At 62.8% G+C, this 55,622-nt stretch carries 52 protein-coding genes, 1 tRNA gene and 1 rRNA gene (1 of these 54 running past the window's edge); 21 read left to right on the forward strand and 33 right to left on the reverse strand.

The annotated features are described in order from the left end of the window. The 4 genes from rrf to ACB028_RS09760 all read left to right on the forward strand — a co-directional run. Window positions 1-105 (forward strand): 5S ribosomal RNA (gene rrf / locus ACB028_RS09745); the annotation flags it as partial. Between the two features lie 97 nt (window positions 106-202). Then, window positions 203-279: transfer RNA gene (locus tag ACB028_RS09750), tRNA-Asp, on the forward strand. 400 nt (window positions 280-679) lie between these two features. After that, entirely contained in the window at window positions 680-997 is a 318-nt protein-coding gene (gene tmaR, locus ACB028_RS09755; protein ID WP_026458211.1) for a PTS system regulator TmaR, read from the forward strand. A gap of 204 nt (window positions 998-1,201) precedes the next feature. Beyond that, window positions 1,202-4,285, forward strand: coding sequence for a transglycosylase domain-containing protein (locus ACB028_RS09760; RefSeq protein ID WP_371144172.1), 3,084 nt, complete (start codon window positions 1,202-1,204; stop codon window positions 4,283-4,285). 99 nt (window positions 4,286-4,384) lie between these two features. On the opposite strand, the gene yidA is transcribed toward ACB028_RS09760, so the two are convergent. From yidA to ACB028_RS09780, 4 genes are all read right to left on the reverse strand, one after another. Further along, window positions 4,385-5,194 (reverse strand): sugar-phosphatase, encoded by an 810-nt coding sequence (gene yidA, locus ACB028_RS09765; RefSeq protein WP_371144173.1) that lies wholly within the window; start codon window positions 5,192-5,194, stop codon window positions 4,385-4,387. A gap of 109 nt (window positions 5,195-5,303) precedes the next feature. Continuing rightward, entirely contained in the window at window positions 5,304-6,971 is a 1,668-nt protein-coding gene (locus ACB028_RS09770) for a DUF342 domain-containing protein (protein ID WP_371144174.1), read from the reverse strand. A 254-nt stretch (window positions 6,972-7,225) separates the two neighbouring features. After that, a complete protein-coding gene (locus ACB028_RS09775) occupies window positions 7,226-8,389 on the reverse strand; it encodes a competence/damage-inducible protein A (protein WP_371144175.1) in 1,164 nt (387 codons plus the stop codon). Between the two features lie 51 nt (window positions 8,390-8,440). After that, window positions 8,441-9,679 carry an HD-GYP domain-containing protein gene (locus ACB028_RS09780; protein ID WP_223379262.1) on the reverse strand — a complete coding sequence of 413 codons (1,239 nt, stop codon included), beginning with the start codon at window positions 9,677-9,679 and terminating at the stop codon, window positions 8,441-8,443. 144 nt (window positions 9,680-9,823) lie between these two features. Between ACB028_RS09780 and metA the strand changes: the two genes are divergently transcribed. Next, a complete protein-coding gene (metA, locus tag ACB028_RS09785) occupies window positions 9,824-10,774 on the forward strand; it encodes a homoserine O-succinyltransferase (protein ID WP_042072700.1) in 951 nt (316 codons plus the stop codon). Here metA and ACB028_RS09790 read toward each other — a convergent pair whose 3' ends face one another. Next, window positions 10,775-11,290, reverse strand: a complete 516-nt coding sequence (locus ACB028_RS09790) for a cyclin-dependent kinase inhibitor 3 family protein (protein ID WP_042072699.1) — start codon at window positions 11,288-11,290, stop codon at window positions 10,775-10,777. Window positions 11,291-11,425: 135 nt separating this feature from the next. Between ACB028_RS09790 and ACB028_RS09795 the strand changes: the two genes are divergently transcribed. After that, window positions 11,426-11,896, forward strand: a complete 471-nt coding sequence (locus ACB028_RS09795; RefSeq protein ID WP_223379257.1) for an Lrp/AsnC family transcriptional regulator — start codon at window positions 11,426-11,428, stop codon at window positions 11,894-11,896. 62 nt (window positions 11,897-11,958) lie between these two features. Here the strand turns inward: ACB028_RS09795 and ACB028_RS09800 are convergent, their stop codons facing one another. Beyond that, on the reverse strand, window positions 11,959-13,923 hold the full coding sequence (locus ACB028_RS09800; RefSeq protein WP_371144176.1) for an LTA synthase family protein: 1,965 nt from the start codon (window positions 13,921-13,923) through the stop codon (window positions 11,959-11,961). Window positions 13,924-14,180: 257 nt separating this feature from the next. Between ACB028_RS09800 and ACB028_RS09805 the strand changes: the two genes are divergently transcribed. Both ACB028_RS09805 and ACB028_RS09810 read left to right on the forward strand, forming a co-directional pair. After that, window positions 14,181-14,438, forward strand: coding sequence for a DUF2442 domain-containing protein (locus ACB028_RS09805; RefSeq protein WP_042025932.1), 258 nt, complete (start codon window positions 14,181-14,183; stop codon window positions 14,436-14,438). Window positions 14,439-14,697: 259 nt separating this feature from the next. Continuing rightward, window positions 14,698-16,326: an alpha-amylase family glycosyl hydrolase gene (locus tag ACB028_RS09810; RefSeq protein WP_371144177.1), complete on the forward strand. Its 1,629-nt coding sequence runs from the start codon at window positions 14,698-14,700 to the stop codon at window positions 16,324-16,326. Between the two features lie 77 nt (window positions 16,327-16,403). Here ACB028_RS09810 and ACB028_RS09815 read toward each other — a convergent pair whose 3' ends face one another. Then, window positions 16,404-17,846 carry a RimK family protein gene (locus ACB028_RS09815; protein WP_371144178.1) on the reverse strand — a complete coding sequence of 481 codons (1,443 nt, stop codon included), beginning with the start codon at window positions 17,844-17,846 and terminating at the stop codon, window positions 16,404-16,406. A gap of 185 nt (window positions 17,847-18,031) precedes the next feature. Between ACB028_RS09815 and ACB028_RS09820 the strand changes: the two genes are divergently transcribed. The 3 genes from ACB028_RS09820 to ACB028_RS09830 are packed head-to-tail and all read left to right on the forward strand — an operon-like array spanning window position 18,032 to window position 19,598. Continuing rightward, entirely contained in the window at window positions 18,032-18,577 is a 546-nt protein-coding gene (locus ACB028_RS09820; protein WP_371144179.1) for an N-acetyltransferase family protein, read from the forward strand. Further along, entirely contained in the window at window positions 18,564-18,809 is a 246-nt protein-coding gene (locus tag ACB028_RS09825) for a DUF3624 domain-containing protein (RefSeq protein WP_042025928.1), read from the forward strand. The genes ACB028_RS09820 and ACB028_RS09825 overlap by 14 nt, the downstream gene beginning before the upstream one ends. Before the next feature lie 42 nt (window positions 18,810-18,851). Beyond that, complete coding sequence (locus ACB028_RS09830; protein ID WP_371144180.1) at window positions 18,852-19,598, forward strand: SDR family oxidoreductase; 747 nt, start codon at window positions 18,852-18,854, stop codon at window positions 19,596-19,598. 65 nt (window positions 19,599-19,663) lie between these two features. Here ACB028_RS09830 and ACB028_RS09835 read toward each other — a convergent pair whose 3' ends face one another. After that, window positions 19,664-21,136, reverse strand: coding sequence for a C69 family dipeptidase (locus ACB028_RS09835; RefSeq protein WP_371144181.1), 1,473 nt, complete (start codon window positions 21,134-21,136; stop codon window positions 19,664-19,666). Window positions 21,137-21,587: 451 nt separating this feature from the next. Between ACB028_RS09835 and ACB028_RS09840 the strand changes: the two genes are divergently transcribed. Both ACB028_RS09840 and ACB028_RS09845 read left to right on the forward strand, forming a co-directional pair. Beyond that, window positions 21,588-22,040, forward strand: coding sequence for a hypothetical protein (locus tag ACB028_RS09840; protein ID WP_342013134.1), 453 nt, complete (start codon window positions 21,588-21,590; stop codon window positions 22,038-22,040). Between the two features lie 141 nt (window positions 22,041-22,181). Then, a complete protein-coding gene (locus tag ACB028_RS09845) occupies window positions 22,182-23,333 on the forward strand; it encodes an iron-containing alcohol dehydrogenase (RefSeq protein ID WP_371144182.1) in 1,152 nt (383 codons plus the stop codon). 67 nt (window positions 23,334-23,400) lie between these two features. On the opposite strand, the gene ACB028_RS09850 is transcribed toward ACB028_RS09845, so the two are convergent. The 3 genes from ACB028_RS09850 to ACB028_RS09860 form a co-directional block, all read right to left on the reverse strand. After that, window positions 23,401-23,859 (reverse strand): methylglyoxal synthase, encoded by a 459-nt coding sequence (locus tag ACB028_RS09850; protein WP_026456374.1) that lies wholly within the window; start codon window positions 23,857-23,859, stop codon window positions 23,401-23,403. 166 nt (window positions 23,860-24,025) lie between these two features. Further along, window positions 24,026-24,502, reverse strand: a complete 477-nt coding sequence (gene bfr / locus ACB028_RS09855; RefSeq protein ID WP_042025922.1) for a bacterioferritin — start codon at window positions 24,500-24,502, stop codon at window positions 24,026-24,028. 132 nt (window positions 24,503-24,634) lie between these two features. Then, a complete protein-coding gene (locus tag ACB028_RS09860; RefSeq protein ID WP_371144183.1) occupies window positions 24,635-24,841 on the reverse strand; it encodes a bacterioferritin-associated ferredoxin in 207 nt (68 codons plus the stop codon). Between the two features lie 137 nt (window positions 24,842-24,978). Between ACB028_RS09860 and ACB028_RS09865 the strand changes: the two genes are divergently transcribed. Together ACB028_RS09865 and ACB028_RS09870 are read left to right on the forward strand one after the other, a co-directional pair. Then, window positions 24,979-25,293 carry an HlyU family transcriptional regulator gene (locus ACB028_RS09865; RefSeq protein WP_371144184.1) on the forward strand — a complete coding sequence of 105 codons (315 nt, stop codon included), beginning with the start codon at window positions 24,979-24,981 and terminating at the stop codon, window positions 25,291-25,293. Beyond that, window positions 25,290-27,338, forward strand: a complete 2,049-nt coding sequence (locus ACB028_RS09870; protein WP_371144185.1) for a tRNA(Met) cytidine acetyltransferase TmcA — start codon at window positions 25,290-25,292, stop codon at window positions 27,336-27,338. The genes ACB028_RS09865 and ACB028_RS09870 overlap by 4 nt, the downstream gene beginning before the upstream one ends. 59 nt (window positions 27,339-27,397) lie before the next feature. Here ACB028_RS09870 and ACB028_RS09875 read toward each other — a convergent pair whose 3' ends face one another. From ACB028_RS09875 to ACB028_RS09915, 9 genes are all read right to left on the reverse strand, one after another. Next, entirely contained in the window at window positions 27,398-28,291 is an 894-nt protein-coding gene (locus ACB028_RS09875) for an ElyC/SanA/YdcF family protein (protein WP_371144186.1), read from the reverse strand. 135 nt (window positions 28,292-28,426) lie between these two features. Beyond that, window positions 28,427-29,389 carry an IS1595 family transposase gene (locus tag ACB028_RS09880; RefSeq protein ID WP_371144305.1) on the reverse strand — a complete coding sequence of 321 codons (963 nt, stop codon included), beginning with the start codon at window positions 29,387-29,389 and terminating at the stop codon, window positions 28,427-28,429. 112 nt (window positions 29,390-29,501) lie between these two features. Then, window positions 29,502-32,252, reverse strand: coding sequence for a collagenase (locus ACB028_RS09885; RefSeq protein WP_371144187.1), 2,751 nt, complete (start codon window positions 32,250-32,252; stop codon window positions 29,502-29,504). A gap of 204 nt (window positions 32,253-32,456) precedes the next feature. Continuing rightward, window positions 32,457-33,863: an o-succinylbenzoate--CoA ligase gene (menE, locus tag ACB028_RS09890; protein ID WP_371144306.1), complete on the reverse strand. Its 1,407-nt coding sequence runs from the start codon at window positions 33,861-33,863 to the stop codon at window positions 32,457-32,459. Between the two features lie 13 nt (window positions 33,864-33,876). Then, window positions 33,877-34,806 (reverse strand): o-succinylbenzoate synthase, encoded by a 930-nt coding sequence (gene menC / locus ACB028_RS09895; RefSeq protein ID WP_371144188.1) that lies wholly within the window; start codon window positions 34,804-34,806, stop codon window positions 33,877-33,879. Next, window positions 34,806-35,666 (reverse strand): 1,4-dihydroxy-2-naphthoyl-CoA synthase, encoded by an 861-nt coding sequence (gene menB / locus ACB028_RS09900; RefSeq protein ID WP_042072673.1) that lies wholly within the window; start codon window positions 35,664-35,666, stop codon window positions 34,806-34,808. The genes menC and menB overlap by 1 nt, the downstream gene beginning before the upstream one ends. 87 nt (window positions 35,667-35,753) lie before the next feature. After that, complete coding sequence (gene menH / locus ACB028_RS09905; RefSeq protein WP_371144189.1) at window positions 35,754-36,557, reverse strand: 2-succinyl-6-hydroxy-2,4-cyclohexadiene-1-carboxylate synthase; 804 nt, start codon at window positions 36,555-36,557, stop codon at window positions 35,754-35,756. Next, entirely contained in the window at window positions 36,517-38,262 is a 1,746-nt protein-coding gene (gene menD / locus ACB028_RS09910) for a 2-succinyl-5-enolpyruvyl-6-hydroxy-3-cyclohexene-1-carboxylic-acid synthase (RefSeq protein WP_371144190.1), read from the reverse strand. Before menD ends, menH begins: the two co-directional genes overlap by 41 nt. 34 nt (window positions 38,263-38,296) lie before the next feature. Next, on the reverse strand, window positions 38,297-39,616 hold the full coding sequence (locus ACB028_RS09915; protein WP_342017660.1) for an isochorismate synthase: 1,320 nt from the start codon (window positions 39,614-39,616) through the stop codon (window positions 38,297-38,299). A 208-nt stretch (window positions 39,617-39,824) separates the two neighbouring features. On the opposite strand from ACB028_RS09915, the gene ACB028_RS09920 reads away from it, so the two are divergent. Both ACB028_RS09920 and ACB028_RS09925 read left to right on the forward strand, forming a co-directional pair. Further along, window positions 39,825-40,730 carry a 1,4-dihydroxy-2-naphthoate polyprenyltransferase gene (locus ACB028_RS09920; protein WP_042072708.1) on the forward strand — a complete coding sequence of 302 codons (906 nt, stop codon included), beginning with the start codon at window positions 39,825-39,827 and terminating at the stop codon, window positions 40,728-40,730. A 105-nt stretch (window positions 40,731-40,835) separates the two neighbouring features. Beyond that, on the forward strand, window positions 40,836-41,054 hold the full coding sequence (locus ACB028_RS09925) for a DUF6500 family protein (RefSeq protein ID WP_216993633.1): 219 nt from the start codon (window positions 40,836-40,838) through the stop codon (window positions 41,052-41,054). Window positions 41,055-41,133: 79 nt separating this feature from the next. Here the strand turns inward: ACB028_RS09925 and ACB028_RS09930 are convergent, their stop codons facing one another. Next, a complete protein-coding gene (locus ACB028_RS09930) occupies window positions 41,134-42,531 on the reverse strand; it encodes a PepSY-associated TM helix domain-containing protein (protein ID WP_371144191.1) in 1,398 nt (465 codons plus the stop codon). 288 nt (window positions 42,532-42,819) lie between these two features. On the opposite strand from ACB028_RS09930, the gene ACB028_RS09935 reads away from it, so the two are divergent. Continuing rightward, on the forward strand, window positions 42,820-43,212 hold the full coding sequence (locus tag ACB028_RS09935; protein ID WP_342017663.1) for a hypothetical protein: 393 nt from the start codon (window positions 42,820-42,822) through the stop codon (window positions 43,210-43,212). Here ACB028_RS09935 and ACB028_RS09940 read toward each other — a convergent pair. Both ACB028_RS09940 and dbpA read right to left on the reverse strand, forming a co-directional pair. After that, a complete protein-coding gene (locus tag ACB028_RS09940; protein ID WP_026456947.1) occupies window positions 43,209-43,499 on the reverse strand; it encodes a YkgJ family cysteine cluster protein in 291 nt (96 codons plus the stop codon). The two genes, ACB028_RS09935 and ACB028_RS09940, sit on opposite strands and share 4 nt — an antisense overlap. Before the next feature lie 74 nt (window positions 43,500-43,573). Then, a complete protein-coding gene (dbpA, locus tag ACB028_RS09945) occupies window positions 43,574-44,953 on the reverse strand; it encodes an ATP-dependent RNA helicase DbpA (RefSeq protein WP_371144192.1) in 1,380 nt (459 codons plus the stop codon). 507 nt (window positions 44,954-45,460) lie between these two features. Here dbpA and ACB028_RS09950 point away from each other — a divergent pair. Next, on the forward strand, window positions 45,461-46,666 hold the full coding sequence (locus ACB028_RS09950) for a NupC/NupG family nucleoside CNT transporter (RefSeq protein WP_124238924.1): 1,206 nt from the start codon (window positions 45,461-45,463) through the stop codon (window positions 46,664-46,666). Window positions 46,667-46,719: 53 nt separating this feature from the next. On the opposite strand, the gene ACB028_RS09955 is transcribed toward ACB028_RS09950, so the two are convergent. The 4 genes from ACB028_RS09955 to ACB028_RS09970 form a co-directional block, all read right to left on the reverse strand. Beyond that, the gene (locus ACB028_RS09955; RefSeq protein WP_201979788.1) at window positions 46,720-47,220 is read right to left on the reverse strand and encodes a metal-dependent hydrolase; all 501 of its coding nucleotides are present in this window, start codon (window positions 47,218-47,220) and stop codon (window positions 46,720-46,722) included. An 88-nt stretch (window positions 47,221-47,308) separates the two neighbouring features. Continuing rightward, window positions 47,309-47,869, reverse strand: coding sequence for a cytochrome b/b6 domain-containing protein (locus ACB028_RS09960; RefSeq protein WP_371144193.1), 561 nt, complete (start codon window positions 47,867-47,869; stop codon window positions 47,309-47,311). 46 nt (window positions 47,870-47,915) lie between these two features. After that, on the reverse strand, window positions 47,916-48,185 hold the full coding sequence (locus tag ACB028_RS09965; RefSeq protein ID WP_042025904.1) for a PepSY domain-containing protein: 270 nt from the start codon (window positions 48,183-48,185) through the stop codon (window positions 47,916-47,918). Window positions 48,186-48,305: 120 nt separating this feature from the next. Beyond that, a complete protein-coding gene (locus ACB028_RS09970; protein WP_026458268.1) occupies window positions 48,306-48,758 on the reverse strand; it encodes a YaiI/YqxD family protein in 453 nt (150 codons plus the stop codon). 118 nt (window positions 48,759-48,876) lie between these two features. Here ACB028_RS09970 and zntB point away from each other — a divergent pair, with 118 nt between their 5' ends. Continuing rightward, on the forward strand, window positions 48,877-49,842 hold the full coding sequence (gene zntB / locus ACB028_RS09975) for a zinc transporter ZntB (protein ID WP_042072654.1): 966 nt from the start codon (window positions 48,877-48,879) through the stop codon (window positions 49,840-49,842). 9 nt (window positions 49,843-49,851) lie between these two features. Continuing rightward, window positions 49,852-50,370 carry a mechanosensitive ion channel domain-containing protein gene (locus tag ACB028_RS09980; protein WP_026457682.1) on the forward strand — a complete coding sequence of 173 codons (519 nt, stop codon included), beginning with the start codon at window positions 49,852-49,854 and terminating at the stop codon, window positions 50,368-50,370. 43 nt (window positions 50,371-50,413) lie between these two features. Here the strand turns inward: ACB028_RS09980 and ACB028_RS09985 are convergent, their stop codons facing one another. The 6 genes from ACB028_RS09985 to ACB028_RS10010 all read right to left on the reverse strand — a co-directional run. Continuing rightward, a complete protein-coding gene (locus ACB028_RS09985) occupies window positions 50,414-50,662 on the reverse strand; it encodes a hypothetical protein (protein ID WP_026457683.1) in 249 nt (82 codons plus the stop codon). A 65-nt stretch (window positions 50,663-50,727) separates the two neighbouring features. Further along, entirely contained in the window at window positions 50,728-51,306 is a 579-nt protein-coding gene (locus ACB028_RS09990) for a DNA-J related domain-containing protein (protein WP_371144194.1), read from the reverse strand. Beyond that, on the reverse strand, window positions 51,303-53,090 hold the full coding sequence (locus ACB028_RS09995) for a cation:proton antiporter (RefSeq protein ID WP_371144195.1): 1,788 nt from the start codon (window positions 53,088-53,090) through the stop codon (window positions 51,303-51,305). Before ACB028_RS09995 ends, ACB028_RS09990 begins: the two co-directional genes overlap by 4 nt. 171 nt (window positions 53,091-53,261) lie before the next feature. Continuing rightward, a complete protein-coding gene (locus tag ACB028_RS10000; RefSeq protein ID WP_042072650.1) occupies window positions 53,262-53,783 on the reverse strand; it encodes an MltR family transcriptional regulator in 522 nt (173 codons plus the stop codon). A gap of 116 nt (window positions 53,784-53,899) precedes the next feature. Further along, window positions 53,900-55,048: a mannitol-1-phosphate 5-dehydrogenase gene (locus ACB028_RS10005; protein WP_371144196.1), complete on the reverse strand. Its 1,149-nt coding sequence runs from the start codon at window positions 55,046-55,048 to the stop codon at window positions 53,900-53,902. A 37-nt stretch (window positions 55,049-55,085) separates the two neighbouring features. Further along, window positions 55,086-55,622, reverse strand: the end of a protein-coding gene (locus tag ACB028_RS10010; protein WP_223379203.1) for a PTS mannitol transporter subunit IICBA. Its footprint extends 1,392 nt past the window's final position; 537 of the gene's 1,929 nt are visible here — the last part of the coding sequence; the start codon falls outside the window, past its right edge; its stop codon occupies window positions 55,086-55,088.

The following is a 55,622-nucleotide window of genomic DNA, read 5'->3' on the forward strand; positions in this document are numbered from 1 at the left end:
ATAGCGCCGTGGAACCACCTGAACCCATGCCGAACTCAGAAGTGAAACGCGGTAGCGCCGATGGTAGTGTGGCATTCGCCATGCGAGAGTAGGACACTGCCAGGCACCCAATTAAACGGTGATGTGAAAAGCACATGACCGGCTGCGAGGATGACACCTCATAAAGAAGCAGCAACAGCTTTAGCGAAAGCTAACCGAATGCGGAGCGGTAGTTCAGTCGGTTAGAATACCGGCCTGTCACGCCGGGGGTCGCGGGTTCGAGTCCCGTCCGCTCCGCCACTACTTAAGAAGCCCAGTCGAGAGACTGGGCTTCTTTTTGTTTTTAAGGCCTTCCCTGACGGGAAGGCTTTTTGTTTTCTGCGTATTCTTTCGCCTTTTTATGGCCAGTTCGACGATAGATAACGATTCCTGATGAGCTCGTATAATCTGCAGTTTGGCCTCAAATAGTCTCCAGTTGCTCGTTTTATCATCTTTTTTAAGGATGCCGGAGGGGTGGAAAGCGACTCTTGTGGCTGATTTACTTTTGGCCGATCTAGGTCCGTGGCGCGTGATTAGGGTTGTATCTCGCTTATAACTCGGTAGAGTAAGGACATCTTGAGTTTGCCTGCTCCGCGCTCTCTTGTCGGAAACCAGGCGTAACTTGGCCAGTTTTTATCAACCTTACGTCAGTGGTATCGATATGGAACAAGTAAACAAGTCCACCTTTAGCGATGTACTGGAATATGTGCGTATGTCCCGTCGCCAGAACAAACTCAAGCGTGAAATTGCGGATAACGAGAAGAAGATCCGTGACAACCAGAAGCGTGTGCTGCTGCTCGACAACCTGAGCGATTACATCAAGCCGGGCATGAGCATCGACGAGGTGCAGGCCATCATCGCCAACATGCGCGCCGACTATGAAGAGCGTGTTGATGATCACATCATCAAAAATGCCGAGCTCTCCAAGGAGCGCAAGGATCTGAGCACCAAGCTCAAGAGCATGAGCTCTCACAAGTAAGCACGATTGAATTGAAAAACACCGGCCATTGGCCGGTGTTTTGCTATCAGCTCGGATCTCTGCAACTCCTGCAACAATCGACTCCCCTTTTTAGAATTGCCCTGTTACCATCATTCCAAAGCGGTTAATAGTTTCAAGCCATTGACTTGAAAAGACTAAGCTTGAGAGTAACACAATAAATTGCGCAACCATGGTGGGGCTGATATGGGCGCATCAAAGCAGACGGATTTGACACAAGTGGCATCTCAAGAATCATCCATCCCGACCTCGGACGCGCATCCGAAACGCAAGCGTCGTTCCTGGTGGCGCTGGCTATTCTGTTTCCTCTTTTTATCATGCCTGGGAGCGGCGATAGCCCTGATCGGCTACGAGATGAAAACCTCGAAGCTGCAGTCCCGGGAGATCTCGCGCTATGCCGCCACCCTCACCTATCAGGTCGAGCCTGGGCCGAGCAAGCAGATTGCCTTTCCTGACGACGGTCCATCCGACAAGCGGCTGGGTTATGTGCTGCTGCCGATGATGCAGGAGCGCCTGTTGCAGCGCGGTTATCAGGTCAGTCAGCAGGTGCATTTCTCCGATGCACTGTATGACTATGCCAGCCGTGGTTTCTTCGTTCCCTATACCGAAAAGGTGCAGGCCGGGCTGACGCTCCACGATTGCCGCGCTGAGCCTTTCTATCAGTTCAAGTATCCGACCCACCACTACCCGGATTTTGCCTCGATCCCGCCGCTGATCATCCAGTCACTGTTGTTTATCGAGAACCGTGATCTGCTGAGCACCAAGGAGCCGCTGGCCAACCCGGCGGTGGATTGGCCGCGTTTTGCCAAGGCGGCGCTCTCCCAGGTCGGCAAGGCGCTGGACATGCAGGATCAGTCGGCAGGTGGCAGCACGCTCGCGACCCAGGTCGAGAAGTATCGCCACTCTCCGGATGGCCTGACTATTTCCCCGACCGAGAAGATCCGCCAGATGGCCTCCGCCAGTGTGCGGGCCTACCGGCTGGGGCCGGAGACTCTGGAAGCGCGCAAGCTGGTTGCCTGGGCCTACCTCAACTCGGTACCGCTCTCGGCGGCGCCCGGTTACGGTGAAGTTCATGGTCTGGGGGATGGGCTCTGGGTCTGGTTCGGTGCCGACGTCGACGAGGTAAACCGGCTGCTGGATCCGTCGCGTAACCAGGATGCCTCCCTGGCCGATCAGGGACTGGCTCTGCGCCAGGTGGTTTCACTGATGATCGCCCACCGTCGTCCTTCCTACTATCTGGCACAGGGGCGCGAGGCACTCGCCGAGCTCACCGACAGCTACCTGCGTCTCTTCGTGCAGGAGGGGATGATCACCCCGCCGTTGATGGAGGCTGCGCTCAAGGCCAAGATCAGTTTCCGTGACTTCCTGCAGTCACCGGCGGTCACCAAGGTCAATAACAACAAGGGATTGCAGGTGGCCCGTACCCGCTTGAGCCGTCAGCTCGGGGTGCAGCTCTATGATCTGGATCGGATGGATCTGACCGCCGATACCAGCCTCAACATGCCGTTGCAGACCGAAGTGTCCCGTTATCTGCACCAGCTCGCCGATCCGGCATTTGCGGCCGAGGTCGGGCTGTTTGGCGAGCGCCTGCTGTCGCCGGAGAAGACGGGGGATGTGCGCTACAGCTTCACTCTGTTCGAGAAGTCTCCGGAAGGGTTCAAGGTGCGGGTACAGACCGACAACACGGATCAGCCGTTTGATATCAACGAGGGCTCCAAGCTGGAGCTGGGCTCTACCGCCAAGCTGCGGGTGTTGACCACCTATCTGGAGATAGTGGCCGAGCTGCACGACAGCTATGCCGGCATGCCCACCGCAAGCCTGCGCAAGCTGGCTGACGCCTCCCAGGACAATCTCAGCCGCTGGGCCATATCCTACCTGATGACGGCCAAGGACAAGAGCCTGCCGGTGATGCTGGAGGCGGCGCTGGATCGCAAATACTCCGCCAGCCCCTATGAGGGTTTCTTTACCGGTGGCGGCATGCACACCTTCAATAACTTCCGCAAGGAGGACAACGGCCGGATCCCGCCTATCCGCGATGCGCTGCGCGAGTCCATCAACCTGCCGTTTGTCCGCCTGATGCGCGATATTGTGCGCTACAGCCTCTACAAGGAGGGGAATCGCGCCCAGTTGCTCAAGGATGACAAGGATCCCCGTCGTCAGGAGTATCTGGCCAAGTTCGCCGACAAGGAGGGGCAGACTTATCTGCTGCGCTTCTGGCGCAAATACCGCGGCAAGACCCCGGATGAGCAGCTGGATACCTTCCTCGACGGTCTGAAGCCCAGTGCAGTGCGACTGGCGGCGGTGCACCGCTACCTGTTGCCCAATGCCGATGAGGCCACGTTTGCCGCCTTCCTGGCCAAGCGACTGCCGCGGGAGAAGCTCAGCGACAAGCGCATCAACCAGCTCTATGTCAGCTATGGCCCGGGCAAGTATTCGCTACCGGATCAAGGCTATATCGCCAGGGTTCACCCGCTGGAGCTGTGGCTGCTCGCCTACCTCAAGGAGTTTGACAAGGCGACCTTCGCCGATGCCGTGGCTGCCAGCCGCGACGAGCGTCAGGAGGTCTACAGCTGGCTGTTCAAGACTCGCCACCGCAGCGCCCGTGATACGCGGATCCGCACCATGCTGGAAGTCGAGGCCTTCCTCGATATCCATCAACGCTGGGCCAAGCTGGGCTATCCCTTCGATCACCTGGTGCCGTCGCTTGCGACCGCGCTGGGCAGCTCAGGGGACAGGCCTGCCGCGCTGGCAGAGCTGATGGGGATCATCCAGAACGGAGGCATCCGGGCACCAACCCTGCGTATCGAGCATCTCTCGTTTGCCAAGGACACGCCGTTCGAAACCGAGTTCACACCGGCCCAGAGCGAGGGGACCCGGGTGTTGCCTGCCGAGGTGGCGGCGGCCCTGCGCAATGCGTTGTCGAAGGTAGTGGAAGGGGGCACTGCACGGCGTATCGCCGGGGCTTTCGCCCTGCCCGATGGCACCGTGCTGCCGATGGGAGGCAAGACAGGGACGGGGGACAACCGGATCGAGACGGTGGGGCGTTATGGCAACGTGACCAGCTCGCTGGCCCGCAACCGTACCGCCACCTTTGTCTTCTATCTGGGAGACGACCATTTCGGCACCCTGACCGCCTATGTGCCGGGCAGCCAGTCCGACAAGTTCCGCTTTACCTCGGCGCTGCCGGTGCAGGTGCTCAAGGGGATGGCCCCCTTGCTGATGCCCTACCTGCAGCCTGGCTCACACACCCAGTGCCTCGCAGACCGCTGAGTCAGACTGGATTGGCATAGCAACATAACAAACGGGGGGAGGCCAGCTGGCCTCCCCCCGTTGCGTTGTGCCTCTCAGGCGATGAGGCAAGCAGGCATGTCAGGCGTTCAGGACGAATTGCTCGATCACTTGGGCGACGCCATCTTCATCGTTGCGCGCGGTGATGTGTTGTGCCAGCGCCTTGATCTCGTCGGTAGCGTTGCCCATGGCCACGCCAAGGCCGGCATATTCGATCATGTGGCGATCGTTGCCCGCATCCCCCACTGTGATCACCTGCTCCGCCGTCAGTCCGAGATGTTCGGCCAGCGCAGCGACTCCGGTTCCCTTGTTGCTCTGCTTGTTCATGAATTCGAGGAAGAAGGGTGCGCTCTGTACTACGGTGTAGCGCTCATGGAGTTCGCCTGGCAGGCGCTCGATGGCGCGGGCCAGCTGGGGCGGCTCGTCGATCATCATCACCTTCATGATCTGCTCATCGCTGGGCAGGGTGGCGAAATCCAGCAGATTGATGGGCATGCCGATAAGGCGTGACTCGTGTTCGGTGTAGGTGCTCACCTTGGGGCTGATGAGCCCCCGGGTCACCGAGAAACCGTGGATGTTGACTTCCAGCTCGTTGGCCAACCTGGCGATGGCACTGGCATCGGCCCCGGTCAGCAGCTGGCTGCGGATGATGCGCTGATCGGCGACCTGTTGCACCAGGGCGCCGTTGTAGCAGATGACGTAATCATCCTGCCCGGTGAGGCCAAGCTCCGCCAGATAGTGGCTCATGCCCTCCAGCGGGCGACCGGAGGCCAGCACCACAGTGACCCCCTTGGCGCGGGCGGCCCGGATGGCGTCATGGGTGCGGGGGGGGATCTGGCCCTGCGGGTTGAGCAGGGTGCCATCCATATCCAATGCGATCAGCTTGTACATCTCTCACTACCTGAGTCTGGGTGGCCCGCCCTATGGGGCCAAGGAAGTGGCGAGTGTAGCGAAAATCGGCGGCGGGATCACGGCTGGCACCGCTGTGGCACGGGATGGATTACTTGCGCCCCTCGTAGGGGTTCATCAGCAATTGATCCTCGCGGATGCAGAAGTGGATGGGGCCGTGCTCGATATCGACCCGATTGTGGTGGTGGGCCATCTCCACCTCGACACCGGGGAAGAGGTGCTGGGTGGCGATGATATCCATCTCGGCCATCAGTTTTTGCAGCTCTTCGTGATTGGCGGCCAGCTGGTCGCTGAGCTGATTTTGCTCGGCCAGCAGCTGGTCGCGGATGGGTTTGAGTTTGCGCAGTGTCTCCGGGTTGCGCTTGTCGCTCGGCAGTTGCACCAGTCGCATCACCAGCTCCTTGAGCTTGTCCAGCTGCTGTTGCCCGGCTTGCTGGCGTTGCTTGAGCTGCTGCTCTTGCTCCTTGTGGATGAAGTAGCCCCCCAGGATCTGCAGCCGGGTCTGGTTGCCTGCCGAAGCGCCCAGTACGGGGGAGATGATGAGACGATTGGCAATGCTGAGCCCCCCCAGCAGATTGCCTTTGCGCATGGCGCTGTCGCCGACCCTGATATCCTGGCCGCTACGGCTGTAACAGTGGCTGAGCTGGCTCTGGATCTGGATATTGCCGCCCGCCGCCAGCTGGGTGTACTGGGCGTAGCTGGCGTGGATCTCACCCTGGGCATTGAGCTGGCAGAGGTACTCCCCCTGCTCGTTGCGTCGCCCTATGATGCCGTGGCGCACCGTGATGCTGCCACCGGCTTCAATCAATCCCCCCTCGATAAAGCCGCCGACGACGATGTCGCCGCTGACGGACACCTTCATGCCTGGGTTGATATCGCCGCTGACGATCAGCCCCCCTTCGAAGGTGATATGGCCGTGGCGGGCATCCACCTGCTTGACGCTGAGCACCTCATCCACCTTCATGCCGGACTTCTCGCGGCAGGGTAGCCCGGCGCGGCTGGCGATCAGCAGATCGGGATCCTCCTGGGAGAGGAAGGTGCCTTCTCCCGCCATCATGGGGGAGTCCTTGCCATGTTTGGCGGGCAGCTCCTGCCCGGTCACGGTAAATCCCGGGATCCCCGCAGTTGCCGGGTGGCGGCGCATCAGCTGGGTACCCGCCTTGACAGTGACGATGGAGCCGAGATCCCGCAGGTCGACCTTGCCGTGCTCCCGCTCCTGGGGCTTGAGGATGCGTTCGGCCGGCGTCTCCACCAGTCGTTCATAGCGGGTGTCCTGGCCGTTGACTGCGGGCTCGCCGCGGGCCACGACCAGTTTGAGCAGGCTGCCCGGGCTGGCCTCCTTGGCGGACTGGATGGCCTCCATGAGCAAGGGTTCGCTGACCCCCTGTTTGATCTCGCTCTGGGCGATCACCTCCTGCAGCTGCTCCAGCGTCAGGTACTTGCCACCCCAGTCGGCGGTGATCTGGGCAATGCCCTTCATCCGGTCTTTCTCCACCAGAATGGTCACCCTGGCATCGTGCCGCTGGGCGATGGGGATGGGGGTGGTAGAGACAGGGGCCGCCGGATCCGCCAGCAGGGTATTGAGCAGGGCGATGGCCTGCTTGATCCCCTCGGTGAGCGGTTGGTAGCGGCGACAGTTGGAGGCGAGCAGCAGGCTCTGCACATCCTGCTCGGTGACCGGTTTGGTAAGGCCGGCGGCGATACGCAGGCAGACCTGTTCCATGTCGCTTGATAGCAGCAGCCACTCTTTGCGTAACACTCGCTCTCCTTGCCGACTCAGGGGGGTTGGGCCCAACTGGTCATTTACCAACCATTCAATGATGGATTATTCGATATGTGCCGGCAGTATCCAGAGATTTCTTTTGTTTGGTCAATGCATTAAGTGCGAATGAGTGATGCAGGCTGAAGAATTTCGGACGTGGGTGGCGCGCGTATCCGCCCCCTGGGCAAGTGGACGGCAGAGCCCGTGGTCAGTGCCGCTGACGGCGTTGGCGGGTGGGGGATAGGAAATGCCTATGAGCGAAGTTGCGCCGTTCGGACCATGGTCAGATAGTCACCCAGTTCGGGCAGCCCTTGCAGGTGACGGCGCAGCATATCGAGAGCGGCGAAGGCGAGGATCTTGCGAAGGCTCTCCTGATCCGGATGGCTCGCCTTCAGCATCTGGCCAACCCGATGACCATCGGCGCAGAGCAGTAGCGGTACCCCATCCGGGCCAGCCCGACCTATGGTGAGGCTCAGCCCGCTGGCGGAACCCGTCAGCTGCGCGAGATCGTCGCTCAGGGTGTGGTTGAAACCGGCTTCCAGCGCGGGGTGGTCATGACAGAGGGCGAGCAATGCACCCCGGCTCTCCCCTTCCTGCAGAGTGAGAGGGCGCTCCCCCAGCAGCGCCAGGATATGCCGGGCTGGCTCCTCGTTGCCGCGGCCCACCAGCCAGGGTTGGATCTCCCCGAGCAGGCGCACCTCGGCGCCATCCATGTCTGCCGCGCTGGCTCCGTGGCCAATGAGTTTGAGTTCGATGAGGGGCATGGAGGAGCGGTAACCGAGCTCGATGCCGGCTGGCCAGGGGGCTGCATCCAGCTTGTCGCTGAGGGCGGATTCCGAGATGCCGAAGGTGTAGAAACGGCGCAGTTCGGTGTCCGTCTGCTCACCCGCAAGGGATTTGAGGCGCGGCAAAATCTGCTCGCGCACCATCAGCTTGAACTCGAACGGCACGCCCGGGGTGAAGAAGAGCCGGCTCTGGCTGTGGTTGCTGGCATGGCTGACCACAAAGCCACAGGCGGTACCGACCGGATTGTCGAGGAGCTCGCACCCTTGCGGCAGCCAGGCCTGCTTGGTGTTGCTCTGAGGCATGATCCTGCCCCGGCTGGCGTAGCGGGCCTCGATGCTGGCGAGCCACTCGGGGAACAGGGTCAGAGGTTGCCCGAAAGCTTCGGCGGCCGCTTGGGCGGTCAGATCATCGGCGGTGGGACCCAGGCCCCCGCATACCAGCACCACCTCGGCGCGGCTCGCGCTCTCCAGCAGTGCGGTTTTCAGATCGGCGAGGTTGTCCCCGACCGTGATGCGGCGGCGCACCTGCCAGCCTTGTTCCAGCAGCAGGGCGCTGAGCCAGGCGGCGTTGGTATCTACCACCAGTCCCGTCACTATCTCGTCTCCGGTACTGATGATTTCGATGCGCATGGCGAGCTCCTCGGGTCTGGGGGTAAACGGGTCGTGAGCCATGGCTGGCTATCAGGGTTTGTTGTGCTCGAAGTAGTAGCTTATCCGGGTACGCGGATTGAGGTACTCGAAGACGGCAGGGGGCAAGCGCTTGGGATGGATCACCTTGGCGATGGTCAGCTCGACCTGCTGCAGGTCGATGATGGCCGCCTCCTGGCGCGGAATGCGCGGGTCGTACACCAGCACCGAGGGGTAGAGCAGACGGGAGGTGTTCACCGACATCACCAGCCCGACCTGGCCGTTGGAGAGCTGCACCACGCTGCCTGGCGGGTAGATCCCCATCAGCCGGATCAGCATGCCGAGGTAGTCCGGATTGAACTGTGCCTTGCGCTGCTTGTAGAGGCCGCTCAGGGCCGAGTAGGGCACCTTGGCCTGGATATGGCAGAGATTGTCATACTCGTTGATCAGCGACACCATCTGGGTGAGGGAATCGAGCTGCCCCCCCTTGAGCCCTTCCGGCCCGCTGCCATCCAGGTATTCGTGATGGTGCAGCACGATGCCCTTCGCCTCGGCCGGGAAATCCTTGGCCAGATTGAGCAGTTCCAGCCCGTAGCGCGGATGCTGGGCCATCAGGTTTTTTTCCGGCTTGGTGAGGGGCTCGGTCTTGCGCAGGATCTGGCTCGGGATCTTCAGCTTGCCGATGTCGTGGAACAGGGCTCCCATGCCGATCTGGCGGATCTGCCCGGCGTCCATGCCGCACTCCCTGGCCAGCAACATGCTGAGCACGCTGACGTTGAGGGAGTGGAAGTAGAGGTTGTTGCCATCCTCGCTGTCTGAGACCAGGTGCAGCACCATCTCGTCCACCGCCAGCAGCTGATCCGTCATGGCGTTGACCAGCTCCTGCGCTTCGCCGATGGCGTTGAGGGGGCGGGACTGGATCTTGCTCATCACGTTGCGCACTTGCGCCAGGGATTGCTGGAACTGTTTCTCGCACTGCTGCAGGTTGCGTCTGTATTGCTGCAACTGTTCGATGCGGCGCAGCTTCTCCTGTTGCATCTGGATCTGGCGCAGGGCGGTGTCCGGCCCTTCGCTCGCTTGTGCCTGAACCTGGTTCAACGGCTTGGGCGGCGCGTCGCTCTTGTCCGGGATGATGGTCACCAGCTTGAGGCCAAGCCGGCGAATGAGCTCGATCTCCTCTTCATTCTTGAGCTTGAAGCTGGAAAACAGGAAGGGGTGTTCGCGCCAACCCAGTGGCAGAGAGACGAAATTGCCGACCTGCAGTCGGTCTACGGAGATCTTGATACCAGTCATTGTCCAGGCTGCGAGAGACACACTGAGCCGTATGCTAGTCAAACGCGGGATCGAATACAAAAGGTATCTGATGACAGGTCAGGCGCTTTATTATAGGCTTCTGGATGTCCAGACATATTTACCGATGCAGTACAGGGAGTAAGCATGCCGATCAAGATTCCGGATCAGTTACCCGCCGCCGAGGTGCTGGGGCAGGAGAACATCTTCGTGATGACGGAGTCCCGGGCCGTCACCCAGAATATCCGCCCGCTGCGGGTATTGATCCTCAACCTGATGCCCAAGAAGATCGAAACCGAGATCCAGCTGATGCGGATGCTCTCCAACTCGCCGCTGCAGGTGGATGTGGATCTGCTGCGCATCGATGATCGGGAGTCGAAGAACACGCCCCGGGCGCATCTGGAGAACTTCTATCACGACTTCGAACAGGTGCGTGGCAACAACTATGACGGCATGATCATCACGGGGGCGCCGCTCGGGCTGGTGGAGTTCGAGGAGGTGGTCTACTGGCCGCGCATCGTCGAGATCATCGAGTGGTCCCATCAGCACGTCACCTCTACCCTGTTCCTCTGCTGGGCGGTGCAGGCGGCGCTGAAAGCCCTCTATGGCATGGAGAAACAGACCCATGGCGACAAGCTCTCCGGCGTCTATCGCCACCATCGCCTCGACGAGCACGAGCCGCTGCTGCGCGGCTTCGACGACGAGTTTGTCGCCCCTCACTCCCGTTATGCGGCGTTTGATGGCGACCTCATCCGTGCCCACACCGATCTGCAGATCTTTGCCGAATCAGAGGAGGCGGGGGTCTATCTGGCGGCGACCAAGGATTGTCGCCAGGTGTTTGTCACCGGCCATCCCGAATACGACGCCCTGACCCTGGATGGGGAGTATCAGCGGGATCTGGCGGCCGGGCTCGATCCCGCCATTCCGGTCAACTACTACCCGAACAATGATCCTAGCCAACCCCCGAGGGCCAGCTGGCGCAGCCATGGTCACCTGCTGTTTGCCAACTGGCTCAACTACTACGTCTACCAGCTCACCAGCTATCGGGTGGAAGATATCGGCAAGGTGTTTACCTACGAGAAGGGCGGCAACCAGTGATCAACCGCCAGCCAGCCTGAGGGTCAGGGCATCCAGCCAGTGGCGATGGCAGGCCAGGGCAAACGCCTTGGGTCTGCGGGCCCTGATGGCTGCCATGGCCTCTTCCTGGGATTGACCCAGGGAAATCAGCAGGGCGGCGGCAACCAGACCGGTGCGGCCGCTGCCGCCCTTGCAGTGAATGACCAGGTGCTTGCCATCGCCAAGCAGCTCGCGCAGCTGCGGCAGCGTCTGCAACCAGGCCTGCTCGAATGCCGTGTCGGGGGCCTTGTCATCCTCGATGGGCAGATGGAACCAGCGCATGCCTTCACGCTCGACCTGTGCCCCCAGGTTGCCCAGGCCGTGGCTGATCAGCTCGGCCCCCGTCATCATGGTCACGACCCCATGAGCGCCGGCCAGCCTCAGCTGCTCGAGGGCCTGGGTCAGCGCAACCTGCTGGGTGCCCGGACAGGGGGTCAGCAGCAACTGGCCATCGACGCGGGGAACCTCCAGGCTCCAGAAGGGATGAGACGGGTGCATGGTGGATCCTCATGAATGGGGCGGGCCCGATGAATGGCGCCAAGCATAGGTGGGCCGGGCGCGATGTCAACGGTCGTTGTGTTTGCCCGGGTTTACGGGCAGAGTCTAAAAAATTTAGCGGTTCAAGGAGTTAAGATGAGAAACCTGGATCAACTGGATTTGGATATCCTGGCCCATCTGTTTCGCGATGCGGGCATGACCAACAAGGATCTGGCTGCCCTGGTGGGCGTGGCCCCCTCCACCTGCCTGGAGCGGGTGCGCAAGCTGCAGCAAGACGATGTCCTCAAGGGGGCACACTGCGAAGTGGACTACCAGGCTCTCGGTGGCCACATTCAGGCCATGGTCTCCCTGCAGCTGGCCCGCCACAGCCGCCAGATTATCGATGCCTTCCGCGATGCCATCCTGGCGCTGCCGGAGGTGATCAGCCTGTTCCACATGGGGGGCAAGGACGACTTTCTGGTGCACCTCTGCGTCGCCGATACCGAGCACCTGCGCAATTTCGTGTTCGATCACTTCACCTCTCGCGAAGAGGTAGTGCACCTCGAGACCTCCCTGGTGTTCGAGCACAAGTTCAGCCGCTCCCTGCCCTGTTTCCCCCAGTCCTAGAGCCGCTTCCAGCAAGAAAAAACCGCCAAACGGCGGTTTTTTCTTATTCTGGCAACGGTCGCCTAGTTGGCGGCGGTACGCTGATCCGGCGCCGTCCGGTAGAGCCCTTGCTGATAGGCCATGCTGCCCCAGAGCACCAGCCCGAGGGCGGTCTCCTTCATCGCCTCCGGCTGCGGGGCCGGGCTCAGCTTCTCGCTGGCGGCGTCATAGACGAATCCTTCCGCCGCCCGCTCCGGCTGCAGGATCACCACATCCTTGCCACGCATCAGGGCAAAGTTCTTGTCGTACTGCATGATGGCTCGCCCCGGCCAGTCGGCGGGCATGCGGGTCAGATCCTTGCCGAGCATGGGGTAGTCGGCGCTTATCCCCATCAGGGAGAGCAGGGTCGGCGCCATGTCGATCTGGCTGACGATCCGTTTGTCCTTCTTCGGCGCTATGCCATCCCCCAGGATGACCCCGGGAATGTGGAAGCGGGGAATGGGTACCAGGCCGGCGCCGCTGATCCGGCTGTCGTGGTCGGCGATGACCAGGAACAGGGTGTCTTTCCAGTAATCGGACTGCTTCGCCTTCTTGAAGAATTCGCCGATGGCGTAATCTGCGTACTTGGCCGCATTGTTGCGGGTCTGCTTGGGTTGTTCATAGAGGGCGATGCGATTGTCCGGAAACTCGAACGGATCGTGGTTGCTTGAGCTGAACACCAGGCTGAAGAAAGGTTTGCCCTCCTTGTGCAGTGCCCGGAAGGTCTCGTCGGCCTTGGCCATCAGATCTTCGTCCGATGCGCCCCAAGAGCCCTTGAATACCGGATTGTCGAAGTCCTTCTGCTCGACGATGGTGGTGAAGCCATTGCCGAGGAAGAAGCTGCGCATATTGTCGAAATGACTCTCGCCGCCGTAGATGAAGCTGGTGTCGTAACCGCGCTGTTTGAGCAGATCCGCGATGGTGAAGAAGTTGGTCTGGCTCTTGCCCAGCTTGACCACCGCCTGGGCGGGGGTCGGCGTGAAGCCGGTCAGCACTGCCTCGATACCGCGTACCGAGCGGGTACCTGTGGCATAGAGCTGCTCGAAGGCCCACCCCTCCTGCGACAGGGCATCGATATTGGGGGTGAGTGGCCGCCCGCCGAGGGAGCCGACAAACTGGGCTCCCAGGCTCTCCTGCAGCAGGATCACCAGATTCTTCGGCTGGCCGCCATAACTGGCTTCGTTGAAGGTCTGGCTGGGCAGGCTGTCGGAGCTGAATTCGTGGGGTTCGCGGCCGCTCTCCTGGCGCACCAGCTCCAGGATCCGCTGGCGTGGCAGCTCGCCGTAAAACTGGCTGGCATCCTCTTCGGCCCCCATCTGCTTGATGGCGAAGAAGAGGGAGTAGGCGGAGTTGACGGTCAGGGAGTTGACCAGGGGATCATCGGCAAAGGCCATCATGGCCGGATTCAGGGCGCGGTGCCCCAGGCTGGAGCGGGCACCGAGGAAACCGATGGCCAGGATCAGCAGGGCAAACGCCGGGCGCAGATACCAGCGCGGGAAGCTGATGCCGCGCATCAAGCGGCCGCTGAACCACCAGCTGCCCGTCAGCACGGCGCCGCTGAGCCCCAGAGTCAGCAGCAGCTCTCCCTTGCGACCCGCCCACAGCATGGCGAACACCTCCTTCGGATAGATGAGGTACTCCACATAGAGGCGATTGGGGCGCACCCCGTATTCGCTGATGAAGGAGGGGGTGGAGACCTCGAGAAAGAGCATCAGCCAGAGCCCCAGGGTCAGCCAGACCCGCATCAGTTGCAGCCAGATCCTGCCGATGGCATGAGGGCCCGCCAGCAGCAGGGTCAGCATGGCGGGAATGCCCCAGACCCAGCAGAGGGTGGCGAAGTCGACTCTCAGCCCCTGCAGCAGCATTTCCTGCCAACCGGCGACGGCATCGACCCGCTCCAGCTGCCAGAGACCGAGGGCAATTCTGCCAAGGGTGAGCGAAAAAAGGGCGAGCGCACAGAAAACGGCAAAGGGCCAGAATGGCCCCAGCCGTTGCTTGAGGTTTGTCATAATTGTTCCTGAATGAGCCTGTAAACGTCTGTCCGCAGACGTTTTTTTATTTGTTGTGGCAATATGACAGGGGGGGCGCCGGAAGGTTGCATCCCGGTTTGAGAAAAGAGGTCATCCTCATGCCTCTTATGCAAAATTGTGAGTTTGATCGCCTCCGATGGACAGCATATCCTGCTGTATGAAATGTGAGCTATGGCGCGAATGGGCGGCATATCCCTTCTTATAATGGCGAAAATTTCTCAATCGGAGCCGAAGGGATGCCGGTCTTTATCGATGTGGAATATTTGCAGGGATGGCGCCTGTTTGTCGTGCTCTCCGACGGCACCACGGGAGCGCTGGATCTCACTCCCTGGTGCACCCAGCCCCTGTTTGCGACGCTGGATTCGGAGCGGCGTGTTGCCCGTGTCTTCATCAACCGTTATCACCAGCTGGAGTGGCCAGCCGGTTGCACCCTGTCGGCCCACGAGGTCTACCATCTGATCATGCCCATCGACGAGCGGGAAGCCTTTAGTTAACAGGCTCTGAACTTGCTCTTCTTCTGTGCGTCGTTATGCCGGTCATCACGAGTGACGGTTTCGCCCCGGTCACTTTCACCCTGTTTTCGAGAGCATGGCGAGCCTTGCGTTGCGCGTCCCATGAGCGACTCCCGGGATATATCTGGCTAACCCACTGAGACAGATAACGTTTTCAGTCACAGACAGACACTGCCGGGGGCCACTATCATGGCTGAAAACGGGTGCATCAGGCACTTGCGCTCACAGCGGGAACATAACAATGAAACAGGGAACGTTGCGTCGTGGCGGCCTCATCGGGGTCGCCCTGTTACTTTCTGCCTGTGGTGGCAGCGGCACGGCGGGCGGAGAGGCCGGCACACCGGTCGTCAATCCTCCGATCACCCATCCTCCCGTGGCAACGGCCAGTCGCGCCTGCTACGGCAATGATCAGCCAGCCTGCAACTTGCGCATCTATCAGGTGATGGTGGAGTCTTTCGTCGACGGTGACGGCAGCGCCAACTACGGCGTCGGCTACGGCCCCTCCCAGCACAACGGCGATCTGCAGGGGATCATCGACAGCATGGACCACATCAAGAGCCTCAACGTCAATGCCATCTGGCTGACTCCCGTCTTCGACTCCTGCGCCGGTCAGGGCGGAGACGACAAGCTGGACGCCACCGGCTACTTCGCCTGTGACTTCTTCAACGTGGACCCCAACTTCGGCAGCAATGCCCAGCTCAAGCAGCTGGTGGACGCGGCGCACCAGCGCGGCCTCTACGTCTTCCTCGACGGGGTGTTCGGCCACGTGGGCAAGGTGGGGGTGAGCAAGCCCTCCCCCGAGGGGCGCTTGCCTGCCCTCAAGAGCGGCGGCGCCGGCTACCCGGGCCAGCTGGTGGACTACGGCCAGCCCGAGAGCCTCGCTTACTTCAAGGAGGTGGCCCGTTACTGGGTCGAGCAGTACGGCATCGACGGCTGGCGCCTCGATCAGGCCTATCAGTTGGGGCTGGATGACTGGCGCGCCATTCGCAGCGAGGTGGCGCAGGCCAGCGCGGCGCGCAAGGCCGCCGGCCAGCAGTGGGGAACCCTGGGTTACATGGTCGGGGAAGTGTGGAAGGGGGCCGACGAGATCCGGGCCCAGGCGTACGGACCGGGCGACAATCCGGCGCTCTCCTCGGCGTTCGACTTCCCGCTGCGTTATGGCCTGGTGCAGGCGCTGGCGGTGGAGGAGTCCGGCAAGGGCGGCCAGGGGGCCAGCGTGCTCGACGCCAGCTGGAACAGGGTAGAGAACTACCCGGCCCACGCCATGCCGAATCTGATGCTGGGCAACCACGATCTGGTGCGCTTTGGCGATCTGCTGGAGCGCGGCAACTTCAATCCGGCGGACTACTGGCTGCGCCACAAGGCGGCCTTCAGCTTCCTGGCGGCCCGCTCCGGCCCCATCACCCTCTACTACGGCGAGGAGTTTGGCGACGAGGTGCCCGGCTTTGCCAACCAGGTAACCACGGATTGTGCGGCCCGGGGGCTCTGTGACGATCACGTGGCCCGCAGCGATGGCAAGGTGCCGGGTGCCACCGGCTTCGTGCCGAGCAGCGAGCAGGGCGAGCTGAAACAGTGGCTCAGCCAGCTGCTGGCCCTGCGCGCCGCCCACCCCGCCCTCTATCAGGGGGAGCGGGTCAAACTGGTGGCCGAGGGCAGCGTCTACGGCGACATCAAGCAGACTGCGGCGGAGCAGATTGTCTACCTGCTCAACGTCTCTACCACGCCCCTCAGTTACAACCTGCCAACCGGCAAGTTGCGCAGCGGCAGCGCCCTGGTGGATCTGCAAAGTGGCGAGAGCCTGGCTCTGGGCGGCAGCAGCGTGACGGTGGAGTTGCCACCCCTGACCGGCCGTTTCCTGTTGTGGCAATGATTCGGTTGCAATAACACGGCAGCAATGAGGACAGCGCAATAACGACAGGGCCCCATGACGGGGCTCTTGGCGTTTGCTCAGGCGGCAGCACTCTGGCCCCGGTTCTCCAACCGCTGGCGAAAGGCGCGGGCGAGGCGTTCATAGAGATCGGTTGCCTCCTTGTCTTCGATGTCTCCCCTGATCCAGGGGTTGTCGATGATCTCCAGCAGCACGCAATCGCGCCCCTGCTGGCGCAGATCCACCCCGAACAGACCGTTGCCAAGCTGGTGGACGGCGCGGCGAGCGGTCTGCAGCACCCGCTCCGGCACCTCGTTGAGCGGCAGTGCCTCGATGCGGCTCATGTCGAGGGGGTGCTTGCGGCGGCGGATGCGGTTGCCGGGCTCGGGGCGATAGCGGCGGCAGGCAAACAACGGTGAGCCGTCGAGAAAGCCGATACGCCAGTCGAACTCGGCGGGGATCCGGCTTTGCACCAGCAGCAGGGCGGAGCGTGCCAGCCCTTCGTCCAGCAGGCGGGCGAGCTGTTGCTCGTCGCTGGCCATGGCCAGATCGCGCCCCTGCGCCCCGTCGGGCACCTTCACCATCAGCGGCAGGCCGAGCCGCTGCACCAGCTCATCCACGTGGTGACGGCCGCGGCGGGTCACCACCATGGTGGGGGGCATGGGCACGCCGCTGCGCACCATCAGCTCGTAGAGGTAGAGCTTGTTGCTGCAGGCCAGGATGGCGCGGGAGCTGTCGATCACCGGCATCTTGAGCTGCTCGGCGCGGCGGGCAAACTCGAAGGTGTAGTGGCCGACCGCCGTCTCGGCACGCAGCCAGAGGGTATCGAACTCTGGCAGCCGCTCGATGGCGGAGGGCGCCAGGATCTCGGCCTGGATCCCTTGGGCGGCGGCGGCCTCGATGAAGCGCGTCAGTGCCAATGCATCGCTGCTGGCGCGGCCGTCGGCGGGGTCGACCAGGATGGCGAGCTGATAGAGGGGAGCCGCCTGCTCCTCATCGCCGGTCCCCACCAGTGCCTGGGCATGGTGTAGCATCAGGGCCTTTTCGCTTTGGCTCAGGTCCAGGGGGGAGAGGCTCTGCTGCTGGCGCACCGACCAGCCGTGGCGGCCGCGCTTGAGGGTCAACTCCTGCAGCGGCAGCTGGCTCAGTCCGTAGTAGTAGCGGGCCAGCCCCGCCAGCTCGCTCTGTTCGCTCTGGCCGAAGATGGCGCGCACCCGGATCCTGTCCTCGCTCTGCTGGGCCAGCCACCCCTGCAGCTTGCGCCACAGCTTGGCCGGCGGTTGCTGGGGTTGCAGCACGCTGATGGCCTGCAGGCCGGGCAGGCAGTGGTGACCGCGGGCCTGGGCTAGCAAAGAGCAGTAATAACCCGCGCTCAGGTGATCCAGATTGCGACAGAGGTTGATGATGCGGGGGCGCCCGCCGGTGGTGGGCACACCGTGTTGCAGGTAGGTGCGGGCGGTCAGCAGATAGTCGGCATGGCAAGGCCAGTCGCCCAGCTCTTCGACGATGACATAGGTACTCATATTTTCGGCTCCACAGAAAGGACTGCCTGAAACGGCAGGATCCCCAGTGGGCTTCGATGCACCGACAAGCACGACAATGGCGCGAGGGGAAACAAGAGGTTACAGTGCCTAATATCTGCCTTGGTAACTTGTGATACAAGTCGCATTTTTGGTGCTGAAGATAAATAACCGAACAAGGACTCCCCGTGTTGACCGTACGAGCGGCCCGAACCGATGATGTGGGCGCCATCGTTAAGCTGGAGCGTTACTGCTTCCCCCCCGAAATCGCTTTCGGCCGCAGCCGCTGGCACTATCTGCTCACCCGGGCCAGGGGGCGTACCCTGCTGCTGCTGGATGAGAAGGAGCAACTGATGGGGTATCTCAGCCTGCTGGAGCACAGGGGCTGGGATCGACTGGTGGTGCAGACCCTGGCCATCCGCTGGACGGTGCGCCGCCTCGGCTGGGCCCGTCGTCTGCTGGAGCAGGTGATCCGCGAGGGGCGGGAGGCCGGCTGGGGGGCCATCCGGCTCGAGGTCGGCGAGAGCAACGAGGCCGCGCTGGCCCTCTATCAGGGACTCGGATTCAGGTTGCAGCAGAGGTTGCCGGATTACTATGGCCATGGCCAGCATGCCCGGCGGCTGGTATTGCCGTTGAGGGAAGAGGGTGCCAGCGGCCAAACACGAGGACATCAGAGTGAGGCGGCACCCACCGCCGAAGGAAAGGGGCAGGAGCGCCGGGATGAGCTGCGATAACTGCCTGGCTACCGCCATCAAGGCCAAGCTGGGGCGCTGCCCCGTATGCGCCGCCCAGACCTTTGCCATCGGCCTCGCCGGCTGGCTGGCCTGGTGGTGGTTTGGCGCCGACAGCTCGGTCAATGCCCTCACCAGCCTGCTGTTTGCCCTCGCGGGATCGGGTCTGTTTGCGTTGCACCTGCTGGTGTTTCTCTGGCGCAAGGGGACGGGCCGCGAGCTGGATGATGAATGATATCGAATGGGTTCAAGAAGACAGATAACAATGGAGGTTCAGATGATAGCAATGGTAACGGGCGCGTCGTCCGGATTCGGGGCGGCCATCAGCCGCCTGCTGGTGCAATCGGGCTACCGGGTGATCGGCACTGGTCGCCGCGCCGAACGGCTGGCTGCACTAGCGGACGAACTGGGCGAGCAATTCCTGCCGCTGGTGTTCGACGTGCAGGACAAGGCCGCGACCCGGGCCGCCATCGAGGGGTTGCCTGCCGCTTGGTGTGAGGTGGATCTGCTGGTCAACAACGCCGGACTGGCCCTGGGGCTGGAGCCTGCCCACAAGGCACATCTTGAAGACTGGGAGCAGATGATCGCCACCAACATCAGCGGTCTCACCCTGCTGACCCGGCTGCTGCTGCCGGGCATGGTCGAGCGCAATCGCGGCCACGTGATCAACATTGGCTCCATCGCGGGCACCTATCCCTATCCGGGCGGCAACGTCTACGGCGCCACCAAGGCGTTCGTGAAGCAGTTCAGCCTGAACCTGCGCGCCGATCTGGCGGGCACCGCTATCCGGGTCACCAATGTGGAGCCCGGTCTGTGCGGCGGTACCGAGTTCTCCAACGTGCGCTTTCACGGTGACGATGCCAAGGCGGCCACCGTCTATCAGGGGGTCGAGGCGATCCAGCCGGAGGATATCGCCAATACCGTGCTCTGGGTCAGCCAGCAGCCCGCTCACGTCAACATCAACCGGATCGAGATCATGCCGGTGGCCCAGACCTCGGGTCCGCTCCATATCAGCCGTCGCTGAGTTCCGGTTGCGTCGATGAAATGAGAGGAGGCACCCGAGGGTGCCTCCTTGCTTTGATGAGCCCCTTACAGGCTCATGATCTTCTTGAACTCCTCTTCCGAGTACTTCTTCTCCGTGCTCTTGGTGAGATCCGTCATCAGCTTGTAGCGCAGATCCTTCGCCATCTGGTAAGTCTGCTCCAGCTGGCCGTAGGAGTAGTCGGAGGCCAGTTCCACCGCCGTGGCCTTGTCTTTGCTGTAGGCCTGTTTCAGCGTCTGATCGAGCAGCGCCACCTCCTTGTAGAGTTTGCTGCTCTCCTTCTGCCAGACGCCCCGCAGCAGCGGCAGGTACTTGTCCGGATTGGTGCCGGCCAGCGCAGTCAGGCTGCGGAACTGCCAGTAGGCGGAGTCATCGGAATAGGTGTCGCTGCCGGTGCGATAGGGCAGGGGATAGGATTGCAGAGTGTTGTAGAGCGGCACCATCACGGATTCCGCGAGCACGCCATAGCTTTGCCAAATCAACCCCTGGAACTCCCTGGGCATCTCCTTGCGCAGCTGGATGACGTGGGATTCGAGCTGACGATCGATGCGGATCGGCCGCTCCGCCTTGCCGGCCAGCGGCGTCCCCTCATAGGTGGCGCTCAGCACCCTGGCCACATCGGCCACGGCGATGGGGGCATCGGGTTTCATGAAGAGGGGGTACTGCTCCTGGCGGGTCGGTTGCTTGTGAGAGGCCGTCAGCATCTGCTGGCCGAGCCACTCCCGATCCACGTTGTAGGGGTCGGCCACCACGCCGAACGCCTTGGCGAAGTTGAACGATGCCGGGTCGGCCTTGTCCAGCAGCTTGTGCTGTTGCACGAACTCCAGCAGCTTGGGCGAGTGCAGCACATCCGGGTTGTCCAGATTGACGCCGTGGATGCGCAGGCCGTTGGCCACCATGGCATAGCTGTCATCCGGCACCCGCACCGCGATCCAGTGGTGGCCCGATCCTATCTCCATCAACCAGGCCTCGTTCACATCGGCCAGATAGAGGCTGTTGCCCTCACCGGCACCATATTTCTCCACATAGTCGCCGAGCAGTTTGACCCCCTCCTTCGCGCTCCTGGCCTGGGGCAGGATCAGGGTGGGGATGATGGCCTCGATGACCCCCTTCTCGATCAGCGGATCGGCCTTCTTGGCTCGTTCGTTGACCTCGGCACTGGTGGTGGCCGAGATGGCGACGTTGAACTCGTTGATACCGCGCTCCTCGTAATACTTGCCAGCGGGATCCAGGGTGACGGCATCCCAGTCATGGATCGAGGAGTAGGCCAGGAAGGCCTTGGGCATGGGTACTTCCAGCCCGTTGCCCAGTCGCCAGACCTTCTCCTCGTTCTGCTTGGCGGGGTGGAAGGCGAGGTACTTGTTCCAGTTGTTGATGCCGAAGTCTTCGTTTCTGGCGATCATCACGCTGCCATCCGTGCTGGCGCCCTTGCCGACGATAAGGCCGGTGCAGGCATCGGCACTGGTGCCAAGCAGGGTGAACAGGGTGGCGGAGAGCAGGGTCAGAGAGTGTTTTTTCATAGAGTTGCCCGAGTCATTGTGGTGGGTAAAAGTCAGGCGGTGGGATGGATAGCTGTTGCCGCAGGCCAGAGGCGGCACAGGCAGGTGCCGGTGAATAGGTCTGTAAATTTATCAATATGCAAACATTTCATCCATAACACTGCTTGCAGGTCATATTCTGCGCTAAGGATTGTATTTCGTTGTGGTCATTTGTTTTGTGATCTTGCCGCCAATCCCCGATTTTTGACACCGCTGCCAGCGGATGGCGGATCCCGAGGGGAAAACCAGGGGGCTGAGGAGTCATGATTCTGACGCCGCTGAGCCTGCCATCCGGTGCATTCCCCATGTCGGCAGGCTTGTGGGCCCGTTTGCCAAGTTGGCCTGTAACTTGCTGGTTTTATTGACAATGGTGAGGCCTGACGCCTCACGTCACCGAATCAGCCCACCCGTCATGCAGACTGGAGCCCTTTTTATGGATATCAAACCCTACAGCCAGCAGCTTGCCCAGAGCGCCTCCAACTCCCGCGCCCTTGCCACCCTCAGCAGTGCCGGGGCGGGTGGTCAGGGGGGCGGCTGGGAAGAGCTGGTCAGCCTCTCCTCCCAGCGGATCACCGGTCAGGCCCAGCAGGTGCTGACCTATGAGCACCTGGCGAAGAACAGCAAGCTGCCTCCCGCGCTGGACATGAGCTCCGACAAGGGGGCCGTGATGCAACAGCTGGTGGACAAGGCGCTGGGATTTGATCGCAAGAAGTACAACGAGCTGGAAGAGCAGTTGCAGACGATCGCCGGCGACAAGACCCTGACCGCCGAGGAGCGGGAGCAGCAGAGCAAGGCACTCAAGGAGCAGCAGGAGGCGATGCTCAAGGAGGCCATGGATCGCCTGACCGGCAAGACGAGCAAGAGCGAGACTGCCACAACGGCCTGAGTTTGTGTTGCCGGATGCCCGCCAGCCGTGCCGGCGTCGGCCAGCATCGGCCACCGGCGGGCAAGATACTGCCACCCGTTTTGACCTCACTTCCCTGTAGGCGCACAATGTTCCGGCATCGTTCAAGCCGAGGAGTCCGCCGTGTACAACTTCCAATATGCCAATCCGACCCGCATCTGCTTCGGTGAAGGTCAGATCGCCAGCCTGCCGACGCTGATCCCGCAGGGTAGCCGTCTGCTGGTGCTCTACGGGGGCGGCAGCATCCGGCAAAACGGCGTCTATGAGCAGATCCGCCAGGCTTTGGCCGGCATGGAGTGGCAGGAGTTCTCCGGCATCAGTGCCAATCCCAGATACGAGCGTCTGATGGAGGCGGTTGAGCTGGTCAAGCGCGAGCGCATCGACTTTCTGCTGGCGGTCGGGGGCGGTTCAGTGGTGGATGGCACCAAGTTTGTTGCCGCGGCGGCCTGCTACGAAGGGGATGACCCCTGGGATATCTGTGCCAATCAGGCGGACGTCGCCAGGGCGTTGCCCCTGGGCTGCGTACTGACCCTGCCGGCCACCGGCTCCGAGAGTAATCCGACCGCAGTGGTGAGCCGGGGGGATGCCAAGATCTCCTTCAGAAGCCCACTGGTGCAGCCACAATTTGCGGTGCTCGATCCCGCCACCACCTACAGCCTGCCCGCCCGCCAGACCGGCAACGGGGTGGTGGATGCCTTCGTCCACGTCACCGAGCAGTACCTCACCTTCCCGGTTGGGGGCGAGGTGCAGGACAGGCTGGCGGAGGCCCTGCTGCAGGTGCTGGTGGATAACGGCCCCAGGGCATTGCAGGAGCCGGACAACTATCAGGTGCGCGCCAACTTGATGTGGGCCGCCAGCCTGGCGCTCAATGGCCTCATCGGCTGCGGGGTGCCGCAGGATTGGGCGAGCCACGCCATCGGCCACCAGCTGACGGCGCTCTACGGGCTGGATCATGGCCAGAGTCTGGCGGTGGTGCTGCCCTCGCTGCTGCGGGAGCGGGCGGCCCAGAAGCAGGAGAAACTGGCCCAGTTTGCCGAGCGGGTGTGGCACTCGACCCGGGAAGACAAGGCGCTGCGCATCGAGGAGGCGATCATCCGCACCGAGCAGTTCTTCCAGCAGATGGGGCTGCCGACCAGGCTGGCCGCTTACGATCTCGGCGAAAGCTGCATCCCCGCCATCTGCTCCAACCTCAAACGGGTGGGGCGCACCGCCTTGGGGGAACAGCAGGACATAGACACGGACGTGGTGGCGCGGATCCTGGTTCGGGCGCTGTGAGCCCGTCAGGCAAGTGCACAACGACAAGGGCCGCATCATGCGGCCCTTGTTGCATCCCGAGATTCGATTACTCGGTTCTGGCCTTGAGATAGCCAGCGTAATCGGGGATCTGCACGCTGAATTTTTGCTGCATGTGGGGGCTGTCCATGATGAAGTCGGCGGTCGCCTCGTTGGTGGCCACCGGGATGTTCCACACCGCCGCCAGGCGCAGCAGGGCTTTCACGTCCGGGTCATGGGGCACCGCATTGAGGGGATCCCAGAAGAAGATCAGCACGTCTATCTTGCCCTCGGCGATCAGGGCGCCTAGCTGCTGGTCACCGCCCATGGGGCCGGAAAAGAGGCAGGTGATGGGTAACTGGGCATTTTTGCCGAGCATGGTGCCCGTGGTGCCGGTGGCATAGAGGTGGTGGAGCTTGAGCTCCTCCTTGCGGCGCATCACCCAGTTCAGCAGGGCGGTCTTCATGTTGTCGTGAGCCACCAGGGCGACCCGCTTGTGAGGGGCCATCTCGCGTGCGATCTGTTCCATGGAAAATGTCCGTAATCATGTGATGAGAAGAGAGGCGTATCCTAAACGAAAGCCGTGGCGCTTGCTGTACCGGTCGCGCTAACTGTGATCCTGACGGACAGTTTTGCGGGCCGGCAAACGAAGACACCCGCCGTGGCGGGTGTCGGATGGCATGCATGGGGCTCACTCAGGAGTCGTGATGCAGCTGGGATTGCTGGTAATTCTCCAGGCCGATGCGATCGATGAGATCGAGCTGGGTCTCCAGCCAGTCCACATGCTCCTCTTCATCTTCCAGTATGTCCTGGAACAGGTCGCGGCTGACGTAGTCCTGCACCGACTCGGCGTAGGCGATGGCCACCCTGAGATCGGGGATGGCATCCAGCTCCAGCGACAGGTCGCAGCGCAGCATCTCCTCCACCGTCTCACCGATGCGCAGCTTGCCCAGATCCTGCAGGTTGGGCAGCCCTTCCAGAAACAGGATCCGCTTGACCAGTTCGTCGGCGTGCTTCATCTCATCGATGGACTCGTGATACTCCTTGTGCCCGAGCGCCTTGAGGCCCCAGTCATCGTAGATGCGGGCGTGGAGGAAGTATTGGTTGATGGCAATCAGCTCATTGGCCAGCACCTTGTTGAGGTGGGCAATGATCTTGGGATCTCCTTTCATCGACAGTGCTCCTTGGTTCGTGCCTGCGGCCTCGATCGTTAGAGCTTAGTCGAGAAAAGTGACAAAAGAAGGTCAGACGAGCCTGCTCGTCTGATGGGAGGGATGGGTCGGCAAAGCCGACAGATGGCCGGATCAGGCCACTTCGTAGTAGAGCGGAGGTTGCTCCTTGACCAGTTTGTCGAGCTCGGTGGCGATGATTTCCATGGTCATGCGCACACACTTGCCACACTGGGCGCCGACTTCCAGCTCCTGCTTGAGCTGGCGAAACTCGCCGCTGCCTGCCTGTACCGCCTTGCGGATCTGGGTATCTGTGATGCCACGGCACAAACAGACATACATAGTGATTACCTCATGCTGCAATGAGAGAAATCTAAATGAGAATGGTTCGTGATGCAAGTAACCATTGGTAATAAGTTGCCCCGCTTGCCACTCATCCACCCCTTGGGGACAATGCCCTGTCACAGAGGGGGATCATCATGCTCAAGAAACTGTTCGGCGCCCTGTTCGGGAGCCAGTCACCGCAAGCCGCCGAGGTCACGCCCACCGAATACGCCGGTTATCTTATCTACCCCGAGCCCATGGCGGAGGGGGGTCAGTACCGGCTGGCAGGCCGCATCACCAGGGAGGTGGACGGCGCCCTGCTGACCCACCGCTTCATCCGCTCCGATCTGTTTGCCAACCCGGCAGATGCTGAGCGCTTCATGGTGCAGAAGGCCCACACCTTCATCGACCAGATGGGGGATCGCATGTTCGAACCCAGGGTCAAACCGGGCGATAGCACCGCATCATGACGCCATCAGAGGTAGGTGCCCTGCGCCAATGCCTGGCCCGTACCGGTGAGCGGCGGCTGATCTGGCTGGAGGGGGAGCAGGCCGACTGCATTGCCCGTGCCGATGCCCTGCTCGGCGAGGCTGTCTTTTGGCTCGGGGAGGGGCCTGCCTGTCATAACCCCCTGCCGGCAGCCAAGGCGTTGCAGCGACTCGGGCAGGAATGCGACACCCTGGTGCTCAACGCCTTCAGCGGCTTTCACCCCGACGCCTTCGGGGCGTTGGCCGGTACCCTGCGCGCTGGCGGTCTGCTGCTGTTGCTGACTCCGCCGAGGGCGCAATGGCCCGGCTACCCGGACCCGGATCGGGTGCGGCTGGTGGCCCGGCCCGAAGAGGCCGCGCAGGCGGGGCACGGCTTTATCGCCCGGCTGGTGCGGTTGCTGGAAGGGGATCCTGCGCTCTCTTTGCTGCCCCCGGACGATGGCGAGCCCTGGCAGCCGTTGGGGCCCGATCGTCCCTTGAGCGACGATCAGGCCCTTGCCCTGCCCGCCATCCACAAGGTGCTGCACGGCCATCGTCGCCGTCCGTTGGTGCTGAGCGCCGACCGTGGCCGTGGCAAGAGCAGCCTGTTGGGGATCGCCGCCGCCGAATTGCTACGCGGCCAGCCTGACCTGCAGATAGTGGTGACGGCCCCCTCCCAGGGGACGGTTGCCACCCTGTTTGATCATGCGGCCAAAAGGCTTGGCACCACGGTGGACAAGCTGGCGGGCATTGCGTATTGCTCGCCGGATCGGCTGGTACACGAGGGGCTACAGCCCGATCTGCTGCTGGTGGACGAAGCCGCCGCCATCCCGACCCCATTGCTGGAGGCCATGCTGGCCCGTCACAGCCGCATCGTCTTCGCCACCACGGAGCACGGTTACGAGGGGACGGGGCGTGGCTTTCATCTGCGCTTCAAGCGGGTGCTGGACAGGGAGACGCCGGACTGGCAGGAAGTTCACCTGGCCTCGCCAATCCGCTGGAGTGCCAGAGACCCGCTGGAGCCGCTGGTGTTTCGCCTGCTCGGCCTCAACGCCGAGGTGGCAGCTCCCTTGCCGCCGACCCATCCGCGCTGGCGGATGATCGCGCAAGGCGTGTTGGCAAAGGACGACGCGTTGCTTAACCAGGTATTCGGCCTGCTGGTGCTGGCCCATTACCAGACCACGCCAAGTGATCTCAGAGCTCTGCTGGAGAGCCCAAGCCTCGACATCCACCTGCTGGAAGAGGAACAGAGCCTGCTCGGGGTGGCTCTGGTAGCGCGGGAGGGCAAGATAGAACCCGAGCTGGCGGAGGCGATCTGGGCTGGCCGGCGGCGACCGCGCGGTCATCTGCTGCCCCAGTCCCTGCTGGCCCACGCGGGGTGCAAGACGGCTGGGGAGCGCAGCTACGCCAGGGTGATGCGCATCGCCATCCACCCCGAACTCCATCGCCATGGTCTCGGCTCACGCTTGCTTGGCCAACTGGAGGCGCACTACCGTCAGGCGGGCCTCGACTACCTCGGCTCCTCCTTCTCGGCCAGCGCCGATCTGCTGCCGTTCTGGCGCAAGGCGGGGCTGGTGGCGCTGCGTATCGGGCTGCAGCGGGATGCCGCCAGCGGCAGCCACGCCGCCCTGCTGCTCAAGGCACTCAAGCCGGAGCATGAGCCCGAGCTGGCCCTGTGGCGACGGCGTTTCGTGGCCCAGTTGCCGACCCTGCTGGCGGGGGAGCTGAAAGTGCTGGATCCAGAGCTGGTGTGGCAGTGTTTGCAGGACTGTGAGCCTGTCTCGGGTGAGCCGGATGAGTTCGTGTACGATGAGCTGGCCTGCTTTGCCCACCATCACAAGCCGTTCGAGCTGTGCCAGCCCAGCCTGCAGCGCTGGCTGGCGGGCAATATTGACCGGCTCGCACCGCTAACGGCCGACGAGCGCCATCTGCTGATCGCCACCATCTGGCAATATGCAGACTGGACCCGTCTGGCCGACCGGCTGCAACTGGCGGGCAAGCCTGCGCTCATCAAGGCGCTGCGTGCCCTGCTGGCCCGTCTGCTGTAATCGTTGGCAACATCCCCTTCAACGAAAACGACCCGCCAATTGGCGGGTCGTTTGTCATATCAGGTGGCCATGGCGGCGTTGGTCGCAGACTCTGGTGCTTGCTGCTCTACCGGTGGTGCGACGGCCGGCTCGGATTCTTGCGGTTTCACCGGCGGCGCGACGGCCGGCTCGGGTTCTTGCGGTTTCACCGCTGGCGTAACGGCTGGTTCGGATTCTTGCTGCTTCACCGGTGGTGTGACCGCCGGTTTGGGCTGCTTGATGCAGGGATGCCGGGTGCCCAGGGTGCTCAGGGGCTCGCAGGGGACGGGCAGACCGATGGGAACCGGGTCGCCGAGAAACTTGGGGCCCTTGTCCAGCACATAGAGATCGAGCAGCCCCATCACCCTGGCAAACACCTCCCGGATCCGGGTGCGGATACCCTGATAGGCGCTGGGATCCTCGGCGTTGAAGCCGATGGCGTTGATGCCGAAGTGGTGGGCGATGAAGATGGCTCGCTCATTGTGAAAGCCCTGGGAGACCACGGTGAAGCGCTCCTGGCCGAACACCTCCTTGGCCCGTACCACGGAATCCAGCGTCCGGAATCCGGCGAAGTCCATGTAGATGGCCGCTGCCGGGATGCCCGCCTTGATCAGGGCGCGGCGCATCTGGCGCGGTTCGTTGTATTGCAAGGTGGCGTTGTCGCCGGAGACCAGGATGTAATCTACCTTGGCGTTGTTGTAGAGCTCGGCCGCGGCCTTGATGCGGTACTTGAAGTAGTGGTTGGGGCCGCCACCTGCAAGGTATCTGGAGGTGCCCAGCACCACGGCTACCGGGTTGTATGGCACCTCGCTCACCTCGTCATAGGTGTATTGGCGGGTGTCGGAGACGATCCACTCGCCATAGGCCAGCAGCGAGGCAATCAGCGCCAGCAGCAACAGCAGGGAGGCGAGGAGGATCTTGGCAAACTTCTTCATGCGCGGTGCGATTCGGGTCTGAAGTTGAAGTGGTTTTCGGCATTCTATTACAACTCGGGGGCGGGCGTCAGACTTGATAGCAAGGGGCTGTCTGGTTGGGGCAGGGCTTGTCGCAGCGGGAGAGGATAAAAAAGGCTATGTCCCAATTACGTGTTGCATGGGGCGCCTCAGCGCCTCATGCAAACACGCTTTGATATTCACACCGCTTCCGTAACGCTCCAGCATCCTGCGCCAACCCAGATAGTTCTTCAGGTAGTGGGTCGCCACACCATGAAATCGATCCATCCACGTTTTCAACCGATGGTGATATCCGTTCACGTGCTGGATGTGATACGCACCCACCACTCGCTCTCCCTGACGATTGTGTACCACCTGATGTGTCACTCCCTGTGCCTGGCTGAAACTGGCATACACTCCCGCACCATCGCTACACAGCACTGCCTCCGGTGACACCAGCGGCTTCAGGAGCGCTATCACCGTCTCGGCATTCATCTGCTCCATCTGAAAATCCGCATGATGGCCTGCCCGGTCTTGCGCCACCATCACCGGGATGTAATCCGACCCGGTGCCACGGGTTCGTCCTTTACCACCACGACGCCGTGGCGGACGCGACAGTCCCCGTTGCCCCTTGAACGACTCGAGGAAGAAGGTCTCATCAACCTCAACGATGCCCTCTTCCCGTGTGGCTTGATGGTCTGCCATCGCCCGCAAGAAGCGATGGCGCCAGAGGAAGGCGGTGTTTTTGCTGACCCCGCAACGCATTGCTGCCTGGCGAACGGTCAGTCCTTCGATGAGGGCTTGCGCGTAGTCTTCCCAGCACTGGGCTTTGCGCAACCTGGCCAGGGGGGTCTTGGTGAGGACGGAGCTGGTGCGCAGGCACAGTTTGCAACGGTAGCGGCGCAGTCCCCGACTCCAACCCCAGGGTGCCAGCTGAGCGGCTTCGGCCTGACAATGAGGGCAACCGCTGCATGCTGGTAACTGGGTATTGAGCGAGGTAATGGGGTGTGGAGACATGAGCTCCTGCCGGGCAACACGGCGTTGGCGCAGGGTCAGCTGAGGAAACAGAGACAACAGGTGTTGAAAGGCTGGGGTATCCATGATGGTAGACCTCAAGGTGATAGCCTACTTCAAGATTAGCCTTTCAACACGTAATTGGGACAGAGCCATAAAAAAGGGGCAGCCATGGCTGCCCCCTTGTGCATCAAATGAATCAGTGGGCGGAGTCATTCCCCTTGCAGGCGTCGGACTCCTTGTTGGCCTGCCACCAGGGCAGCAGTTCCCTGTTCAGCCAGGTCTGATAAGCGGCACTGTCGCTGGCGATCAGTCGATCCATCTCCCCCTCGAAGTCGCTCAAGGCCTGCTGGCGATCTGGGTTGCGCAGGGCCTGCGCCAGGGCCAGCCAGCTGGCGTTGCGACCGGTGTCGTTCAGGAAGCGGTGAACGGTATAGGACCAGGAGTAGACCATGTCGCCGCCCTGATCGTAATCGAGGTGGAGGATCTCCCCCAGGGTCGGCTGCCGGTCGGCGGGGCGACCGGCCACATTGTTCAGACCGCGGGCGAAGCACTGGCCGTGGGCAATGTACTCCGCCAGCCCCTCCGCCCACCAGGTGGTGCGGTTGAGGGGATACTGGCCGAAGCTGCCGTACTGGTTGAAGCGGGCATCCAGATAGTGGACGTATTCGTGGCGCAGGTTCCACACCTGGAAGGCGGGGCGCTTCCACTCCGCCTCGTAGGCGAAGAAGCGGGCCTGGTTGCCCGGACGAGCCGGATCCCCTTCGATATAGATGCCGCCATTGTCGGTGGAGACCCCGAACAGGGCGCCGCCATAGCGGTTCCAGTCGGCGGAGGAGTCGAAGATCACCAGCTCGAGGGTCTCGTTGTGATCGTCGGCCACCGGTTGCGAACCTGTCTCCATCTGCTGGTGGAACTGCTGCTCCTCCGTCCCCAGCTCGCGGCAGATCTCCTCGGCCTGGGCCAGGGTCAGATCCTGGGCCCGCAGGCGCAGGGTGGGTGAGCAGGTGTGTTCGAACGGCAGTATGTCCTCCATCCGGATGGGGGTGCAGAGGCCGGCGAAGTCACCGCTAATGCAAGCCTCGCTGGTGCGATCCGTGTAGGTGAGGTAGTAGCTGGAGAGGGTCAGGGAGACATCCTCCAGCAGCGTGGCCGGGTGGGGGCCGCCCGGGATCAGGCCGTGGTGGCGCATGATGGCGATGACATCGCGGTCCAGCAGTTGGCGGTAGCGGGCCGCCTCGTCCGGTTGGCGGTAGCTCATCATCCGGTAGAGGCGACTGTGGGCGTCGAGGATGTTGTTGAAGACAAACAGATCCCGCGACTCGTCACGCTGCTTCCAGAGCGACAGCTCGCTCATACCGAGCTGGCGCAGGCTCTGGCGCAGGGAGGGCTCCTGTGCCATGAAGGTGGCGCTGAAATCGGCCTGCTGGCCGGCGTTGGCGCTCTGGTCGATCAGGTTGAGCAGCTCGAAGATGCCGTCAGCCCACGGCTTGTGGCCATTGATCAGGACGGCATGCTGCGCCGCGTAGGCGAGCGCCCGGTTGAGCTGGACCAGCATGGGGCCGGCGCTCTGGCGAAACGCGCTTTGCTCCAGCTGCCCCTGGGCTGCGACGCTCCAGGCCTCCAGCACGGTACCGGCCTGATCCTGCGGTTCGGCAGTGAGCAGCAGGGGGTGATCGAGCAGCGCCATCATCACGGCCGCGAGTTCCCGGGCTACCTGATCGCTCTCCCGGCGCACACCGTCATGGTAGTTGTGGGCGCGCACATAGTAGAGCAGCTTGTCCATGGCTGGGTGGGTCGGCTGGTTGGCGGCCAGCAGGGCGCGCATGCCGCGCACCACCGCCATCAGTTTGGCGTCGTCGTGGCCATAATCGGCCTGCCAGGCTGGACTGTTCTGGCCGCTGACATCGGTGACCAGCTGCGCCGCGTCGGCATCCAGCAGCGTCGTGTCGGGCTGATCCGGCTCGCCGCAGGGACGGCCGTTGGGGCGGTGGCACGCCAGTAGCTCCTCCTTGCTGGCCAGTACGATGGGTCGTTGGATCACCCGGCTCTCCTGCCACTCGTCGGTCTCCGGCAGGGGTTGCCACTCACGGCCGCTGACCGGGTTCTGATAACCCGTGTCTTTCAGTGTCACCATCACCTCGCTGCCGGCCGGAATGACCTGGCGGCAGAGGCGGTAGCGAACGGTGTTCTCCCCCTCCTGCCGCTCCATGGGCTCGTCACACTCCTGCTGGATGGCGGCGGCCTGCTCCAGCTGCCAGCGATAGCTGCGCCAGACGTGCAGCTCGCTGACCTGGCTGGCTGCCAGGCTGCCGGGGACGGGCTGCAGGCGGAAGAATACCTGTTCCAGTCGGCCATCCCGCTCGCTCGGGGTCTCTTCTTTCACTTCCAGCTGTTGCCAATCCTGCGGCTGATAGTGCCACTCGGGCTCGGCGCAGCGCCCTTGGGCGTTCAGTTCGCAGCGATCCAGCTCCTGCTCGGTATGACCCAGCAAGACGGGTTCGGGCAGGGGGAAGCGATCCGTGCGGGAGGCGGTCGGCGTGCCGGCCAGCTGTTCCCAGCGCCCCTCCTTGAGGCCATAGCCGTAGTCGTAGCTGGTGGCGGGCACCGCCTTGCCGGCCGGCACTAGCTGCTCGCAGCTGAGATAGCGGATTTGCCAGCCCGCCTCGACCCGCAATTTGGGTTCGCTGCAGTGATTTTCGGCCTGCGAGGCGAGATCGTTTCCCTGCCAGTCGAAGCGACGATAGACCCTGAGCTGCTGATAGGGGGCACCTGCGTCGCGTGCCTTGAGTTCGTAGGTCACCTCGGTAACGCGGGGGGCGAGCTGGCGGTTCGATTCACCGGTCAGCCGGTAGTCTTGCCAGTCGGTGGGGGAGTAGTCGGCCTGTGCCTGGGCGGCAACAAGCAGCGGGGTGGCCAGCAGCCACCACCTTGAGCCTGAACGAGTCATTGTTATCCCTTCGTTTTTTATTGTCTACGTGGTGAAGGGAGGGCAATCTACTAGGCCCCAAAAGGATATCAACTGTAAATTAACACACTGAAAAATAGATAAAATTTATATCAGACGCCAGTTTGTGACTCGGACGGGGCTTGATTGAGAGTAAAGACTCACATGCGGCTTTTTTGAACGATGGATAAAAACACGAAATGTGACTTATGTCACATTTCTTTCCCCGTCTCCCCCGTAGTTTCGGGCCGTGTGGGCCAGATGCTGACGGGAGGGCTTCAGGTTGCCGCCGAGATCGGGCCAGGGCAGCCAGTGATCCGGCACCATAAAGCCGGGCAGGGAGGCCCTGATCCAGGCGGCCAGTTCGGCATGGGGAACAGGTTCCCCGTGCCAGTCGATAAAGGCGGCGGGGCGCTGCCCCCACTCATCGTTCGGCACCGGCACCACCAGCGCCTGGGCGATGGCGGGGTGATCCACCAGCCGCTGCTCTATGGTTTCGGGCTGGATGTTCTCCCCGCCCGAGATGAAGAGGTTGTCGAGCCGCCCCTCCACCACCAGCTCGCCGTTCAGGGTGAGGTGCCCCTTGTCGCGGGTGTGAAACCAGCCCTCTTCGTCGAGGGGCCGCTCCAGCGCGCCATCACGGTAGTAACCGGCAAACAGGGTGGCGCCGCGCACGCAGATTTCCTGTCCCTTGATGCACAACTCCCGCCCCGGCAGCGGGCGGCCCACCATCCCCGCCCGGGCAGGCAGAGCGGTACAGACCTGGCTGCCCATCTCGGAGAGGCCGTAGCTCACCTTGGGGGTGAGCCCCATGGCGGCGAGGCGCTCGACCAGCGGCTGCGGGATGGCGGCGCCCCCGAGCAGCAGCTCGCGCAATCGGGTACGAGCAGGCTCGAAGCCCCGGGCCAGCAGGCGCCAGAGCTGGGTCGGTACCAGGGACAGGTGGGTGATGGGTTGGCGCTCGAGCCGTGCCTCGAGGGGGCGGCTGCGATCGTCCAGCACCAGGGCGGCGCCCGCCAGCAAGACCCGAAACAGAATAGCGTAGCCGCCGACATGAAACAGCGGCAGGGAGAGCAGCCAGCCACACTCTTCGTCGAGGGGAATGAGGGCTGCGGAGCCCCGTGCCGAGGCCAGATGGTTGGCCAGCCGGTGCACCACTGCCTTCGGTGTACCGCTGGAGCCCGAGGTGAGGATCATGTTGTTGAGCTGCTCTGGTACCAGCGGCCACTCGTCATCACCTGCTGCCAGCTCGCGGCTGAAATCGAGCCGCAGCGCCTGCCAGTCACCGCTCGGCATGTCGCCCGCCGACCAGAAGGCCCGGGCGTCGAGGCGGCCGGCCAGTTCAGCTTGTCGGGTGAGCGGAAAGGCGGGATTGAGCGGACAGAACACGATGCCGTTGCGCACGCAGGCCCAGGCTAGCAGCACATCCTCCAGCGCGCCGCGCACCACGGCGGCCAGATGATCCCCGCGGGTGAGGCCGGCCCGGGTGAGCTGGTCGCACAGGCTGTTGAGGCGCCGATCGAGCGTCCGGTAGCTCAGCGGGGTGTCGGTGTGGATGGCGATGCGATGGGGGGCGAGCCTTGCCCAGTGGCGTACCGGGCAAGTCTCCTGCATTGGGGCGGGGAAATCAGTCACGGTAAAACAGGGTCTCCAGGGCGCCGGTGTCCGGCTCCCCGGCTTCGTTTAACAGATCCGCCGCCATCCAGCGACGGGTATCCAGCCCGGGGGCCTGCTCCGGGGCCCACTCTCCGGCGAGGTGGAACAGCTGGTTCAGGCCAAGGCCGGATTCGAAACAGGAGGAGATGATCACCTTGAGTCGCAGCTCGCGGGCGCGGCTGATCAGCGCCTCGCAGCGTTCCAGCGAGCCGAGCAGCATGGGCTTGAGCACCAGGGCGCGCAGCTGCGGGATGGGCTCCCATGGCTTGCCCTGGGCCAGCAGCTCGTCCAGCGCCACCGGCATGCCGGTGCGGTTGGCGACAAAAGCGATGTCGGCGAAATCGGCGCAGGGGTCTTCCAGATACTCGATCCGGTTCGGGTCCAGATGGCCACAGAAGGTCCAGGCCTCCTCGCGGGTCCAGCCCTGGTTGGCATCCAGCACCAGCTTGAGGGTCGGAATACGGTCGCACAGCAGCCGGATCAGCGCCAGCTCGTCCCGCATGGGATAGCGGGCCACCTTGAGCTTGGCCTTGTTGGGGGTGCGATGGAGCCACTCTTTCCAGTGTTTCAGCAGCTCCTGGGGGGAGCCCTGAATAAGGGGATAGGGTTCGGGCAGGGGGGCCGTCTGCGCGGGCCAGACCCGGCGGGCACAGTCAAAGCCAAATTGCACCGAAGGCAGGCGCGGGGCTATGGGTTGCCCCGCGGCCAGTTGTTCCAGACAGGCGATGGCCTCGGCGTGTGCCTCGGCCAGGGTCTCTTTGGAGAAACCGGGCAGGGGGGCTATCTCCCCCCAGCCGTCGTCAATGCGGACCAGCAAGCCCTCGCGCGCCACCTCCACCTTGCCGTGAAAGGTCAGGGGCTGGGTAAAAGGCAGTCGGTAGCGATAGAGGGCGAGTGTCATCAGGGGTTCCGCTTGTATTTGGAGAAGTCGGGGCGGCGCTTTTCGTTGAAGGCATTGCGCCCTTCCTGACCCTCTTCGGTCATGTAGAACAGCATGGTGGCATTGCCCGCCAGCTCCTGCAAGCCCGCCTGACCATCGCAGTCGGCGTTCAGCGCGGCTTTCAGGCAGCGCAGGGCCATCGGGCTGTGTTGCAGCATCTCGCGGCACCAGCGCACGGTTTCACGCTCCAGGTCGGCGACCGGCACCACGGTATTGACCAGTCCCATGTCGAGGGCCTGCTTGGCGTCATACAGACGGCACAGGAACCAGATCTCGCGAGCCTTCTTCTGGCCGACGATGCGCGCCATATAGGAGGCACCCCAGCCGCCGTCGAAGGAGCCCACTTTCGGACCGGTCTGGCCGAACATGGCGTTGTCTGCGGCGATGGTCAGATCACACATCATGTGCAGCACATGGCCGCCGCCGACGGCGTAGCCGGCCACCATGGCCACCACGGGTTTCGGGCAGGTGCGGATGTCGCGCTGGAAGTCGAGCACGTTGAGGTGATGAGTCCCCTCGTCGTCGCGGTAGCCGCCGTAGTCGCCCCGGATCTTCTGGTCGCCACCGGCGCAGAAGGCCTTCTCGCCGAAGCCGGTCAGGATGATGGTGCCGACCTGATCGTCATAGCGGGCATCGGCCAGCGCCTGCAGCATCTCTTTCACGGTGCGGGGGCGGAAGGCGTTGCGTACCTGGGGACGGTTGATGGTGATCTTGGCAATGCCATCGCCGGACTTGTGATAGAGGATGTCCTCGTAACCGGCGGAGCAATCGCGCCACTCGACAGGTGCGTACAGTTCCGCTTCCGTCATTGCCTCAATCATGGTTTTTTCCTTCTAGTCTGTTCGAGCGAAAATGGAGCAATCACGGCCTGCTGGACAGGTGCGTACTGTCCCGCTTCCATCATTGCTTCAATCATGACTCTTCTCTTCTGGTTGGTTGACCCACTTCGCAAGGAACCGGGCAAAGATCTCGGGCTGGCTGGCGTGCAGGTTGTGGCCGCCATCCAGTACCAAGTGGTTGATTTTGCGATGCTGACTCGCCAGCTGGCAAGCCAGGTGGTGGAATTTCTGATCCCGCTTGCCGCTCACATAGGTGACCGGCAATTCGGCCTTTGCCAGCCAGGGGGCGAGATCGGGCTGTCGCCCCAGCGAGGTGGCGCGCAGCATGGTGGCGATGGCGCCACCCCGGTTGCCGAGGCGACGGGCGATCTGGCGGGCACGGGCCGTTTCGTCCAGATCGGCAAAGACCCCCTGCCGGTACCACTCCGCCAACACGTCGGCAAGCGGCTCGCGCTCGAAGCGTTGTGCCCACCCCTCGTCATGGGCGATGCGGGCGGCCCGCTCGGCAGCAGGCAGACCGGGATGGCAGTTCTCCAGCAGCAGGGCCTGCAAACCATTCGGGGAGCGGCTGGCGTGATAGAGGGCGAGGCGCCCGCCGAGGGAATAGCCCGCCAGCAGATAGTGCTCGATATCGTGGGCGGCCAGCTCGTCACAGAGCCAGCGATGGGCCTCGTCAAAGCCGTTCACCCGCACAGCGTGGTTGCAGCCGTGGCCCGGCAGGTCGAGGGCCACGCAGCGGATGGCGGGCAGGCGGTCGATCACCGGCTGCCAGTCAGCGGCATCCCCCAGCAGGCCGTGCAGCAGCACCAGGGTGTGCGGCCGTTGGGGCTGTTCAGGCGCCACGGATGGCGGCCCCCAGCGCCTTGAGATCATCGGCCACCTGTTCGCTCGGCACCCGGACCTCGATCAGGGTGACGCCGTCACCAAGCGCCTCGGTATAGGCCTGCTCGAACTCGGCCAGGCTGTCCGGCGCACGATAGGCGAGGCCGAACATGGCGGCGGCATGCTCGAAGCACAGGCCATGGGGCAGCCGATAGTAGCTCTCCAGCAGCTCCCCTTCGGTGGGCACCGGCAGCATGCGAAAGATGCTGCCGCCATCGTTGTTGAGCAGGATCACCACCAGCGGCCGGCTGGCCTTGCCAAGCAGGGCCAGGCTGTTGAGATCGTGCAGGGCGCTGAGATCCCCGAGTAGCAGGGTGGTGGGCTCGGCGCTGCCCTGCTCGACCGATTGCGCGAAGCCGTAGGCGGTGGCGATCAGGCCGTCGATGCCGGAGGCGCCGCGGTTGGTCATCACCCGGCTCGGCCCCTGGCCCGGGGTGCCCAGCATATCCATCAGCCGGGCCGGCATGCTGTTGCCGACAAACAGCTGACCCCGGATCAGCCGGTTGAGGCGATGGCATACCCCCAATTCGGAGAAGCGCTCGCAGGCGGCGACGATCTGTCGACTTGCCTTCTGTTGCAGGGCGTCCAGCCGGTGCCAGGGAGTCGCCGTGGCTGCGACCGGATGAGTCGCCACGAAGGCGCGGGCACTACAGAGCAGGCGGTTGCGCAGCCGGTAGTCGGGGTCGAGCCGGGCCGGCTGCGGATCTACCAGCCAGTAATCCTGCCAGGGGTGGCTCTTGATAAACTGGCCGAGCCGCTTGGAGACCAGACGGGCGCCAAATTGCAGCAAGACCTCGGCGCGCCCCAACTCGGCGACGAAGCCGGGATCGTTGAGTGCCAAATCCATGTGGATGAGGTTGCGAACATCGAAGCGGATCTGGCTCTGGATATCCGCCAGCAGGGGCCAACCGAGGCGCTCGGCCAACTCGACCACCGCTTGCGCCTGGTCGGGGTGGGTGATCCGCCCGGCGATGATGACGCCGCGCTTGCCTTGTAGCTCGCTCCAGCCGGCCTGGGGCGGGCAGCTCTGCTCACCCAGCTGCCAGGGGCTCCAGGGGCGATCCGAGGTGAGCCAGTCGCCGAGGGGGGCCAGATAGGCGGCAAAATCCTGATACTGGTCGCCGGGGTAGAGGGGCTCGGGATACATGCAGTTGATGTGTACCACCCCCGGCGTGCGTGCCTGTTGCGCCAGCGCCTGATCCACCGAGCTCAGCACGAAAGCTGCGGGGATGGTGGGGGTGGGGCTTGGCAGGCTCTGCTGAAAAACGGGGTAGTGGCCGAAGATCCCCTGCTGATCGATGGCCTGGTTGGCGCCGTTGTCGATGAGCTCGTGGGGGCGGTCGGCGGAGAGAATGATGAGCGGCACGCCGGTGAGCTGGGCCTCGGCCACGGCGGGCCAGAGGTTGGCGACCGCGGTGCCCGACGTCATGATCACAGCTACCGGCCGGTTGCTGCCCTTGGCCAGCCCCAGCGCCATGAAGCCCAGACCCCGCTCGTCGAAATGCAGATGGCGGCGAAACCCGGTGTGGGCGGCGGCGGCCATGGTGAGCGGGGCGCTGCGCGAACCCGGGGCCAGCGCGATATCGCGCACCCCGAGGCGATAAAGCTCCTCCAGCAGCAGGGAGGACCAGACATGGTTGAAGGTGGCGTGCTGAGTGGGAAAGACGGTGCTCGCAAACACTTCACTGGCGGACATAAGCGCTCTCGCGGGTTGGAAAGAGGATGAACGGCTATCCCAGCAGGGAGAGCACATTGGCGATCTTGTTGTCGAGCTCGGCCCACTCGGCGGCGGGCTCGGAACCCGCCACTATGCCGGCGCCGGCAAACAGGGTGACGCTGCCAGGCTGGATGCGGGCGCTGCGAATGGCGACGGCAAACTCCGAAGTCTCCCGGCTCAGCATGCCGCAGGCCCCGGCATACCAGCCGCGCTCGTAGGGTTCGTTTTCGCGGATGAAGGCCAGCGCCGCTTCGCGCGGGGCGCCGCCCACAGCAGGGGTCGGGTGCAGGGCTTCGAGCAGCTGCCAGTCGCAGACGCCGGGCTTGAGTTCGGCCTCGATGTCGCACTTGAGGTGCTGCAGCAGGCGCAGCTTCAGGATGCGCGGCTCGGTCAGGGTGGCGTCGTGGGCCAGCTGGGCCAGGCGGCTCAGAATATCGGCATGCACCAGCCGATTCTCCAGCCGGTTCTTGCTGTCGGCCAGCAGCTCGGCGGCCAGGGCGGCATCGGTCGCCTCGTCGCCGGAACGGCGGATGGTGCCTGCCAGCGCCTCGCTAAAGAGGTGGCGATCCTCGCGGCGGTAAAGGCGCTCGGGGGAGCAGGCGATAAAGGCCTGCTCGGGGGAAAACTGGAAGCCGAAGTGGAAGCAATCCTGGGCATGGCCGATCCACTGGTTGAGCATGACCCAGGGGCAGACATCCTCGCCGCCCTGGTGGCTGGTCAGCACGCTCTCGCGGGAGAGCACCACCTTGGGGGTGTGGGCCTGAAATGCGGGGGAGGTGACCCGCTCCACCAGGCGCTGCCACTGGGCCGGCTCAGGGCAATCCTGACGCTGCCAGCGCTGCTTTTGCAGCTGGGCCAGGGGCGCCTCCGGCTGCAGGGCGTCGAGGGCGGCTTCGGCGGCGGCCAGCTCGGACTCGAGGTTCTCTTTGGTCAGCCAGAGGTTGAGGCAGAGGCTGACACACTCGCCGCGGCGCACCAGCTCGATGCGGGGCAGCACGAAGCGACAGGCGCCAAACCCTTGCCAGCCTGGCTGGGCCGGATCGAATGCTACGCCGCCATAGTAGCGGGGGCTGTCGTCATGATACTGGCTGGTGTTGGTGCAGACCTGGCGGATGGCATCGGGCTCGGTCAATTCGTGGATGGCGCCCAGGGCAACATACTCGGGGCGATCCTGGCCACGGGCGTGCCAATAGATGCGGGGGTAGAGAGTCTGCGCCGCGAGCCAGCCCAGGAAGGATCGAACCTCGATCCCTACGCGCAGTCGTACGAAGCCGCTGACGTTGTTGTGACGCAGGGCGTCCAGTTGTTGCTTGATATGGGTCTGAGCCAACATGGATGTAGTGTCTGAACCGGGTAGTAACGACCGATCCCGTAGCAGGATGCCGTAGGTTTATGCCAAAGGGCGATGATTTCCTATATATTATCTGCCCATTCGTCCATGTAAATCGCCCGAGGGAGCTTCACTTCCGGGGCCCAGTATACCCAAATCCGGTTCGATAACCCTTAACACGATCAATATCCGATTGTTTGGCCATCACAATATGACAAATACCTTATCAACATGGTTGCTGGCGGCTCGTTTGCGAACATTGCCGCTCGCCTGCTCGTCCATTCTCCTGGGTTCCGGGCTGGCTGCCAGCCGCGGCGCCTTCGACGGCACAATCATGGCGCTCTCCCTGCTGACCGCCATCCTGCTGCAGATCCTCTCCAATCTGGCCAACGACTACGGCGATGCGGTCTCCGGTGCTGACAATGGCGAGCGGATCGGTCCCCAGCGGGCCGTGGTATCCGGCCTTATCACCCGCAAGCAGATGTGCGTGGCGATGGCGCTGACCGCGTTGGCGGCGGTGGCGAGCGGCCTGTTGCTGCTGGGCTGCGCCTTCGGCGGCCAGTGGCTGCAGATCCTGGCGTTTGTGGTGCTGGGCGGGGCGGCCATCGTCGCTGCGGTGACCTACACGGTGGGCAAGACTCCTTACGGTTATCGCGGCTTTGGCGATATCTCGGTGTTCCTCTTCTTCGGCCTGCTGGGGGTGCTCGGCTCCTACTACCTCTTTACCAAGACCCTGCAGTGGGATCTGCTGCTGCCTGCGGCCGCCTGTGGCCTGCTGGCCACCGCCGTGCTCAACATCAACAACGTGCGCGACATCGAAACCGATGCCGCCAGCGGCAAGATCACCCTGGCAGTGCGCCTCGGTCGCAATCGCGCCATCGCCTATCACTGGGTGCTGCTGGGATCTGCCGTACTGGCGACCGTACTCTTCATCCTGACCCAGCCGGCCAGCTTCTGGCCCTGGATCTTCCTGCCGGCCATGAAGCCACTGACCGATGCGGCCAGGACACTGCGGGAGAGTTTCGATGGCGAGGTGCTGACAGGCGCCCTCAAGAAGACCGCCATCAGCGCCTTCCTCTACAGCCTGTTGCTCTCCATCGGGCTGGCGCTCTCCTGAGTCGCGACCCGTTTTGGCAATGAAAAAGGGCTCCCGGACGGGGGCCCTTTTTGCTGGCTGGGGTATGCTGCCTTGCATGCCACCCACCAAGCAGGGAAAGCCGCCATGCGCGACTCACTCAGAGAGAAAATCATCCAGGTCTGCCAGCAGAAAATTGTACAAAAGGGGGAGGCGGTCGGGCTCTCCTTCTATGCCTTCTTCGCCAACAAGAATGAGGATCCCGAGTTGTTGATGGAGGCGGCGACCTGGTGGATCCAGACCCACAGGCTCGATCACTTCGAAAAGGCCAGCAAGATCCTCCGGCTGGTCGAAGCGATGAAATAGCCGGACTGAAGCAGCAAGGGCTCCCCATCGGGAGCCCTTGCTATTGAATGGCGTTGTCATTCTGTCGCGAGAGTGGGGTCTAGCCGATCTCCGCCAGTTTGGGGGCGCGGCGGGAGAAGATCAGGCTGTCCAGCAGCCAGATGGCGACCATGGAAGCGCCTACCAGCGGGAAGCAGATGCCAAGCAGGATCAGCAGGGCGATGGCGCCGCGCATGGGAGGGGGGCTGGCGGGCAGCGGCGGGGCAGCCAGGCGGCCCTGCGGGCGACGGCACCACCAGATCCACAGGCCGCTCACCGCGCTGGCCAGCACCATCAGGCAGATGAGCAGCATGGCGAGCTGGTGAGGCCAGCCATAGAGCTTGCCCATGTGCAGCATGACGCCGGTCTCCACCGTCTTGGCCACCGGGCCGTAATCCTGCCAGCGCACGTCGGCCAGCACCTTGCCGCTGTATTGATCGATGTGCAGGGTGGCATCGTTGCGCGGGTCGTCGGCAAACAGGGCGATGGTGAAGACTCCGCGATCCCCCGCCGGCGGCGTGATGCTGTAACCCGGACTGACCCCGCGCTCGCGGGCAATCTCCACCACCTGTTGCAGCGGGATGCGCCGGCTGGCCATCACCACGCCGTCGTGGGTACTGCCATGATCCATGGCGCCGTGATCATGGCCCTCTTCCGCCATCCGGGAATCCGGCATGGGGGTATTTTCCACCGCCCAGGGCACTGTCTGCTCATGAGCCTGGTTGAGGCCGCGGGCAAGGGGGGCCGACTTGGGCACCTGGTTCCACATGGCGGCGGGGAAGCGGTTCCACACATTGGCAAACTGATCGCCCCAGAAGCCGGTCCAGGTCATGCCGCTCAGCAGCAACAGCAGCAGGAAGCCGGCACCCCAGAAGCCGACCACGGCGTGCAGGTCACGCCACCAGAGGCGGCCACGCTGGTGCATTCTGGGCCAGAGGATGCCGCCCATCCCCGGCCCCTTGCGCGGCCACCAGAGATAGAGGCCGCTGATGAGCAGCACCAGTCCCCAGCCGGCGGCCAGCTCGATCAGCCGATCCCCCGTGGTGCCGAGCAGCAGATCGGCGTGCAGGGCGCGCGCCACCGCCTGCAGGTTCCACTTGTTGTCCATGGTGCCGAGCAGGTTGCCGCTGGCGGGATCCATGAACAGGGTCAGCTCCTGGCCCTGTTGCATGACGATGAGCTGGGCGCTGGCATCCGGGCTGGCCGGCGGCAGGTATTTGCGCAGGCTGGCATCCGGCATGGATGCCATCGCCCTGGTCAGCAGCTCATCGGCGCTCAGTGTCTGGGCCGTCGGGGTCACCTTCATCAGCTCGGGGTACATGAGGTTGTCGAGCTGGGGCTTGAACAGATAGATGATGCCGGTCAGGGAGAGCAGGATCAGGAAGGGGGCGACAAACAGGCCGGCATAAAAGTGCCAGCGCCAGATCCGTTGGTAGTAATGGGCATCCCTGTTTTTCATCTCGTGTCCTTATGTCGATGACCAACATTCCTGCTGGTGGAGTGTTTTATGGCCGCGGATGATAACAGCAACGTTTTGTTAACGGCAATGCCACATTTCTGGTCGGACCCTTGGATGAAATGAAAAGAGATTGTTGATAAAGATCATAATGAGTGGAAGCAAGGGGGCGCAATGGGGGCAGCGGCAGTATGGGAACCGGATGGTGTTTTCGATGCTGTAGATTTTTTGATGTAAATCATTATCTTATAGCAACAGCCACTGGAGTGGCGCCAGTCAGGGAGGAACGGAATGCAGCCGCACGGCAAGTTTGTAATGGAACGCAGGGGGCAAATGCTGATCTGCCGCCCGAGTGGTGCCTTCAATCTGGCGGGCGCCATGGCCTACGAGGCCCGCTTCCGCGATGCGCTGGCGGAACTGCAAGGCGGCCCCTGGGGCATAGTCGAGGTTATCACCGAGTTCGAGGCGGCCGGCCCCGAAGTGCTGCACCGCTTTCATCGCCAGTTTGACTGGTGCGCCGGCAGCGGTTGCCAGTATCTGGCGGTGGTGTTGTCGGGAGGCTTCAAGCGTTATCTGGCCGATCAGGTCTTCGCCGGTGTGCCCTTCAAGGCGGTGCATTACTGCGAGTGCGAGCAGGCGGCCATCACCTGGCTCGAGGCGCAGCTGGCCTGCTCACCTTCTTAACCGAGTTTGATAAACCACTTGTCCCGTTCGTCGATGCAGTCGGGTTCGCCCATTTCGAATTCGCGGCAGATCAGGGGGCGCACATCGTAGATGCGGCACATCATGGTATTGCGATCGAGCGCCGCGCACCAGCCATCGTCCAGCCGCTGCATCACGGGCACTTCGCCCTCCCGCTCTTCGATGTAGCGATCCGGCACCCCTGTGTCGGTCAGCAGCATTACTTCCAGGCGGCAGCAGCAGGCTTCGCAGTTCTGGCAGCTTATCTGTGGCTCAGTTGTCCGGGTCATGGTCTCTGTCATGTCGTCTTGCGACCTTGGTGAAAATGAAACAGGCGCCATGCCGGCGCCTGTGCTCGTCGGGCTTAGCCCAGTTTGCGGGCGCGGTAGCTGCGTCCCTTGATCTTGCCTTCCTGCAGCCGCTTGAGCGCCGCCTTGGCCACGCTCTGCTTGACCGCGACGTAGGAGTACTGCTCGGCGATCTGGATCTTGCCCACATCTGCTCCGGCAATACCACCCTCGCCGGTCAGGGCGCCCAGGATATCCCCGGCCCGCACCTTGGTCTTGCGACCCGCGTCGATGGAGAGAGTCACCATCTGGGGCGCAAGCGGCTTGATAGTGCGACCGATGGCATCGAGATCGCCCTGTGGCAGCGGTGCCTGCTGGTACTTCTCGATGAGGTTGACGCGCTGCGCTTCGTTCGGCTGATAGAGGCTCAGGGCCAGACCCTGCTGACCGGCGCGACCGGTGCGGCCGATACGGTGCACATGCACCTCGGGGTCATAGGTGAGCTCATAGTTGATGACGGCGCCCAGCTCCTTGATGTCGAGGCCACGGGCCGCCACGTCGGTGGCCACCAGTATGGTGGCGCTGCCGTTGGCAAAGCGCACCAGCACCTGATCCCGCTCGCGCTGCTCCAGATCGCCGTTCAGCGCCAGCGCCGAGAAGCCCTTGGCGGCCAGGTGGTCGGCCACATCGTTACAGGCGCGCTTGGTGTTGCAGAACACCACGCAGGAGGCGGGCTGATAGTGGCTCAGTAGCCAGGTGAGGGCGTCGAGACGCTGGCCGGCCGGCACTTCATAGAGCTTCTGTTCGATGGCGCTCTCCTGATGCAGGGACTCCACGCTCACCTCGACCGGGTTGCGCTGCACGCCGCGGCTCATCTGGGCGATCCCCTCCGGATAGGTGGCGGAGAAGAGCAGGGTCTGGCGATCCCGCGGCGCATAACCGATGACCCGGTTGATGTCTTCGCCAAAGCCCATGTCCAGCATGCGATCCGCCTCGTCCAGCACCAGCGTCTTGAGGCAATCCAGATCGAGGGTGCCCTGCTCCAGATGCTTGAGCACCCGGCCCGGGGTGCCGACGGCGATGTGGGCACCAAAGCCCAGGGTGGCCGACTGCGGTGCGGTCGGTGTGCCGCCGCACAGGGTCACCAGTTTGACGTTTGGCAGGGTGCGGGCCAGACGACGGATCTCGGTGGCTACCTGATCCGCTAGCTCGCGGGTCGGGCAGAGCACCAGTGCCTGCACCTCGAGCCGGTTGACGTCAAGGCTGGCCAGCAGGCCGAGACCGAAGGCAGCTGTCTTGCCGCTGCCGGTTTTTGCCTTGGCGATCAAGTCTTTGCCATCGAGCACCAGAGGCAGGCTCTGGGCCTGGATCGGGGTCATCTGCAGATAACCAAGGCTGGCGAGGTTCTCTTGCAGGGCGGAGGGGAGGTTCAGGCTGCTAAATTCGCTGTTGTTCACAAAAGGACTCTATTTCACGGAAAACGGGGTGCGCGGCGCGCAAGGGGGCGCATCATACCAGAATGTGACGTCCGATGTGGCGGAAATTTGAACGGTTGACCGAGGGGCTGTTGGCGGTGTCATTGGTTTATCTGCCAGAGTTTGATGGCACGCCAACGGCAGCTGCGAAGAAATTAAATAAAAGGTGTTTGGTTATATAAGATAAACGTTTTGCTGATGTCTTGTTTAAATAAAGGAATGTTTCGGCTCCTGTTTAAACAGGATTAAAAATATCAAAGCTCAATCAATGTTATCTGATTAATAATTTATCGTATTGAATTTGCTCAATTTTGATGTTTTTTATTCAGGGCGTTAAAAACGGATTTTTCAAGATTAATTTAAAAACGTTTTTACCATAGCAAGCTCCCGCTTATTGAGTGGGAGTGTGATGATTCTCTGATTTTTAAATATACGAATCTCTATGATGGCGCCGGTCGAAAATTACAATTCACCCAGGTGCTACAGGTTATGGAATATCTTCACTTCGTGCTCGGACTCGTGATGGTCCTTGCGCTCTCGCTGCTGGTCAACCGCCACAACTGGAAACAGATCAAGGTGCGCTACATCATCCAGCTGCTGGTGGTCGAGCTGGCGCTGGCCTGGTTCATGCTGAACTCGGAAGTGGGTCTGGCGGTGGTGGGCGGTTTTGCTGCCGGTTTCACCAAGCTGATGGAGTTTGCCAAACAGGGAACCGACTTCGTGTTCGGCGGCCTGGTCAACGAGGGGGCTTTCTCCTTCTTCCTGATGGTGCTGATGCCCATCGTTTTCATCTCCGTGCTGATCGGCATCCTGCAGTACATCCGTCTGCTGCCGCTGGTCATTCGCGGCATCGGTACTGTGCTGGCCAAAATCAACGGCATGGGCAAGCTGGAATCCTTCAACGCCATCAGCGCCATGATTGTCGGCCAGTCTGAAAACTTCATTGCTCTCAAGAAGATACTGCCGCACCTCAACGAGAAGCAGATGTACACCCTGGCGGCGACCGCCATGTCCACCGTCTCCATGTCCATCGTCGGCGCCTACATGCAGCTGATCGAACCGCGTTACGTGGTGGCCGCCCTGGTGCTCAACATGTTCAGCACCTTCGTGGTGTTGTCCCTCATCAACCCCTACGAGCCGGACAACACGGTGACCGACGCCAAGGCGCTGGCCGAGGGTGACGAGCACCACACTCCGAAGAAGGAGAACTTCTTCGAGATGCTGGGGGAATACATCATGGCCGGTTTCACCGTGGCGGTAATCGTCGGGGCCATGCTGGTGGGCTTCATCGCCCTGATCGCCCTCATCAACTACCTGTTCGAGATGGCGTTTGGCGTCAACTTCCAGCACGTCATGGGCTACATCTTTTACCCCATCGCCTGGATCCTGGGCATCCCGGGCAGTGAAGCGCTGCAGGCGGGCTCCATCATGGCGACCAAGCTGGTGACCAACGAGTTCGTGGCCATGATGGATCTGGGTAAGATCGCCGCCGATCTCTCGCCGCGCACCGTCGGCATCCTTTCCATCTTCATGGTGTCGTTCGCCAACTTCAGCTCCATCGGCATCATCGCCGGTGCGGTGAAGGCGCTCAACGAGGAGAAGGGCAACATGGTCTCCCGCTTCGGTCTCAAGCTGGTCTACGGCTCCACCCTGGTGAGCCTGCTCTCCGCCGTGATCGCAGGCATCATGATCTGATCATTAGATGCCTTGCGATTGTCAGGCCCCCGGCTTTTCGGCCGGGGGCTTTTTCATAGGCGCCAGCCGCACCACCAACCCGCCACCAGCAGGGTGAGGGTGCAAAAACCGGTCTCGAGGGCGCCGCCACTTTTGAGGGGCCAGCCCGGCAACCGGTAGCGCCGCTTGCCGGGCCACAGCAGCGGAATACCGGCCGGGGTGAGCCAGTCCCCCAGCAGATGGCTGAGATAGCCGACGATCAGGGCATCCTTGACACCGACCGGCAGGGTATCGGGGGGAAGGCTCTGGTTCAGCCCCCAGATGGCAACAGCCACCGCCAGCAGACTGTGGGTGAAGCCGCGATGACCGAACAGCCGGGATAGCGGCTTCGAGATCCACGGCAGCCGTTGTCCCAGCACAGATTTGGGGTGATCGAGATCCGGCAGCAGGGCGCTGGCCAGTGCCGCGGGAATAGCGTGCCACAGGCTGGCATCGGCCAGGGCCGGGGTGAGCTGGAATTTGTGGGCGAGCAGGGTACAGGTAACGGAAAACAGCAGGTGCCCTTGGGCGGTCATGGTTGTCACGGCGTGGAGAAACGGCGGCGCATCTTACCAGTGTCACCGGGGATTGCAGCAAAAAACCGGGGCCGGCAGGCCGGCCCGGTCACTCGTTGCGCGGATCTTCCACCTGGACGTGAACGGGCACCCGTTTTTTGCCGAGCACCATGGCCCGCAGCAGATCGCTGCGGGTGAGGCGATCGGTCAGGATCACCACGGCAGCATGGACGCCCACCGCCGCCATCAGAGTGTTGGCGATGACGCCGTGCAGCTCCTCCAGCCAATCCTCGCCCCAGAAAGCATCCCAGGTAGTGAGCCAGCCGGTGACGATAGTGCCGAGCAGCGACAGCAACAGCAGCCAGATCATCAGGGCGCCGGCCGGATTGTGCCCGAGGTAATAGGGATGGCGCCCCTGCAGCAGCTGGCGCAGATAGGCACGCACCCGGGCCGGGGTGGGCCACCACTGGCCGAAGCGGGCATAGTAGGAGCCGACCAGTCCCCACAACAGCCGGATCAGCAACAGGGCACCCAGGGCATAGCCGACATATCTGTGGTTGCGGCTGCCCTCTTCCAGCACGAAAAAGTTGAGCAGACAGAGGGTCACCGTCAGCCAGTGAAATACCCTGATGACGGGATCCCATACCCGGGTTTCAGTCCAGTTGGTCATGGCAAGGCTCCATAGAGAGGGCCGCGGGGGGCGGCCCGTCGGGACGTCAGTTGTCGATCTCTTCTTTCACCTTCTTGAGATCGGTCGGGTCGAAGTAGATCTCTACCCGGCGCTTCTCCTTGTCCCAACCGTAGATCTCGTAGCAGTTGGTGTCGGTGACTTTGAACTTCTTGATCTCGTAACCCATCGCCTTGATCTGCTGCTGGGCATCGGCCTCGCTCAGCCAGCTGGCCTTGTCGGTCTGGGTACACTGGGGTTCGGCCAGGGCGGCGGCACTGAACAGGGGGATCAGCAACAACAGGGGGGAGAGTTTCATCACGGGCTCCTTGTGGATGTCAGTCAAACATCCACAAGGCTAGTTCGTGAGGCTTAAGAAAGAATTAAGCGCGAAACGGGCGGCGTGCTTTTTTGCAGGCAACGGGGCAGAGCGCCAGGGTCACCCCAGCTTGCCGCGGATCAGCCACTTGTCGAGGGCGTTGGCGAAACGCTGCTTGTCGGCGGCGTTGAGGGGGGCCGGGCCGCCGGTCTGAACCCCGGCCGAGCGCAGCTCCTCCATGAAGTTGCGCATGCCGAGCCGCGCCTTGATGGTCTCGCGGGTGTAGATCTCGCCGCGGGGATTGAGCGCCTCGCCGCCGGCTTCGATCACCCAGGAGGCGAGGGGGATGTCCCCCGTTATCACCAGATCGCCGGGTTGGACTTGCTGGGCGATGACATGATCCGCCACGTCGAATCCCTTCTCCACCTGCTGGGTCTTGATGAAGGGGGAGGGCGGTACCCGCAGCCCCTGATTGGCTACCAGGGTGGTCACCACCTGGGCGCGGTGAGCGGCGCGGTAGAGGATCTCCTTGATGGGAATGGGGCAGGCATCGGCATCAACCCAGATCGGCATGGCGTGGTTTCCTGTAGGCAAAAAAACGCGAGCGGGCATGGTATCACAGGGGCAGGCTGAGTCGGGGCAGGCTTTGGTGTAAGCTGGGCCCCAGCGATTGAATCAGCGAGGAGAAGAGATGGATCGGGTGCCCAGTGATGTGATTTATGCCCTGACCCTGGATGGCAAGGGGGGCATGACCCCGCTTGCGGCAGGCAGCGAGGTGCCGGCGGAGGAACCCGGCTGGCTGCACCTGGATTACGGCAATCCGGAGGCGGCACGCTGGCTGTTGCAGACCCCGCTGCTGAGCGATGCGGCGCGGGAATCCCTGCTCGGCCAGAGCAACCGCCCCAAGCTGGTGCGGATGGGGGAGACGGTGCTGCTGATCCTGCGCGGCATCAATCACAACAAGGATCACAGGCCAGAGGAGATGGTGGCCCTGCGCATCTTCATCACCCCGGATCTCATCATCAGCAGCCGCCGCCGGCCGCTGCTGTCGGAACAGGACGTGTTTAACCAGCTCAAGCTGGGGGGCGGCGCCGATACCCCGGCCGACTGGCTGGTGGAGGTGTGTGATGCCCTGACCGATCGGGCTGGGGAGTTTGTCGAGGAGTTGCACGACCAGATCCTCGATCTGGAGGAGCAGGTGTTGACGCGGGATCTGCCCGCCAACGGCCGGCTGGCGCTGATCCGCAAGCAGCTCATCATGATCCGTCGCTACCTCTCCCCCCAGCGGGATCTGGTGGCGCGCCTGGCCAACGAGAAGATCAGCTGGCTGGACGAGGACGACAGGCGCCGCCTGCTCGACATCGCCGATCGGTTGCGGCGCTGGCTCGACGATCTGGATGCCGGGGTGGCGCGTACCGCCGTGCTGGCGGACGAGATCAACAACCTGATGGCGGAGGCGACCAACCGCCGCGCCTACCAGATGTCGGTGATGGCGCTGCTGTTTTTGCCCGCCAGTTTCCTGACCGGCCTGTTCGGCATCAACCTGGGGGGGATCCCGGGGGCTGACAGCCCGACCGCCTTCTGGATTTTCTGCGGTTCCCTGACCGCGCTGGCCGTCGGGCTGGCGGTCTGGCTCAAGCACAAACGCTGGTGGTGACCCATGAACCTGACCATGTGGCAATCCATCGGCCTCACCCTGCTGCTGTTGCTGGCCCATGCCCTGCTGCGGCGGATCATTCGCAAGAGCCTGCTGGCGCTGGCCCAGACCAAGCAGGTAAGCGAGAACCGGGTCATCTACGTGGCCCATGTGTTCCACTTCCTGCAAGGGTGCGCCACCTTGCTGATCCTGGCCGGGGTGTGGGGGCTCGACTTCTCCCGGCTGGTGGTGCTGGCCTCCTCCTTCTTCGCCGTGCTGGGGGTGGCCATGGTGGCCCAGTGGTCGATCCTCTCCAACATCACCGCCAGCATCACCATCTTCTTCGCCTTCCCCTACCGGATTGGCGACCGGATCCGCATCCTCGACAAGGATGACTCCGTCACCGGCGTCATCACCGAGATAGGTCTCTTCTATGTGCGGGTGCGCGATGACAACGGCGATCTGGTCACCTATCCCGCCAACCTGATCCTGCAAAAACCGGTCAGGCGACTGGAGGGCAAGGAGCCGGAACCGCTGCAACCGGAATGAAAAAAGGCTCCTTTAAGGAGCCTTCTTGCTGGTGGTGGGGCGCTCAGCGCTCGAAGAAGCGGTAGAGGTGTTCTACCTGCACCGGGCAGTCCGCCACCAGGTGGACATGCTCGCGGGCCTGTTCGACCGTGCCGAAGCTGATGGGGCAACCCAGGGTGTCAGTCAGCTCGAACAGGGTGCCATCCTTGCCGCGAAACTCGATGATCCAGCCGGGAATGGCAATATCGTGCAGGATCTCGGCCTCTTGCAGGGTCTGTTGCTGATAGAGCTTGCGAAGTTCACTGACGGTCATGATGCGCTCCTGTGGAGGAATATCCCTCTTCAGTTTATGTCCGGCACCAAAGAGCCGCAAAGGGCTCACCCTCGCAGGCACTCCCAGGCCCAGCGGATGCGCATGAAGGCCTCTGCATCCCCGCCCCGATCCGGGTGATGACACAGTGCCAGTACCCGCCAGCGCTGGCGGATGGTCTCCTGGGTCGCATCGGCCGCAAGCCCGAACAGGGCCAGCGCTTCCCGCCGGTTCTCCTCGCCATTCAAGCCCTGCCAGAAGCGGTTGAGCAGTGCCTCTACCTCCTCCCGGTCGGTCTGCCAGAACACCTGCCAGTCGCAGTAGTAGTCGCGAAGAGAGTGGTTGTGCGCCATTGTCTTTTCATCCGTCGACATGCCAGCACGAGCCTCCAGCCGGATATCCAGGGTGCTGATCACCAGCCACCATCCCTCCTCATAAAGCTCCTCCTGCAGCTGGTAGAGGGCGTTCATGATGAGGAAGTTGACCCGAAACAGCTGCAGTTGCTCATCCTCGGCCAGGGTGGGGATGGCCCCCTGCCGGCGCAATTCGGCCAGCAACTCGTGCACCTTGTAGCTGCTGCTCGCCTGTTGCAGCAGTGCCAGCAGGGGAGCGAGCAGCGGGTTGCCTGGAGGCGTGCCGGTGCTCACGGCAAGGGATTTTCTTTTGGCGGCTGCAGGGCGATCAGCAACTCACCGGCATCCGGGCTGACCGGTCCCGTCACTATCTGGGGCGCTCCCTTGGCATCCAGCACGAATAGCGGGATGGCGCCCGGGTTGGCCTCCTGATATTGCACCCAGTCGAACGCCTCGCTCAGGCGGGTCCCCTTGATCTGGCCGCCGCGGCTCAGCAGGCTGCTCAGGCGGGCGTAGGTGACCTCGGATCCGAACAGGTTCTGGCGGGCGCGGAAGGTGGCGCTCTCCCGGTTCGCCTTGCCGTGCTGTTCGCTGGAACGCAGGGAGTAGACTCTCTCCTCCCCGTAGAGGTGGGCGAAGTGCAGCACCCCGAGGGCGTTGTTGTGGCGGTTGGGGGAGAGGGCCAGCACGTTGCTGATGCTGGTGAGGGGCAGGTGCAGCTCGGCATGCTCCGACTGGGGATTACCGAAGTAGCAGGGCAGGTTGCTCATCCGCGCCTGGCGGCAGAACTCCCAGGCCGGGTCGCAGAGCTGAACCGGTACCCCCTGATCCGCCAGCGCCTTGCCGATGGCCCGCGCCACCGAGTTGGCACCTATGATGAGCAGGGTGTTGGGGGCGCTTTGGCGCATCTTGAGCAGCTCCGCCAGCGGTGCCGAGGTGAGGCTCTGCAGCACCACGGTGGAGATGATCACCGCAAACACCAAGGGCACCAGCTTGTCCGCATCCGGGATGCCGGCTTCATGCAGGCTGATGGCAAAGGAGGCGCTGACCGCCGCCGCCACTATGCCGCGCGGTGCTATCCAGCCGAGTAGAGCCCGCGCGCGCCAGGAGAGATCCGAGCCCCAGGTCGAGACCAGGATGCAGAGCGGGCGGGCGATGAATTGCACCACGCACAGCAGCGCCAGCACCATGGGGCCGAGCTGCCAGAGCTGGGCCAAATCGAGGCGGGCCGCCAGCAGGATGAACAGGCTGGAGATGAGGATGACGGCGAGGTCCTCCTTGAAGGCCAGCACCTCTTCCAGATCCAGCCCCTCCTGATTGGCGAGCCAGATGCCGAACACGGTCACCGCCAGCAGGCCGGATTCGTGGCTGAGCCAGTCGGAGAAGGTGAAGGTGATCAGCACCAGCGCCAGCACACCGAACTTGTGCAAGGTGACCGGCAGCCAGTCTTTGCGCATGAGCAGGGTGGTGAACCAGCCTGCCGCCACCCCGGTCAGGGTGCCGATGCTCACCGTCTTGGCCAAGGCCAGCAGGGTGTGGCTGACCAGATCCCCCTGGCTGCCGAGGCGCACCGCCTCGAACACCAGCACCGCAAACAGGGCGCCGATGGGGTCGATGACGATCCCCTCCCAACGCAGGATGCGGTCCACCTCCCGGGTGGGGCGGATCACGTTGAGCATGGGGGCGATCACGGTCGGCCCCGTTACCACCAGCACGGCGCCGAGCACCATGGCGACCCGCCAGTCCAGTCCCAGCAGGAAGTAACCGGCGCTGCCAATGACGGCGAAGCTCACCAGCATGCCGGTGGAGCAGAGGTTGCGTACCACCTTGCCGATCCCCTTGAGCTCCTTCAGGTGCAGGGTCAACGCCCCCTCGAACAAGATGATGGCGACCGACAGCGATACCAGCGGGAATAGCAGATCCCCGAGCAGGGCATCCGGGTCGAGCAGGCCGCTGACCGGCCCCAGCGTGAGGCCGGTCAGCAGCAAAAACAGGATGGCAGGCACCCGCAGCGACCAGGCAAGCCATTGGGCCAGCACGGAGACCAGAGCGATGCCAGCCAGGGAGAGAGCGATCATGAAGACCTCGATTCAGGAGATGGACCTGGAGCTAGTGTAGTGGGGTTCATGGTCGGATTGACACCCCGTAGAGTGAGGAACAGCGACGATGACAGGGAGAAAACGGCAATGGAAGGTGCTGGAAAAAGGGAGGGCGACTCCTTGTCGCCTGACTCGGGCCGCAGGGCCTGATTAGATGGGGCTCTCCTTGTGGAGATCGTTGACGCAGTCTGCGATCGCCAGCACCAGTGCGGAGCGCACCATCTGATCGAGTCGGTTGAGTTGCATCTGGTAGAAGGGCCAATCCGCTTCGTCGGCGGGGGGCTCCTGGGAGAGCATGCTGCCGGAGTTGATGCCGTGCAGGCGTTCGAGCAGATCACGAACCGGCTTGTCGCAGAATCGGTAGTCCTTGGGGTCGCGTACCAGAAAATCGCGGAACTTCAGATAGGCTTCAAGATCTTGATAACGTTCGAGGGAGATGAGGCCGAGGGCGAAGATGAGCTTGAGCCGTACCTCCAACTGACCGAGGGGGCCGCTCTGGTTGAGCAAGGGTTCGATGGCGTATTTGACGGCGTACTCCTCCTGACGAAAGGCTTGTCGCATCAGGGAGTCGACCGCTTCTTCCAGGATGGTGACGGCTTCGAGAAAGAAGCCGCGGGGGCCATCCTGCTCGTTTAGTCGTTCCAGTACTTCATCTTCCTGGTGTGTGGTCATAACTTCATTGGGTCCTGCTGACTTGGGAGAGAGAAGGCCTCTCTCCCGGTTGCTGTCATATGGGGCGTATTGGCCGATCCTTCAATGGCTTGTGATCACAGCGAGCGCCCCTCCGATCACTTCATGCTCTCGTAACGGGCGACGATGGTGCCCACTATCTCACTGTCGGCCTCCAGCCCGGTCACCCGGGCCAGTGCCCTGGCCGGGCCCAGATCCGCCAGCAGGGTCTGCAATTCCACCGCCTGGGGATCATCGGCGTTGCGATAGTGCAGCGCCGCGGCGATCCCCTCCTGCAGGTGATCATTGGGCAGGCCGTACTCCAGGGTGCCGAGCAGTGGCTTCACCAGCCTGTCCCCTGCCGCCAGCTTGCGCAGCGGCTGACGGCCAACCCGGTCGATCTCGTCCACCAGATAGGGGTTGGCAAAACGGGCCAGGATCTTTTCGATATAGGCGGCGTGCAGACGCGGGTCGAAGCCGTAGCGTTTCACCAGCACGGCACCGCTCTCCTCCATGGCGCGGCGCACCTTGCTGCGGATCACCGGATCCTCGATCGCCTCGCGTACGGTGCGATAGCCCCTGAGTTTGCCGAGGTAGGCGGTGACGATGTGGCCGGTGTTGAGGGTGAACAGCTTGCGCTCGACAAAGGCCATCAGGTTGTCGGTGGGCTCCATGCCTGCTACCTGGGGCAGCTCGCCCTTGAACTGGGTCTGGTCGACGATCCACTCGCTGAAGCTCTCCACCGTTACCTCCAGCGGATCGTCGTTGGCCGCGGCCGTGGGCGGGACTATGCGATCCACCGCCGAGTCGACGAAACCGACGCAGGATTCGAGGGTGGCATGATACGCGACCGGTAGGTACTTGAGTACCTCCTGCTTGAGGTGGCTGGTGCCGCGCACCATGTTTTCGCAGGCGATGATGTTGAGCGGAGTCAGGTTACCGGCATCGAAGCGTGCCTGTAGCCCCTTGGCCAGGGTGTTGGCAATCTTGTCCAGAATGTTGGGGCCGACCGCCGTGGTCACCAGATCGGCGGTGATGAGACGGGCGATCACCTCATGACCGGCGGAGCTGACGGCGGCGACGTTGCGCACCACGTCCAGCTTCTGGTCTGCCCCCACCACGTGGACCCTGTACTCCTGACGGTGGTTGAGCTGGTCGATCAGGGTCTCGTTGACGTCGGCGAAGGTGACCTGGTGGCTGGCATCCGCCAGCAGTTTGCCGATGAAGCCACGACCGATATTGCCTGCACCAAAATGTAAAGTTTTCATGATGTTAACCTCTATAACCAAAGACGATGAAGGATGATTAGGCGGCCTGTTCGGCACCCAGCAGATCCAGGAAAGCCTGAGGATCCGTGGTGCTGGCCAACTGGTCGATGAGACCGGGTTCATCCAGTGCATTGGTCAGGCGGGTTATCACCTGAATGTGTTCGTCGTTGCGGGCGGCGATGCCGATCACCAGGCGTGCCACTTCGTCTGCCGCCTCGCCGAACGGAACGCCGGCCGGATACTGGCAGATGACGATGCCGGTACGCTTGACGTGCTCCTTGGCGGCGATGGTGCCGTGGGGCACGGCGATGGACTCGCCGAGATAGGTGGAGACCAGCTGCTCGCGCTCCAGCATGGCGTTGACGTAGTCCGGTGCCACATAGCCCCGCTCCGCCAGCAGCTTGCCGGCCGCCAGGATGGCCTCTTCCTTGTTGTCGGCCTTGAGGCCCAGATGCACGTCCTGCAGGCTCAGGGTGAAGACTTCCGGCTCCTGCTGTTCATAGTTGTCATCGTTGGCAGCCACCAGCAGCCTGGGGTTGGCCACATCGTCGTTGGCGGCGCGGGCCTGGGTCAG

It is taken from the genome of Aeromonas sp. S9(2024) (assembly GCF_041403185.1).
Classification (GTDB): Bacteria; Pseudomonadota; Gammaproteobacteria; order Enterobacterales; family Aeromonadaceae; genus Aeromonas; species Aeromonas enteropelogenes.

What these genes read in the sequence shown, in the direction of transcription:
- tmaR (WP_026458211.1), top strand. Translation starts at nt 680, where the DNA reads ATGGAACAAGTAAACAAGTCCACCTTTAGCGATGTACTGGAATATGTG.
- ACB028_RS09760 (WP_371144172.1), top strand. Translation starts at nt 1,202, where the DNA reads ATGGGCGCATCAAAGCAGACGGATTTGACACAAGTGGCATCTCAAGAA.
- yidA (WP_371144173.1), bottom strand. Translation starts at nt 5,194, where the DNA reads ATGTACAAGCTGATCGCATTGGATATGGATGGCACCCTGCTCAACCCG.
- ACB028_RS09775 (WP_371144175.1), bottom strand. Translation starts at nt 8,389, where the DNA reads ATGCGCATCGAAATCATCAGTACCGGAGACGAGATAGTGACGGGACTG.
- ACB028_RS09780 (WP_223379262.1), bottom strand. Translation starts at nt 9,679, where the DNA reads ATGACTGGTATCAAGATCTCCGTAGACCGACTGCAGGTCGGCAATTTC.
- metA (WP_042072700.1), top strand. Translation starts at nt 9,824, where the DNA reads ATGCCGATCAAGATTCCGGATCAGTTACCCGCCGCCGAGGTGCTGGGG.
- ACB028_RS09790 (WP_042072699.1), bottom strand. Translation starts at nt 11,290, where the DNA reads ATGCACCCGTCTCATCCCTTCTGGAGCCTGGAGGTTCCCCGCGTCGAT.
- ACB028_RS09795 (WP_223379257.1), top strand. Translation starts at nt 11,426, where the DNA reads ATGAGAAACCTGGATCAACTGGATTTGGATATCCTGGCCCATCTGTTT.
- ACB028_RS09800 (WP_371144176.1), bottom strand. Translation starts at nt 13,923, where the DNA reads ATGACAAACCTCAAGCAACGGCTGGGGCCATTCTGGCCCTTTGCCGTT.
- ACB028_RS09805 (WP_042025932.1), top strand. Translation starts at nt 14,181, where the DNA reads ATGCCGGTCTTTATCGATGTGGAATATTTGCAGGGATGGCGCCTGTTT.
- ACB028_RS09810 (WP_371144177.1), top strand. Translation starts at nt 14,698, where the DNA reads ATGAAACAGGGAACGTTGCGTCGTGGCGGCCTCATCGGGGTCGCCCTG.
- ACB028_RS09815 (WP_371144178.1), bottom strand. Translation starts at nt 17,846, where the DNA reads ATGAGTACCTATGTCATCGTCGAAGAGCTGGGCGACTGGCCTTGCCAT.
- ACB028_RS09825 (WP_042025928.1), top strand. Translation starts at nt 18,564, where the DNA reads ATGAGCTGCGATAACTGCCTGGCTACCGCCATCAAGGCCAAGCTGGGG.
- ACB028_RS09830 (WP_371144180.1), top strand. Translation starts at nt 18,852, where the DNA reads ATGATAGCAATGGTAACGGGCGCGTCGTCCGGATTCGGGGCGGCCATC.
- ACB028_RS09835 (WP_371144181.1), bottom strand. Translation starts at nt 21,136, where the DNA reads ATGAAAAAACACTCTCTGACCCTGCTCTCCGCCACCCTGTTCACCCTG.
- ACB028_RS09840 (WP_342013134.1), top strand. Translation starts at nt 21,588, where the DNA reads ATGGATATCAAACCCTACAGCCAGCAGCTTGCCCAGAGCGCCTCCAAC.
- ACB028_RS09850 (WP_026456374.1), bottom strand. Translation starts at nt 23,859, where the DNA reads ATGGAACAGATCGCACGCGAGATGGCCCCTCACAAGCGGGTCGCCCTG.
- bfr (WP_042025922.1), bottom strand. Translation starts at nt 24,502, where the DNA reads ATGAAAGGAGATCCCAAGATCATTGCCCACCTCAACAAGGTGCTGGCC.
- ACB028_RS09860 (WP_371144183.1), bottom strand. Translation starts at nt 24,841, where the DNA reads ATGTATGTCTGTTTGTGCCGTGGCATCACAGATACCCAGATCCGCAAG.
- ACB028_RS09865 (WP_371144184.1), top strand. Translation starts at nt 24,979, where the DNA reads ATGCTCAAGAAACTGTTCGGCGCCCTGTTCGGGAGCCAGTCACCGCAA.
- ACB028_RS09870 (WP_371144185.1), top strand. Translation starts at nt 25,290, where the DNA reads ATGACGCCATCAGAGGTAGGTGCCCTGCGCCAATGCCTGGCCCGTACC.
- ACB028_RS09875 (WP_371144186.1), bottom strand. Translation starts at nt 28,291, where the DNA reads ATGAAGAAGTTTGCCAAGATCCTCCTCGCCTCCCTGCTGTTGCTGCTG.
- ACB028_RS09880 (WP_371144305.1), bottom strand. Translation starts at nt 29,389, where the DNA reads ATGGATACCCCAGCCTTTCAACACCTGTTGTCTCTGTTTCCTCAGCTG.
- ACB028_RS09885 (WP_371144187.1), bottom strand. Translation starts at nt 32,252, where the DNA reads ATGACTCGTTCAGGCTCAAGGTGGTGGCTGCTGGCCACCCCGCTGCTT.
- menE (WP_371144306.1), bottom strand. Translation starts at nt 33,863, where the DNA reads ATGCAGGAGACTTGCCCGGTACGCCACTGGGCAAGGCTCGCCCCCCAT.
- menC (WP_371144188.1), bottom strand. Translation starts at nt 34,806, where the DNA reads ATGACACTCGCCCTCTATCGCTACCGACTGCCTTTTACCCAGCCCCTG.
- menB (WP_042072673.1), bottom strand. Translation starts at nt 35,666, where the DNA reads ATGATTGAGGCAATGACGGAAGCGGAACTGTACGCACCTGTCGAGTGG.
- menH (WP_371144189.1), bottom strand. Translation starts at nt 36,557, where the DNA reads ATGATCTCAAGGCGCTGGGGGCCGCCATCCGTGGCGCCTGAACAGCCC.
- menD (WP_371144190.1), bottom strand. Translation starts at nt 38,262, where the DNA reads ATGTCCGCCAGTGAAGTGTTTGCGAGCACCGTCTTTCCCACTCAGCAC.
- ACB028_RS09915 (WP_342017660.1), bottom strand. Translation starts at nt 39,616, where the DNA reads ATGTTGGCTCAGACCCATATCAAGCAACAACTGGACGCCCTGCGTCAC.
- ACB028_RS09920 (WP_042072708.1), top strand. Translation starts at nt 39,825, where the DNA reads ATGACAAATACCTTATCAACATGGTTGCTGGCGGCTCGTTTGCGAACA.
- ACB028_RS09925 (WP_216993633.1), top strand. Translation starts at nt 40,836, where the DNA reads ATGCGCGACTCACTCAGAGAGAAAATCATCCAGGTCTGCCAGCAGAAA.
- ACB028_RS09930 (WP_371144191.1), bottom strand. Translation starts at nt 42,531, where the DNA reads ATGAAAAACAGGGATGCCCATTACTACCAACGGATCTGGCGCTGGCAC.
- ACB028_RS09935 (WP_342017663.1), top strand. Translation starts at nt 42,820, where the DNA reads ATGCAGCCGCACGGCAAGTTTGTAATGGAACGCAGGGGGCAAATGCTG.
- ACB028_RS09940 (WP_026456947.1), bottom strand. Translation starts at nt 43,499, where the DNA reads ATGACCCGGACAACTGAGCCACAGATAAGCTGCCAGAACTGCGAAGCC.
- ACB028_RS09950 (WP_124238924.1), top strand. Translation starts at nt 45,461, where the DNA reads ATGGAATATCTTCACTTCGTGCTCGGACTCGTGATGGTCCTTGCGCTC.
- ACB028_RS09955 (WP_201979788.1), bottom strand. Translation starts at nt 47,220, where the DNA reads ATGACCGCCCAAGGGCACCTGCTGTTTTCCGTTACCTGTACCCTGCTC.
- ACB028_RS09960 (WP_371144193.1), bottom strand. Translation starts at nt 47,869, where the DNA reads ATGACCAACTGGACTGAAACCCGGGTATGGGATCCCGTCATCAGGGTA.
- ACB028_RS09965 (WP_042025904.1), bottom strand. Translation starts at nt 48,185, where the DNA reads ATGAAACTCTCCCCCCTGTTGTTGCTGATCCCCCTGTTCAGTGCCGCC.
- ACB028_RS09970 (WP_026458268.1), bottom strand. Translation starts at nt 48,758, where the DNA reads ATGCCGATCTGGGTTGATGCCGATGCCTGCCCCATTCCCATCAAGGAG.
- zntB (WP_042072654.1), top strand. Translation starts at nt 48,877, where the DNA reads ATGGATCGGGTGCCCAGTGATGTGATTTATGCCCTGACCCTGGATGGC.
- ACB028_RS09985 (WP_026457683.1), bottom strand. Translation starts at nt 50,662, where the DNA reads ATGACCGTCAGTGAACTTCGCAAGCTCTATCAGCAACAGACCCTGCAA.
- ACB028_RS09995 (WP_371144195.1), bottom strand. Translation starts at nt 53,090, where the DNA reads ATGATCGCTCTCTCCCTGGCTGGCATCGCTCTGGTCTCCGTGCTGGCC.
- ACB028_RS10000 (WP_042072650.1), bottom strand. Translation starts at nt 53,783, where the DNA reads ATGACCACACACCAGGAAGATGAAGTACTGGAACGACTAAACGAGCAG.
- ACB028_RS10005 (WP_371144196.1), bottom strand. Translation starts at nt 55,048, where the DNA reads ATGAAAACTTTACATTTTGGTGCAGGCAATATCGGTCGTGGCTTCATC.